The organism is Staphylococcus pasteuri, assembly GCF_030547725.1.
GTDB classification, from domain to species: domain Bacteria; phylum Bacillota; class Bacilli; order Staphylococcales; family Staphylococcaceae; genus Staphylococcus; species Staphylococcus pasteuri.
Genome location: NZ_JAUOQO010000004.1, coordinates 1 through 57,671 on the forward strand (window position 1 = coordinate 1; position 57,671 = coordinate 57,671).

General features: G+C 32.7%; 54 protein-coding genes and 1 pseudogene (1 of these 55 running past the window's edge). 22 read left to right on the forward strand and 33 right to left on the reverse strand.

Going from position 1 to position 57,671, the window contains the following annotated elements:
- A pseudogene (locus tag Q4528_RS05035) lies at positions 1–367 on the reverse strand (hypothetical protein); the annotation flags it as partial.
- A 74-nt stretch (positions 368–441) separates the two neighbouring features.
- Between Q4528_RS05035 and Q4528_RS05040 the strand changes: the two are divergent.
- The 9 genes from Q4528_RS05040 to gtfB all read left to right on the forward strand — a co-directional run bounded on the left by Q4528_RS05040 (position 442) and on the right by gtfB (position 11,266).
- Positions 442–579, forward strand: coding sequence for a hypothetical protein (locus tag Q4528_RS05040; RefSeq protein WP_303520748.1), 138 nt, complete (start codon positions 442–444; stop codon positions 577–579).
- On the forward strand, positions 576–941 hold the full coding sequence (locus tag Q4528_RS05045) for an LPXTG cell wall anchor domain-containing protein (protein WP_303520750.1): 366 nt from the start codon (positions 576–578) through the stop codon (positions 939–941). Before Q4528_RS05040 ends, Q4528_RS05045 begins: the two co-directional genes overlap by 4 nt.
- A 118-nt stretch (positions 942–1,059) precedes the next feature.
- Positions 1,060–2,268, forward strand: a complete 1,209-nt coding sequence (gene secY2, locus Q4528_RS05050) for an accessory Sec system protein translocase subunit SecY2 (RefSeq protein ID WP_046467396.1) — start codon at positions 1,060–1,062, stop codon at positions 2,266–2,268.
- 10 nt (positions 2,269–2,278) lie between these two features.
- The gene (gene asp1, locus Q4528_RS05055; RefSeq protein WP_046467234.1) at positions 2,279–3,829 is read left to right on the forward strand and encodes an accessory Sec system protein Asp1; all 1,551 of its coding nucleotides are present in this window, start codon (positions 2,279–2,281) and stop codon (positions 3,827–3,829) included.
- Positions 3,829–5,397 carry an accessory Sec system protein Asp2 gene (asp2, locus tag Q4528_RS05060; RefSeq protein WP_046467235.1) on the forward strand — a complete coding sequence of 523 codons (1,569 nt, stop codon included), beginning with the start codon at positions 3,829–3,831 and terminating at the stop codon, positions 5,395–5,397. Before asp1 ends, asp2 begins: the two co-directional genes overlap by 1 nt.
- Positions 5,387–5,968 carry an accessory Sec system protein Asp3 gene (gene asp3 / locus Q4528_RS05065; protein WP_046467236.1) on the forward strand — a complete coding sequence of 194 codons (582 nt, stop codon included), beginning with the start codon at positions 5,387–5,389 and terminating at the stop codon, positions 5,966–5,968. The genes asp2 and asp3 overlap by 11 nt, the downstream gene beginning before the upstream one ends.
- 35 nt (positions 5,969–6,003) lie before the next feature.
- The gene (gene secA2, locus Q4528_RS05070; protein ID WP_072291840.1) at positions 6,004–8,400 is read left to right on the forward strand and encodes an accessory Sec system translocase SecA2; all 2,397 of its coding nucleotides are present in this window, start codon (positions 6,004–6,006) and stop codon (positions 8,398–8,400) included.
- A 15-nt stretch (positions 8,401–8,415) separates the two neighbouring features.
- Positions 8,416–9,933, forward strand: a complete 1,518-nt coding sequence (gtfA, locus tag Q4528_RS05075) for an accessory Sec system glycosyltransferase GtfA (RefSeq protein WP_046467238.1) — start codon at positions 8,416–8,418, stop codon at positions 9,931–9,933.
- On the forward strand, positions 9,926–11,266 hold the full coding sequence (gene gtfB / locus Q4528_RS05080; RefSeq protein ID WP_303520753.1) for an accessory Sec system glycosylation chaperone GtfB: 1,341 nt from the start codon (positions 9,926–9,928) through the stop codon (positions 11,264–11,266). Before gtfA ends, gtfB begins: the two co-directional genes overlap by 8 nt.
- A 74-nt stretch (positions 11,267–11,340) precedes the next feature.
- Here the strand turns inward: gtfB and Q4528_RS05085 are convergent, their stop codons facing one another.
- Complete coding sequence (locus Q4528_RS05085; protein ID WP_046467240.1) at positions 11,341–11,814, reverse strand: arginine repressor; 474 nt, start codon at positions 11,812–11,814, stop codon at positions 11,341–11,343.
- Positions 11,815–12,232: 418 nt separating this feature from the next.
- On the opposite strand from Q4528_RS05085, the gene arcA reads away from it, so the two are divergent.
- The 5 genes from arcA (at position 12,233) to Q4528_RS05110 (ending at position 17,762) form a co-directional block, all read left to right on the forward strand.
- Positions 12,233–13,468, forward strand: a complete 1,236-nt coding sequence (gene arcA / locus Q4528_RS05090; RefSeq protein WP_303520755.1) for an arginine deiminase — start codon at positions 12,233–12,235, stop codon at positions 13,466–13,468.
- 52 nt (positions 13,469–13,520) lie between these two features.
- On the forward strand, positions 13,521–14,528 hold the full coding sequence (gene argF / locus Q4528_RS05095) for an ornithine carbamoyltransferase (protein ID WP_046467241.1): 1,008 nt from the start codon (positions 13,521–13,523) through the stop codon (positions 14,526–14,528).
- 108 nt (positions 14,529–14,636) lie between these two features.
- A complete protein-coding gene (arcD, locus tag Q4528_RS05100; protein ID WP_303520757.1) occupies positions 14,637–16,067 on the forward strand; it encodes an arginine-ornithine antiporter in 1,431 nt (476 codons plus the stop codon).
- Positions 16,068–16,084: 17 nt separating this feature from the next.
- Positions 16,085–17,026: a carbamate kinase gene (gene arcC, locus Q4528_RS05105; RefSeq protein WP_017637762.1), complete on the forward strand. Its 942-nt coding sequence runs from the start codon at positions 16,085–16,087 to the stop codon at positions 17,024–17,026.
- A 19-nt stretch (positions 17,027–17,045) separates the two neighbouring features.
- Positions 17,046–17,762, forward strand: coding sequence for a Crp/Fnr family transcriptional regulator (locus Q4528_RS05110; protein WP_046467242.1), 717 nt, complete (start codon positions 17,046–17,048; stop codon positions 17,760–17,762).
- A 148-nt stretch (positions 17,763–17,910) separates the two neighbouring features.
- Here the strand turns inward: Q4528_RS05110 and Q4528_RS05115 are convergent, their stop codons facing one another.
- Positions 17,911–19,506 carry an ABC transporter ATP-binding protein gene (locus Q4528_RS05115; RefSeq protein ID WP_046467243.1) on the reverse strand — a complete coding sequence of 532 codons (1,596 nt, stop codon included), beginning with the start codon at positions 19,504–19,506 and terminating at the stop codon, positions 17,911–17,913.
- Positions 19,507–19,607: 101 nt separating this feature from the next.
- Here Q4528_RS05115 and Q4528_RS05120 point away from each other — a divergent pair, with 101 nt between their 5' ends.
- From Q4528_RS05120 to ggt, 4 genes are read left to right on the forward strand one after another with little or no spacing between them, the layout of a single operon-like run.
- Positions 19,608–20,939: an ABC transporter permease gene (locus Q4528_RS05120; protein ID WP_096807711.1), complete on the forward strand. Its 1,332-nt coding sequence runs from the start codon at positions 19,608–19,610 to the stop codon at positions 20,937–20,939.
- Positions 20,940–20,943: 4 nt separating this feature from the next.
- Positions 20,944–22,110: an ABC transporter permease gene (locus tag Q4528_RS05125; RefSeq protein WP_046467245.1), complete on the forward strand. Its 1,167-nt coding sequence runs from the start codon at positions 20,944–20,946 to the stop codon at positions 22,108–22,110.
- Positions 22,111–22,126: 16 nt separating this feature from the next.
- Positions 22,127–23,905, forward strand: coding sequence for an ABC transporter substrate-binding protein (locus Q4528_RS05130; RefSeq protein WP_046467246.1), 1,779 nt, complete (start codon positions 22,127–22,129; stop codon positions 23,903–23,905).
- Positions 23,906–23,947: 42 nt separating this feature from the next.
- A complete protein-coding gene (gene ggt / locus Q4528_RS05135) occupies positions 23,948–25,960 on the forward strand; it encodes a gamma-glutamyltransferase (RefSeq protein ID WP_046467247.1) in 2,013 nt (670 codons plus the stop codon).
- A 73-nt stretch (positions 25,961–26,033) separates the two neighbouring features.
- On the opposite strand, the gene Q4528_RS05140 is transcribed toward ggt, so the two are convergent.
- The 14 genes from Q4528_RS05140 to Q4528_RS05205 form a co-directional block, all read right to left on the reverse strand.
- The gene (locus tag Q4528_RS05140) at positions 26,034–26,657 is read right to left on the reverse strand and encodes a DUF443 family protein (RefSeq protein WP_052728889.1); all 624 of its coding nucleotides are present in this window, start codon (positions 26,655–26,657) and stop codon (positions 26,034–26,036) included.
- 24 nt (positions 26,658–26,681) lie between these two features.
- Positions 26,682–27,518, reverse strand: coding sequence for a Csa1 family protein (locus Q4528_RS05145; RefSeq protein WP_046467249.1), 837 nt, complete (start codon positions 27,516–27,518; stop codon positions 26,682–26,684).
- 213 nt (positions 27,519–27,731) lie between these two features.
- Positions 27,732–28,532 (reverse strand): CPBP family intramembrane glutamic endopeptidase, encoded by an 801-nt coding sequence (locus Q4528_RS05150; RefSeq protein ID WP_017637770.1) that lies wholly within the window; start codon positions 28,530–28,532, stop codon positions 27,732–27,734.
- A 234-nt stretch (positions 28,533–28,766) separates the two neighbouring features.
- Positions 28,767–29,405 carry an HD domain-containing protein gene (locus tag Q4528_RS05155; protein ID WP_029056712.1) on the reverse strand — a complete coding sequence of 213 codons (639 nt, stop codon included), beginning with the start codon at positions 29,403–29,405 and terminating at the stop codon, positions 28,767–28,769.
- Positions 29,406–29,618: 213 nt separating this feature from the next.
- Positions 29,619–30,800, reverse strand: a complete 1,182-nt coding sequence (gene cntE, locus Q4528_RS05160) for a staphylopine family metallophore export MFS transporter CntE (RefSeq protein WP_303520766.1) — start codon at positions 30,798–30,800, stop codon at positions 29,619–29,621.
- 11 nt (positions 30,801–30,811) lie between these two features.
- Positions 30,812–31,561: an ABC transporter ATP-binding protein gene (locus Q4528_RS05165; RefSeq protein WP_046467251.1), complete on the reverse strand. Its 750-nt coding sequence runs from the start codon at positions 31,559–31,561 to the stop codon at positions 30,812–30,814.
- The gene (gene cntD, locus Q4528_RS05170; protein WP_046467252.1) at positions 31,554–32,369 is read right to left on the reverse strand and encodes a staphylopine uptake ABC transporter ATP-binding protein CntD; all 816 of its coding nucleotides are present in this window, start codon (positions 32,367–32,369) and stop codon (positions 31,554–31,556) included. Before cntD ends, Q4528_RS05165 begins: the two co-directional genes overlap by 8 nt.
- Positions 32,366–33,235, reverse strand: coding sequence for a staphylopine uptake ABC transporter permease subunit CntC (gene cntC, locus Q4528_RS05175; protein ID WP_017637775.1), 870 nt, complete (start codon positions 33,233–33,235; stop codon positions 32,366–32,368). Before cntC ends, cntD begins: the two co-directional genes overlap by 4 nt.
- The gene (opp1B, locus tag Q4528_RS05180) at positions 33,232–34,167 is read right to left on the reverse strand and encodes a nickel/cobalt ABC transporter permease (protein WP_046467253.1); all 936 of its coding nucleotides are present in this window, start codon (positions 34,165–34,167) and stop codon (positions 33,232–33,234) included. The genes cntC and opp1B overlap by 4 nt, the downstream gene beginning before the upstream one ends.
- A 12-nt stretch (positions 34,168–34,179) precedes the next feature.
- A complete protein-coding gene (cntA, locus tag Q4528_RS05185; protein ID WP_231577511.1) occupies positions 34,180–35,733 on the reverse strand; it encodes a staphylopine-dependent metal ABC transporter substrate-binding lipoprotein in 1,554 nt (517 codons plus the stop codon).
- A gap of 114 nt (positions 35,734–35,847) precedes the next feature.
- Entirely contained in the window at positions 35,848–37,137 is a 1,290-nt protein-coding gene (gene cntM / locus Q4528_RS05190) for a staphylopine biosynthesis dehydrogenase (RefSeq protein WP_046467254.1), read from the reverse strand.
- Positions 37,130–37,945, reverse strand: a complete 816-nt coding sequence (gene cntL / locus Q4528_RS05195; RefSeq protein WP_046467397.1) for a staphylopine biosynthesis enzyme CntL — start codon at positions 37,943–37,945, stop codon at positions 37,130–37,132. Before cntL ends, cntM begins: the two co-directional genes overlap by 8 nt.
- On the reverse strand, positions 37,945–38,784 hold the full coding sequence (gene cntK / locus Q4528_RS05200; RefSeq protein WP_046467255.1) for a histidine racemase CntK: 840 nt from the start codon (positions 38,782–38,784) through the stop codon (positions 37,945–37,947). Before cntK ends, cntL begins: the two co-directional genes overlap by 1 nt.
- Positions 38,785–39,195: 411 nt before the next feature.
- Positions 39,196–39,756: a TetR/AcrR family transcriptional regulator gene (locus Q4528_RS05205; RefSeq protein WP_082082900.1), complete on the reverse strand. Its 561-nt coding sequence runs from the start codon at positions 39,754–39,756 to the stop codon at positions 39,196–39,198.
- A 141-nt stretch (positions 39,757–39,897) separates the two neighbouring features.
- Here Q4528_RS05205 and Q4528_RS05210 point away from each other — a divergent pair, with 141 nt between their 5' ends.
- Together Q4528_RS05210 and Q4528_RS05215 are read left to right on the forward strand one after the other, a co-directional pair.
- Positions 39,898–40,623, forward strand: a complete 726-nt coding sequence (locus Q4528_RS05210) for an ABC transporter ATP-binding protein (RefSeq protein ID WP_017637782.1) — start codon at positions 39,898–39,900, stop codon at positions 40,621–40,623.
- Complete coding sequence (locus Q4528_RS05215; RefSeq protein ID WP_017637783.1) at positions 40,623–41,708, forward strand: ABC transporter permease; 1,086 nt, start codon at positions 40,623–40,625, stop codon at positions 41,706–41,708. The genes Q4528_RS05210 and Q4528_RS05215 overlap by 1 nt, the downstream gene beginning before the upstream one ends.
- 68 nt (positions 41,709–41,776) lie before the next feature.
- Here Q4528_RS05215 and Q4528_RS05220 read toward each other — a convergent pair whose 3' ends face one another.
- The 10 genes from Q4528_RS05220 to Q4528_RS05265 all read right to left on the reverse strand — a co-directional run bounded on the left by Q4528_RS05220 (position 41,777) and on the right by Q4528_RS05265 (position 49,932).
- Positions 41,777–42,463, reverse strand: a complete 687-nt coding sequence (locus tag Q4528_RS05220; protein WP_017637784.1) for a type 1 glutamine amidotransferase domain-containing protein — start codon at positions 42,461–42,463, stop codon at positions 41,777–41,779.
- A 19-nt stretch (positions 42,464–42,482) separates the two neighbouring features.
- Positions 42,483–43,487: an NADP-dependent oxidoreductase gene (locus Q4528_RS05225; RefSeq protein WP_046467398.1), complete on the reverse strand. Its 1,005-nt coding sequence runs from the start codon at positions 43,485–43,487 to the stop codon at positions 42,483–42,485.
- A 37-nt stretch (positions 43,488–43,524) separates the two neighbouring features.
- Positions 43,525–43,971, reverse strand: a complete 447-nt coding sequence (locus tag Q4528_RS05230) for a MarR family winged helix-turn-helix transcriptional regulator (RefSeq protein ID WP_046467257.1) — start codon at positions 43,969–43,971, stop codon at positions 43,525–43,527.
- 167 nt (positions 43,972–44,138) lie between these two features.
- A complete protein-coding gene (gene rbsK, locus Q4528_RS05235; protein ID WP_046467258.1) occupies positions 44,139–45,047 on the reverse strand; it encodes a ribokinase in 909 nt (302 codons plus the stop codon).
- A 23-nt stretch (positions 45,048–45,070) separates the two neighbouring features.
- Positions 45,071–45,475, reverse strand: a complete 405-nt coding sequence (gene rbsD / locus Q4528_RS05240; protein ID WP_029056702.1) for a D-ribose pyranase — start codon at positions 45,473–45,475, stop codon at positions 45,071–45,073.
- An 18-nt stretch (positions 45,476–45,493) separates the two neighbouring features.
- On the reverse strand, positions 45,494–46,375 hold the full coding sequence (rbsU, locus tag Q4528_RS05245; RefSeq protein WP_017637789.1) for a ribose/proton symporter RbsU: 882 nt from the start codon (positions 46,373–46,375) through the stop codon (positions 45,494–45,496).
- Between the two features lie 190 nt (positions 46,376–46,565).
- Entirely contained in the window at positions 46,566–47,510 is a 945-nt protein-coding gene (locus tag Q4528_RS05250; protein ID WP_046467260.1) for an amidohydrolase family protein, read from the reverse strand.
- Between the two features lie 17 nt (positions 47,511–47,527).
- Positions 47,528–48,151 (reverse strand): nuclear transport factor 2 family protein, encoded by a 624-nt coding sequence (locus Q4528_RS05255; RefSeq protein WP_046467261.1) that lies wholly within the window; start codon positions 48,149–48,151, stop codon positions 47,528–47,530.
- 238 nt (positions 48,152–48,389) lie between these two features.
- A complete protein-coding gene (locus Q4528_RS05260) occupies positions 48,390–49,415 on the reverse strand; it encodes an NAD-dependent formate dehydrogenase (protein WP_017637793.1) in 1,026 nt (341 codons plus the stop codon).
- Between the two features lie 157 nt (positions 49,416–49,572).
- The gene (locus Q4528_RS05265) at positions 49,573–49,932 is read right to left on the reverse strand and encodes a Na-translocating system protein MpsC family protein (protein WP_046467262.1); all 360 of its coding nucleotides are present in this window, start codon (positions 49,930–49,932) and stop codon (positions 49,573–49,575) included.
- A gap of 160 nt (positions 49,933–50,092) precedes the next feature.
- Here Q4528_RS05265 and Q4528_RS05270 point away from each other — a divergent pair, with 160 nt between their 5' ends.
- On the forward strand, positions 50,093–50,641 hold the full coding sequence (locus tag Q4528_RS05270) for a cysteine hydrolase family protein (RefSeq protein WP_046467263.1): 549 nt from the start codon (positions 50,093–50,095) through the stop codon (positions 50,639–50,641).
- 289 nt (positions 50,642–50,930) lie between these two features.
- Here the strand turns inward: Q4528_RS05270 and Q4528_RS05275 are convergent, their stop codons facing one another.
- The 4 genes from Q4528_RS05275 to Q4528_RS05290 all read right to left on the reverse strand — a co-directional run bounded on the left by Q4528_RS05275 (position 50,931) and on the right by Q4528_RS05290 (position 55,069).
- Complete coding sequence (locus tag Q4528_RS05275) at positions 50,931–52,298, reverse strand: MFS transporter (RefSeq protein WP_046467264.1); 1,368 nt, start codon at positions 52,296–52,298, stop codon at positions 50,931–50,933.
- A gap of 186 nt (positions 52,299–52,484) precedes the next feature.
- Positions 52,485–53,846: a branched-chain amino acid transport system II carrier protein gene (gene brnQ / locus Q4528_RS05280; RefSeq protein ID WP_046467265.1), complete on the reverse strand. Its 1,362-nt coding sequence runs from the start codon at positions 53,844–53,846 to the stop codon at positions 52,485–52,487.
- A 263-nt stretch (positions 53,847–54,109) separates the two neighbouring features.
- Complete coding sequence (locus Q4528_RS05285) at positions 54,110–54,667, reverse strand: sugar O-acetyltransferase (RefSeq protein WP_046467266.1); 558 nt, start codon at positions 54,665–54,667, stop codon at positions 54,110–54,112.
- A 180-nt stretch (positions 54,668–54,847) separates the two neighbouring features.
- Positions 54,848–55,069 carry a hypothetical protein gene (locus tag Q4528_RS05290; protein WP_017637798.1) on the reverse strand — a complete coding sequence of 74 codons (222 nt, stop codon included), beginning with the start codon at positions 55,067–55,069 and terminating at the stop codon, positions 54,848–54,850.
- A gap of 313 nt (positions 55,070–55,382) precedes the next feature.
- On the opposite strand from Q4528_RS05290, the gene Q4528_RS05295 reads away from it, so the two are divergent.
- On the forward strand, positions 55,383–56,411 hold the full coding sequence (locus Q4528_RS05295; protein ID WP_303520776.1) for a PTS sugar transporter subunit IIC: 1,029 nt from the start codon (positions 55,383–55,385) through the stop codon (positions 56,409–56,411).
- 65 nt (positions 56,412–56,476) lie between these two features.
- Here Q4528_RS05295 and Q4528_RS05300 read toward each other — a convergent pair whose 3' ends face one another.
- Both Q4528_RS05300 and Q4528_RS05305 read right to left on the reverse strand, forming a co-directional pair.
- The gene (locus Q4528_RS05300) at positions 56,477–57,028 is read right to left on the reverse strand and encodes a hypothetical protein (protein ID WP_142922494.1); all 552 of its coding nucleotides are present in this window, start codon (positions 57,026–57,028) and stop codon (positions 56,477–56,479) included.
- Between the two features lie 99 nt (positions 57,029–57,127).
- Positions 57,128–57,671 carry the 3' portion of a hypothetical protein gene (locus Q4528_RS05305; RefSeq protein ID WP_046467269.1) on the reverse strand. Its footprint extends 410 nt past the window's final position, so 544 of the gene's 954 nt are visible here — the last part of the coding sequence; the start codon falls outside the window, past its right edge — the gene reads right to left on this strand; its stop codon occupies positions 57,128–57,130.

Consider the following 57,671-nt stretch of genomic DNA (forward strand, 5'->3'; position numbering starts at 1 on the left):
GTTCGACTAGCACGAGTACGTCACTTTCTGATAGTACGAGCACTTCGTTAAGTGAATCATCTAGTACGAGCACGTCACTTTCTGACAGTTCTAGTACGTCATTGAGTGGTTCGACTAGCACGAGTACGTCACTTTCTGATAGTACGAGCACTTCGTTAAGTGAATCATCTAGTACGAGCACGTCATTTTCTGACAGTTCTAGTACGTCATTGAGTGGTTCAGCTAGCACGAGTACGTCACTTTCTGATAGTACAAGCACTTCGTTAAGTGAGTCATCTAGTACAAGTACTTCTACTTCGGATAGTACAAGCACGTCATTAAGCGGTTCGACTAGTACGAGCACGTCTATAAGCGATAGTGCAAGCACTTCAACGTCTGATAGTACTTCAACATCAACATCTATAAGTCAGTCACAAAGCCATACAAATAGTACTTCATTCAGTGATTCAACAAGTGCTAGTACGTCTACGTCTGAACCAACAAGTCATAGTGATTCAACTAGCGATAGTAGATCAGCAAGCAATAGCCATAGTACGTCTGAAACACCAAGTCATAGTGACTCATTCAGTCATTCAATGAGTGGTAGTAACTCAACTAGTAGTAGCACATCAACATCTTCGTCTATTAGACCAAGTGAAAGTGCATCTACATCTCAAAGTCAAAGTATGAGTACATCAACATCAGACAGTACATCTCAATCTAACTCATCAAGCATGAGTACATCATCTAGTGAGGCAAATATCATTGATCCAACACACCAATCATCTGAAACACAACATCACAATACTAAAGATGATTCAGAAGCATTACCTGATACTGGTGAAAATGATAACCAATCTAAAGGATTATTATCTGGACTATTGTCATTGATTTTTGGTCTTGCTATATTTAGAGAATCTAGAAAAGATAAAAAAGATCGTAAAGAAGATAAAAATAACTAAGTAAAATAAAATAGAGGCGAAAGCATTATTATTTCAAAGTACTTTAATGACTACTAAATAATGAGCGCTTTTGCCTCTTTATAATCATTTTAAGAAGAGGATTATTATGGGAAATAAGATGAACTTCAAAAACATTAAAAATATTGAATATAAAATTTTATATAAACGGATTCTTTTCACCCTAATGATTATTTTCATATACATATTGGGCAGTAATATTAAAATTGCTGACATGAAATCATCACCACATTCACAAGGTTTTCTGAATCTAGCCATTTCAAATGTTGGTGGCGATATTACAACTCTAAATCTATTCTCATTAGGTTTAAGTCCATGGTTAACTACAATGATTATCATGACTTTACTCACTTATAGAGATATTGAAAAAGGTCAAAAACAAACTCGACTAGAACGTAGTTACAAAGAACGCTTTTTCACTATTTTATTAGCCATTATCCAAGGCTATTTCATTTTAAGCGAGTATATTAATAAAGGTATGATATATCATGCAAACTTTGCTTTATTGTTACTTATCCTATTAACAGGAACAATGTTACTTGTATGGTTAGCTGATCAAAATACAGTTTATGGAATTGCTGGGCCGACGCCTATTGTACTAGCAAGTATTATTAAATCTATTTTTCAAAATAAACAATTCGAGCATATTGATGGAATAACTATAATCATAGGTGGCATTGTGCTTTTTGTCGTACTTGTACTTTTATTATTTATAGAGTTAATTGAATATCACATGATTTATAAAGATATTATGAATATTAGTACGTCTCAAAAGGATACTTACGTTTCTTGGAAGTTAAATCCCGCTGGAAGTATCTCAATCATGTTTAACTTTTCATTATTTTTCTTAGTAGGCGTATTAGTCCATTTAGCTGGTAGATGGATAACAGGTAATGCTAAATATCGTCCTTCATTTTTGGAATTGGATAATCCATTAGGCGTTATTATTTTCATTGTGATGCTCATTGTTTTAAATTATTGTTTATCGAGAATGATGTTAAATGTGAAACGTATAGCTAAAGATTTCCAGAAAAGTGGTAACTATTTTGAAGGTATTTATCCTGGTAAAATGACCCAACATTATTTAAATCATAGAGCTAAGCGAATTAGTGCAATTGGTGCATTTGTCATTGGATTCATTATTAGTTTACCTTTAATTAGTTCGATTTTTATATCTGGTATTTCAGCACAAATTTCGATATTCACTCAATTTATTATTTTGATTTACATTACGATTAATATTGTAGAAACAATACGAACATATTTATATTTTGATAAATACAAATCATTTTTAAACAAATATTGGTAAGGAGTAAGGTATGAAATATTTTGTTCCAGCTTGGTACAACGGAGATAAATGGTGGCGTAATCTTAACCAGCCATTTTACTTAAAAAGTGCAATGATTGAATTTGATGATTCTATTAGTTTAATGTCTATGCACGAAAAAAACGACGAACCTTTCAAACTTTTACATTTAAGTTTTAACCCAAATTTGCGTTTATTTTTGCATAAATATGATTTATATGAAGCGAATGTTTGGTCACTATTTGATGAGATTCAAGATTTCGATCAACTACCATCTCGATCATTTCAATTTGAAGATTTAGAGTGGCCTGAGAATACAGAATTCTTTTATTCACCTTATTTAATACAAGCTATGAAAGATAACTATGAATCTCGCATTTATTTCAATCAAGATGGCTATCTAATAGTAGTAGATGATTATGAAAACAGTATACGTGTACGCAGATATATATTCGATGAACGTGGTTATTTAAGTGCTATACGTTATTACTCAGAAGGTAAAGAGGCATTTCAAGATTATCTAACCGCTTCTGGTGACGTGATTTTACGCGAGAATCTCGAAACAAACCATGTTGAAGTTATGTCCAACCACCAATATAAGTTCAATTCAAATTCCTATCCATCAATGGTTGAGTTAATCGAAGAACGTTTTAATGCATACTGTAATGATGAAATGAATTCGAACGATCAACTTATTGTCGCATCAAATACTTTGCATAATAAAATATTCAACACTATCAGACCTGACGTTCGTGTATGTTATTCCGTTTTTAATAAACGAAATCATACAATTGATGAATCCTTTATTCAAACTATGGCTCACAGTAATAAATGGATTGTTGATACTAAAGAAAATGAAAAAGCATTGAAAAATCTAATTACGAATCAATCATTAAGTCCTGAAATATTAAGACTCACCCCTTTCGATACTCAAACATTATCCAATCTTAGTAGTCAACTAAATGAAACTTACATTGGTCTTTGGATAGATGACATGAATGATAATGATTTACAAAACGTATTACATCATATAATTACGTATCTTAAACGCCATACATCATACAGATTAATCATTTTAACTAAAAAGGATGCTACGCAACTTGAGCAATGGTTATTGAATTTAATTAATGATGTTAACGAAAGCTATAATGAATCTGATGACAATGACCTTGCCAAATCAGAATTAGTACAAGCAAAAGAACCTGAGGAATTTGAAGAACTGATTCAAATTCAATCAGTCCCATTTGAAGAGGATTTGATTAAACTATTATCACGTCTAAGAATTGTGATAGATTTGAGTGCTGAACCTAATTTATACTTACAAATTTCAAGTATCAGTGTTAGAATTCCTCAAATCAATATTCATCAAGGTAGTTATGTCATACATCTTGAAAATGGCTATATCATTCATCAATATGATGATGTTCCATTTGCATTAGATTACTTTTTAAGTACATTAAAGCATTGGAATCACGCTTACACTTATAACACTAATATGATTAATGACTTAGGATCTGGTCATATTATCCAACAACTTGATCGATTTTTAGAAGGTGAGAAATAATGCCACGAAAATTTAAAGCATTACAAATTGGTGGTTCTGATTTAGAACATTTATTTAACCATAGTCCAGAAGTATCTTGGGATTACTTTGATCCGAAGTTGTTCGAATTTGAAAGTAACTATATTGAAAGTATTGAGGAAATTGTTGAAGAGAATGGACAATTCGATCTAGTCTTTATCCAAACCAATTTAACTGATCATTTAGCTAACTTAATTAACATTGTTAGTCGTCCTTATAATACGCTTGTAGATGAAATTTATTGGCCAAGTGGATATGAAGAATTAGATTTAGTACAAAAATATCTTATCCGCCCTATTCATTACAATACAACTGATGAATTACACGATAAACTATTGTCGATTTCATTTCCTGGGCAATATGGGGATAAGGTTAGTCCTGCTCTTACCCATGTGTTTTCACCTAAACATATAAATGTGACTTACTTTGGAAATAAAGAAATACAATTCCAAGGTGATTTTGGTGACCATTTCATACCTATTCTTAATTGGCAACAAAATCTTATCTATGATAAAGATAAAGTCATAGAAGTATGGCCAGAATTTCATACTGAAGGCGACGTAACATTAGAGTATACTTTCAGACTAGTATCATTTAATCCAGAAGAAGGTATACTTGAAACATTTGTGCTGAGTGAAGAGGAACTTAAGGAACCACTTTACTTAAGACGTCGACCGTACTCTGCATATATTTCAACGTCCGTCAAAGCGAAAGGCAATGGCACTATTCATATTGGTGCAGTTCATAAACGTCTGTCACATATTGAATTTGGTCATCTCCTTCTAGGTAGCGAACGTTTTGTTGATGAAAAGCGAGAAGAATTCTTTTATTACTTTAATCCTAGTGATTTTAAGCCACCACTTAATGTTTATTTTAGTGGTTATCGTGAAGCAGAGGGGTTTGAAGCTTTCTACCTAATGCAACAACTAGGTGCGCCCTTCTTATTAGTCAGTGATCCACGTATTCAAGGTGGCGCATTCTATTTAGGATCTGAAACTTATGAAAATGGTATAAAACAAGTCATTAATGATACATTAAATCAACTCGGTTTCAATAAAAGTGATTTAATCTTATCAGGATTATCCATGGGTTCTTTTGGCGCTTTATATTATGGTGCACAGTTAAATCCTAAAGGTATTAATGTCGGAAAACCATTAGTCAATGTTGGTACAATTGCAGAAAATATGAAGTTATTGCGACCTAATGATTTCGAAACGTCTTTAGATATCGCCCTATCATCTAACTATCAATTGTCTGACTCAAATGAAATAAATCATATAAAACAATTAGATAATAAATTTTGGAACGTTTTTTCCAATAGTCATATTAGTGATACAACTATTGCAATCACCTATATGGAAAACGATGACTATGATCAATCTGCGTTTGAAGACTTGTTACCTATATTCAGTCAACAGAATGTCCATTTAATGAATAAAGCTGTGCCAGGACGACATAATGATGACACACCTACCGTAGTTAATTGGTTTATGAACTTTTACCATATATTACTTAAAGATCATTTTGGGAGAGACAGTCATGCAGAATAATCAAAAATTAGAAGTAAGATGGCGAAAAGTAACACGTCATACTTATCAACACGGCGCTACAATACAATTCCATGATAATTACACATATTATGAGAACCAATTGATGCCCTCAGGATTGCAAATCAATTTATGGGAACCTTCAACGTTATTTGATAAAGATGGACATCCGCCTAAACTTCCCATGTTAAAAAGAGGCTATCATTATCATATTTCGTTAAATATCTCAGCAGTTCCTGAGCATAGTGTGTATGTTATTGTGACTTTTTATTTAAAGAATGGCACTCAACTTGAACAAGTCATTATCAAAGAAGATGAAAGTGAATTTAAATATCCTAATGAAGCATATAGTTATGACATTCGACTTATGAACGCAGCATGTCATCATCTTAAATTTAAAAATATTATATTAACCGAATTAGACCATGCAACCGAGATGAGTGATTCTCCAAAGGAACCTCAAGAAAATATTAATGATAATAACAATGACAATCAGACTTCACAATCACATCAAAACGTGACATTGGTCAATCAAATTATGCGACATACTCGTATGAATAGTGATTATAATTAATCTTCGCAATATCACTAAATGAAAGGAGGATAACTATGAATCTCAATGTAAATACCGCCATTAACCATATTAGACTAAAAAAACTATACAAATTGTTGAATCAAATCAATAACTATAGTGAAGAAATGAAGCAACTCACTGACAGCCAATTACAACAAAAAACACTAGATTTTAAACAGCGTTTAAATAGTAAACAGAATACGCTCGATGATTTATTACCAGAAGCCTATGCCGTTATACGTGAAGCTTCACAACGTGTATTAGGTATGTATCATAAAGACGTCCAAGTATTAGGTGCCATTGTGATGCACCAGGGCAATATTTCTGAAATGCAAACTGGTGAAGGTAAAACATTAACGGCTACCATGCCTTTATACTTAAACGCCTTATCAGGCAATTCTGTTTTTCTTATTACAACTAATGATTACTTAGCAAAACGTGACTATTTAGAAATGAAACCGTTGTATGAATGGCTAGGTCTCACTGCATCATTGGGATTTATAGAGAATCCTCAAGGTCCTATATCTAACCAAGAGAAGCAAGCGTTATATAACCATGATATTATTTATACTACCAACGGAAATTTAGGGTTTGATTATTTAATCGATAACTTAGCAGATACTAAAGAAAGTAAATTTTTACCTGAATTATACTTTGGCATCATTGATGAAGTAGATTCAATCATATTAGATGCAGCTCAAACACCACTAGTCATCTCTGGTGCACCAAGAGTTCAATCTAACCTATTCGAAATAGTTAAAGCATTCGTCGCAACACTTGAAGAAGATAAAGACTTTAAAATGAAAAAGACCAAACGTGAAATTTGGCTAACTGAAGAAGGCATTGAAAAAGCAAATACTTACTTTAATGTACCAAATATATATGGAGGTCCATATTTAGATTTAGTAAGGAATATTAACCTTTCCTTACGTGCTAAATACCTGTTTGATATTAATCTAGATTATATTGTTATGGATGGCGAAATTATGCTGATCGACCGTATAACAGGTCGTATGCTACCAGGTACAAAAATGCAAGCCGGACTCAATCAAGCATTAGAAGCAAAAGAAAACTTAGATATTTCAGATGATATGAGTGTCATGGCAACTATCACCTTCCAAAATCTGTTTATGCAGTTTCAACGATTTTCAGGGATGACAGCAACTGGGAAACTAGCTGAAAAAGAATTTTTCGATTTATATTCAAAAATTGTTATCCAAATTCCAACTTCCAGACCAGTTATAAGAGAAGACTTGGCTGATAGAGTATTTGTTAATGAAGACATTAAAAATGATGCCATATTAGAAGAAGTGATTAATTATCATAAAGAACAACGACCTGTCCTTCTGATTACACGAACTGCAGAGGCAGCAGAATACTTTTCAACTGAATTATTTAGTCGTCATATTCCAAATAACCTATTAATTGCACAAAACGTTGCTCGTGAAGCACAAATGATTGCTGAAGCAGGTCAATTAAGTGCGGTAACCGTTGCAACAAGCATGGCTGGTAGAGGTACTGATATTAAACTTTCAAAAGATGTACATGCTCTTGGTGGCCTAACCGTATTAATTAATGAACATATGGAAAATAGTCGGGTAGATAGACAATTAAGAGGCCGTGCTGGACGACAAGGTGACCCAGGTAAATCACAAATTTTTATTTCTTTAGATGATTACCTAGTACAACGTTGGAGTGATTCAAAATTAAAAGACAATCCAACATTAATGAAACAAGATACTGATTATCTATCCGATAGCCCTACTTTTAATAACAAAATCAAGCGCATCGTTAAAAAGGCTCAACGCATTTCTGAAGAAGAAGGAATGAAAGCACGTGAAGCTGCAAATGAATTTGAGAAAAGTATTAGTACACAACGTCAGTTAATTTATAGCGAGCGTAATCGCATATTAGAAAGTGAACATTTAGATACATTAGACTATGACAGTATTGCACGAGACGTATTCAATCATCACTTTAAAAATTATAAAAATAAAAATATAACTGAAAACGACATCACCAAATATATTTATAAAAACTTAAGTTTTAGCTTTAATAAAGATGATTTTGAAATTCATAACCATGATTATGAAGCCATTATCGAGTTATTAATTTCTCAATTTAACCACCAACTAATGCTAAATAAAAATAAGATAAATGATGAGGAATTATTCCAACAATTTCTTAGAAAATCAGTACTCAAAGCGATAGATTCTGCGTGGATAGAGCAAGTAGACTACTTACAACAATTAAAATCAAACGTAAATCAACGTCAAAAAGGTCAGCGAAATTCCATTTTTGAATATCACAAAGTAGCCTTAGATTCATTCAAACAAATGGAAGATATCATTAAACATAGAATTATTAGAAACTTATGTTTAAGTATAATCGATCAACAAAAAAATAATGACTTAACAATTCATTTCCCATAGAAAGGAGGTCTATTGATGACAATATATAATATCAACTTTGGTATAGGTTGGGCGAGTAGTGGTGTTGAATATGCCCAAAGTTATCGTGCCAAAATGCTTCGCCACTTAAAAGATGATGCAAAATTCATATTTTTAGACTTTATTTCATCAGAAAACATACAAACGTTAACACAAAATTTAGGATTTAAAGATAGCGAAGTTATTTGGATGTATCAATATTTTACAGATATTCCAATCGCCCCTACGACGTATACTTTAGAACAGCTCAAACATGATATTGGAAATACCATTACACGAATTGAAGTAGATGCTCAAGGTAAAATCCAACGTCTTTATTTAGATCATCAATCACAAACTTTTGTGACTTGTTATATGAAAAATGCAAATGAATCTTATGTTGATCGTGCTGAATTTGTAGTTAATGGTATGCTTATTCGTAAAGATTTCTATAGCTATGTGCGTGTCTTTTCTGAATACTACGCACCTTATGACAACTATGCGAAACTATATATGCGACAATTCTATAATGAAAATGGCACTATTGCTTATCAAGAAATCATAGATGGCGATGCGCGTTCTTATATATTTAAAGATGCACGTTTTTATAGTAAAGAATCTTTTGTTGCTTATTTTATTCAACAATTAAATTTAACTAATCAAGATATAGTAATATTAGACCGAGCCACTGACATTGGACAAGCTGTCCTACAAAATAAAGGTCAAAGTCGTGTAGGTGTCGTCATTCATGCTGAACATTTCAGTGATAATATCACAGATGATACTAATATATTATGGAATAACTATTATGAATATCAATTTACCAATGCAAAGTACATTGATTTCTATGTCGTTGCTACAGACCTACAAAATCAAATATTGTCTGAACAGTTCCGTCACTATACTGCAGACCGCCCTCGTATCAGAACAATACCTGTCGGAAGTCTCAATCAATTAAGTTTACCGAACGGACATCGTAAACCATACTCAATACTAACCGCTTCCCGATTAGCATCTGAAAAGCATGTGGATTGGATTGCACTCGCAGTTATTAAAGCGAAACAATCTTTACCACAATTGGAATTTGATATATATGGTCATGGTCCTGAAAGTGATAAAATTCAACAAATCATACATGATTATCATGCTGAAGATTTTATTCACTTACGAGGTCACGTTAATCTTGATGACATTTATTCACAATATGAATTATTTGTATCTGCCTCACAAAGTGAAGGATTTGGATTAACACTTATGGAAGCTGTTGGTTCTGGATTAGGTATGATTGGATTTAATGTTAATTATGGAAATCCAACTTTCATTGCAGATGGTCAAAATGGTTACTTACTAGACAAACCGTCTAAAGACGAGTCCATTGAGGAGATTACTGATCGTATGGCTGCTAAAATAGTTCAATACTTTAAAAATGGTCCCAAAGACCCTCATCAGAAATCATATGATATTGCTGCGCCATTTGAGACCAATGAAATGATTAAAAGATGGCAACATTTAGTCGACGAGGTGCTATATGATTAATTTATTTGAATACTATAATCAACCAACACAATTATTACACCAAACATTAGAATTATCGGGTAATCAACATTTTACTATTTGTATCGAAGATGATGGATTCTTACCTGATGAAGTCACGTCTCCATATCAATTCTTTGCGGCTAATCAACTTCATGATAATGATCGTCCTAAATTCTTTAACGAAGTGAGTGTTCCCCCATTTTGGGAAATTAACGGTGATGGTCAATCAGCTCAAATTAAAGATATGGGTCATATTAGAGGTGAAATCGTTTATCGTCCACACTTTAAGACAAGGATTGTTAGTCGGGTAAGATGGCTAGATGATAAAGGGCGTCTACGTTCAGAAGATCATTATACAAAGAATGGCTTTAAATTTGCGGAAACGATTTATGATTTAGCAGGAAAAGCAATATTGAAGAAATATTTAACAAGAGAAGGTAAAGAAGTGATTTATGAGAACTTTGTTACTGGAGATTATGTTTTAGATTGGCAAGGTCAATCTCATTTCTTCGCTTCAAAAGTCGAATTTATCACATACTATCTACAACAAATTCAAGTCGATTTATCAGATATTATTATTAATTCACTATCTACACCTTTCTTAGTATTACATCATATGAATACAGCTGGTAGAGGTATCTTGTTCTGGCAAGAAAATAGTCAAGGCCATGTCCCAGGAAATATGTTGTCCTTACTTGATAATACATTGCAACGTGTATTCTCTGTCATGATTCCTGACTATAAAGAATATGACACTATCGTTTCGCAACTTAATCAAGAACAAGCTTTAAGCGTATTTCAATCTGGTTATTTGTATGATTTTAATAAAACTAATCAATATTCAAATCATGCGTTAATTCTGACAAATTCTGATGATATTCCACAACTTGAGACTTTAATTATTACACATCCAAATATACAATTTCACATTGCTGCTGTGACTGAGATGTCTTCCAAATTAATGGGATTCGACCGATATCATCACGTACATCTATATCCGGCAGCTACAAAAGATATTTTTGAAGCACTATATCAACGATGTGATATTTATCTTGATATTAATCAAGGAAATGAAATTGAAAATGCTGTTACTCGTGCTTTCCATCATCAACATGTCATCTTTGCTTGGGACGAAGTGATACATCAACGTACATTTATTGCACCAGAAAATATATTCACTTTGTCTGATGTGGAAACATTAAATCAAGTATTAACTGATATCACTTCGAATAAACAACACTTTGATCAGCATCTTGCATATCAAGCGAGACATGCAAACCAATCAACAGTAGAAGATTTTACCAACACAATGCATCTTGCATTACATGAATAAATTCTAATAAATATGTTAAAGGCCACTTCTATTTCAACTAAAAATAGAAATGGCTTTTTGTATACTTATTCATTTTAAATTACATCATTATTATACGTCTCTCCAAACAATTGATAATGAACAAACGCTGCAAGTTCTGTTGATTCAACTAAGATGAGTATTGTATCATTGCCTCCCACTGTTCCTAACACTTCATTTAAATTCATTTGATCAATATAAAAATTCACACTTTGTGCAAATCCGGGAGACGTTTTAATAATAAGATAATTATCTTTAATCGTTACCTTCTCAATTTCTTCTTTATATAAGTTAATAAGTTTTGTTTTTGCTTCATTTTGAGCATTATCATTAAATTTACGATAATAACGTTCATTATTTGCAGAAGGCATTTTATAGATTTTCAACTCATTTAAATCTCTTCCAATCGTTGCCACACTATATTTAATACCAAAATGTTTATCGATATAATCTACAATTTCAGCTTTCGAATGAATGTCATTGTCCTTAACGATTGTTGATATTAAATCTAATCGTTTACTTTTTTTCATATTTTATACTCCTTTATCTGCATATTTTATAAAATACAGACAAAATACGTCCCAATTACCATAACAAATTTCCCTTCAATGATATGTGAAGTTTTTCTCATAATTAACATTTATTATAAACTTTTTTATAACAATATTGAAAATGTTTATTAAAATGTATAATTAATTACTCTCTCATGACTATAAATACATTCAAACGAATAAAAAATAATATTATATTAATCACTCTATATAATATTAATCGAATATACATGTACATATAGGTTTTATGCGTAAATAATGCATAATTTATCATCATATTGCATTGAATAAATATTTTATATGAAGTTTTAGACATTAACTTTGTGAATTTTTTTTCAAACTATTACTTGAAAGCGCTTTATACTCTAGGTGTATTAAATCAAAGGAGGAAATAACAATGGAAACAGGACCTATCCACGTAAACAGTGAAATCGGCAAATTAAAAACGGTATTACTTAAACGACCAGGTAAAGAACTTGAGAATTTAGTACCTGATCATCTAAGTGGATTGTTATTTGACGATATTCCTTATTTGAAAGTTGCTCAAGAAGAACACGACCGTTTTGCACAAGTATTAAAAGACGAAGGTGTTGAAGTTGTCTATTTAGAAGATTTAGCTGCTGAAGCAATCGCAGATAAATCTGTACGTGAACAATTCATTGACGATATTTTAAAAGAATCTCAAAAGACGGTACTTGGCCATGAGAATGAAATCAAAGAATTATTCGCTAGCTTGAATGATAAAGAACTCGTAGAAAAGGTAATGGCTGGTGTACGTAAAGAAGAAATTCAACTTGAAACAAACCACCTAGTAGAATACATGGATGATCGTTATCCTTTCTATCTAGATCCAATGCCAAACCTTTACTTCACAAGAGACCCTCAAGCTTCTGTTGGTAGAGGAATGACAATTAACCGTATGTACTGGCGAGCACGTCGTCGTGAATCTATCTTTATGACATACATCTTGAAATATCATCCTCGATTCAAAAATGATGATGTACCTGTCTGGTTAGATAGAAACTCTCCTTTCAACATTGAAGGTGGCGATGAATTAATCTTGTCTAAAGATGTCCTTGCAATAGGTATTTCAGAACGTACTTCTGCACAAGCTATTGAACGATTATCTAGACAAATTTTGTTTGATGACAAATCTACATTTACTAAAGTACTTGCCATTGAAATTCCAAATAGTCGTACATTCATGCACTTAGACACTGTATTTACAATGATTGATTATGACAAATTTACAATGCATGCCGCTATTTTCAAAGAAGAAGATAATATGAACATCTTTACAATTGAAAAGGATGAACAAGACAAAGATATTAAAATCTCACATTCTAGCAAATTAAAAGAAACATTAGAAAATGCATTAAACATCGATAATATTGAATTTATTCCAACTGGTAATGGAGATGTTATTGATGGCGCACGTGAGCAATGGAACGATGGTTCTAATACGTTAACTATTCGCCCAGGTGTAGTTGTCACATATGACAGAAACTATGTATCTAATCAATTATTACGAGACAAAGGTATTAAAGTAATCGAAATTACTGGTAGTGAACTAGTTCGAGGACGTGGAGGCCCAAGATGTATGAGCCAACCACTTTATAGAGAAGACATTTAACCAAACCAATATAAACGACTTACTAAACTTTTAAAGAAATGAGGAATGAATCATGTCAGAAATTCAACAACCACTTAACTTAAAAGGTAGACATTTATTAAAAGAAGACGATTTTACTAAGAAAGAATTTAGCGATTTAATCGACTTTGCAATTACTTTAAAAGATTATAAGAAACAAGGTATTCAACATCGATATTTAGACGGCAAAAATATTGCACTTCTATTTGAAAAAAATTCTACACGTACTCGTGCAGCATTCACTGTAGCATCAATCGACTTAGGTGCACATCCAGAATTTTTAGGAAAAAATGATATTCAATTAGGTAAAAAAGAATCAGTTGAAGATACTGCAAAAGTATTAGGTAGAATGTTCGACGGTATTGAATTCCGTGGTTTCTCACAAGATATGGTAGAAGATTTAGCAAAATATTCTGGCGTCCCTGTATGGAATGGTTTAACTGACGCATGGCATCCAACTCAAATGTTAGCAGACTATATGACAGTTAAAGAAAACTTCGGTCATTTAGATGGAATTAAATTAACATATGTCGGTGACGGACGTAATAATGTAGCAAACTCTTTATTAGTAGCAGGTCCAATGCTAGGTGTAGATGTAACTATTTGCTCACCAAAAGAACTCTTCCCTTCTCAAGACTACGTTGATATTGCTGAGAGACGTGCTAAACAAGACGGAGGTTCTGTAACAATTACAGATAATATTGATGAAGGCGTTAAAGATGCAGACGTTATCTATACAGATGTATGGGTATCTATGGGTGAAGAAAGTGAATTTGAATCACGTATTAACTTATTAAAAGATTATCAAGTCAATAAAGCAATGTTCGATAAAACTGGTAAAGACAGTACTATCTTCTTACATTGTTTACCAGCTTTCCATGATACAAATACAACTTACGGTCAACAAATGAAAGATGACTATGGTTTATCTGAAATGGAAGTCACTGATGAAATCTTTAGAAGTAAACATTCTAAAGTATTTGATCAAGCTGAAAACCGTATGCATACCATTAAAGCTGTAATGGCTGCTACGCTTGGATAGTTAGCAAAAAAGTACATGCAGGTTTAGTTAAGATATCCTCATATCACTATACATCCAAATACGTATCACTAACTGAACCTGCTTAATTATTCAAAGGAGAAATGACACATGAGCGAATCAGATACAAATAAACTAAGTAAAACCTCCTTGATTGGCCTCGTCATTGGTTCAATGATTGGTGGCGGTGCATTTAACATTATCTCTAACATGGGTAACCAAGCAGGTGGTTTAGCTATTATTATCGGCTGGATCATTACTGCAATTGGTATGATTTCACTAGCCTTTGTCTTTCAAAATCTAACAAATGAAAGACAAGATTTAGATGGCGGTATTTATAGTTATGCACAAGCTGGGTTCGGTGATTTTATTGGATTTTCAAGTGCTTGGGGCTATTGGTTTGCAGCATTTCTAGGTAACGTTGCTTATGCCACATTATTAATGTCAGCAGTCGGTAACTTCTTCCCTATTTTCAAAGGTGGAAATACACTCCCAAGTATTATCGTAGCTTCTGTCTTATTATGGGGTGTTCATTACCTTATTTTAAAAGGAGTAGAAACAGCTGCCTTTATCAATAGTATTGTTACTGTAGCTAAATTAATCCCTATCTTACTTGTCATTGTATGTATGATAGCAGTCTTCAACTTTGACACATTTAAAGCAGGTTTATTCGGTATGACATCTGGAGATACTGGTATGTTCAGTTGGGGTGATACTTTAGGCCAAGTGAAAAGTACCATGCTTGTAACTGTATGGGTCTTCACAGGTATAGAAGGTGCGGTTGTCTTTTCAAGTCGTGCTAAAAGTAAAAAAGACGTTGGTACTGCTACCGTTATTGGCTTAATTTCAGTATTAGTCATCTATTTCTTAATGACAGTACTAGCACAAGGTGTTATACAACAAAACCACATTTCTGAGTTATCTAACCCATCAATGGCAGCAGTATTAGAACATATTGTCGGACATTGGGGATCTGTGCTAGTCAATATAGGATTAATTATTTCAGTTCTAGGTGCATGGCTAGGATGGACGTTATTAGCTGGAGAGTTACCATTTGTAGTTGCCAAAGATGGACTATTTCCTAAATGGTTTGCTAAGGAAAACAAAAATAAAGCACCTGTTAACTCTTTATTAATCACAAATATACTAGTACAAATTTTCTTAATCAGTATGTTGTTTACAGAAAGTGCATATCAATTTGCCTTTTCATTGGCATCTAGTGCCATTCTTATACCATATATGTTTAGTGCTTTCTATCAAGTTAAATACACATACTTAACTAAGGATCGTGCTACAACAAAACAATGGGTAATCGGTATTATATCTTCTATTTATGCGATTTGGTTGATTTATGCTGCGGGAATAGACTACTTATTATTAACCATGTTGCTCTATATTCCTGGACTGTTCGTTTACCAAACCGTTCAAAAAAATAATAAAAAACCTTTAACAAAATTAGATTATATATTCTTTGTATTAATCACAATTCTAGCAATCATCGGTATTATCAGATTAATAACTGGTGCCGTAGATGTATTCTAAGTAAGGAGTGAAACTTTATGGACAACAAAATTGTCATTGCCTTAGGTGGAAATGCCATTCAAACTGACGATGGTTCCGCTGATGCACAAAGAAAAGCAATACGTTCAACAATGCAAGCGCTCAAACCTTTATTCAATACAGACGCTGATATTGTTATATCACATGGTAATGGACCACAAATTGGTAGTATGTTAATTCAACAGGCTAAAGCTGATAGTCCGCAAACACCTGCCATGCCACTTGATGTTTGTGGATCTATGACACAAGGTATGATTGGTTTTTGGATAGAAACTGAAGTAAACAGAGTGCTTTCAGAGATTAATAGTCCTAGACGCGCAGGTACTGTCATTACGCGTGTAGAAATTGATGAACATGATCCTCGTATGTCTAATCCTACTAAACCAATAGGACCATTTTACACTAAAGAAGAAGCTGACCAACTACAAAAAGACAATCCAGAATCAACATATAAAGAAGATGCTGGACGTGGCTACCGTAAAGTGGTACCTTCACCTTTGCCAGTGTCTATTTTAGAGCATCAACTCATTAGTACATTAGTAGAAAATCAAAACATCATCATTGCATGTGGTGGCGGCGGCATTCCAGTTATTAAGCGAAATGACACATATGAAGGTGTGGAAGCTGTAATAGATAAAGATTTTGCCAGCGAACGCTTAGCACAACTCATCGATGCTAATACGCTAATGATATTAACGAACGTAGAAAATGTTTATATCAACTATAATCAACCTAACCAAGAGGCATTAACACAAGTTAATGTAGAAACTTTAAAAGACTATGCTAAAGCAGGTAAATTTGCTGAAGGCTCTATGCTCCCTAAAATTGAAGCAGCAATTGATTTTGTTGAAAGCGGTGAAGGCCGACGTGCGATTATTACTAATTTAGAACATGCTTATGACGCTTTCAAAGGACAAGTTGGCACACAAATCAAGCATTAATCACTAAGGTGGTGCGTTTATGACAATCAACCAATCTAGAAACACAACAATCGACAATTCATTAATCACAAATCGTAGTGAGCAGTGTCTTGAGCGTTTAGCCGCATTTATAAACATCCCTGCCGTAGCTCTACAACCGTATAAAAATGAATGCATTGTTAGGCAATACAATAAAGGACAAGTTATTTACTATTCTTCTGACGAATTAACTCATGTATATTATCTCATCGACGGTTATATACTAAGAGAACATTTTAATATGAATGGTGATGTATACAGACTCTTAAATAAAGATGATCAATTGTTCCCAATGCACAATTTATTTCAAGACAAAACAACTAATGAAATGTGTACTGCTATCACAGACTGTATTATGATTGCCATTCCTATTGAATTAATCGAATACCTTTGTAGAAATAACGATAAAGTGTTTATTAGAATCTATCAATTGTTATGTGACAACCAAAGACAACAAATTGAATATCATATGGCTTTAAGTTCTAAAAGTGCAAAAGCACGCGTGACTAAGCTATTAATCTACTTATGTCACATGATTGGTTATGATAACGATGAATTTTACGAAATCAAATCATTTTTAACAATTCAAATGATTAGTGATCTTGCTAGCATTTCACGTGAAACAACTGGACATATTATTCAAGAATTAAAAGAACACAATATTTTACTTAAGCATCATAAAAATTGGATTATAAGCAAACAAATTTCAGAGTTGTAATTTTATTCCCATGAATTTATACTTTATCCCATTTATACGTAACAATGATTCAATATGACCTCCTGTTCAATTAAATGATTGTTATAAGTAAAGCACGACCCGGTCAGAATTAGCTGAACCGAGTCGTGCCTTTAATTTTTATGTTAACTTATCGATGAGGTATCACTGGAACGTGTGATATTAAATTTCTAGTATATGTCTCTTGTGGTCTTTCAATAATACTTTCAACATCATTTACTTCTACAATTGTTCCATATTGCATAACTGCAACACGATCACACATGTCTTTAATTACACCCATATCATGTGTAATAAATATATATGTCATTCCTAAATCATCTTGAAGTTGTTTCAGTAATTGAATGATATCCTTTTGTATTGAAACATCTAATGCAGACACCGCTTCATCGCAGATTAATAATTTAGGTTTAATGGCAATGGCACGTGCAATACTAACACGCTGACGTTGACCACCCGATAATTCATGTGGATATCGATATAAGAAACTTTCATCTAACCCTACACGTGTTAATAAACGTTTCACTTCTTTAACTAATGCTTCATGTGTTGTGACAAATCGATATAATTTTAAAGGACGACCGATAATATCTATAACTTTAAATTTAGGATTAATAGAGGAATAAGGATCTTGAAAAATCATTTGTATATCCTTACGCAAAGACTTCATTTCTTTAGCAGAAAATAAATTTAACGGCAAGTCTTGATACCAAATCATTCCTTCAGAAACATTGTTTAAACCAACTAATGCTTTAGCTAAACTAGACTTCCCTGAGCCAGACTCACCTACAATTCCTAATGATTCCCCTTCTTTAATTTCAAGATCAATATTTTTTACTGCTCTAAATTCATTGCCATTACTCTTAAGATAATCGACACTTACATTTTCGATTTTCAATAATGTTTGATCACTTATAGTTCTAGGTTGTTTAGGTGCGTGCAAATCCGGAATGGCATTAATAAGACGTCGCGTATAGTCAGATTTTGGATTTTTGAAAATAGTTTTGACATCACCACTCTCAACAACTCTGCCCTCTTTCATAACAATCATTTCATCGCAAAATTGATATACAATACCTAAATCATGCGTAATAAATAAAATAGACGTTTCGATATGTTTATATAATCGCTTCATTAATTCTAAAAGTTGATTTTGTGTGCTAACATCAAGTGCTGTTGTTGGTTCATCTGCAATTAAGATTTGTGGCTCTAATACTAATGCCATTGCAATCATGACACGTTGGCGCATCCCACCAGAAAATTCATATGGATAAGCATGTAATTTATCTTGAGCATTTCTAATGCCTACACTTTCTAAAATATCAATTGTCATTGCTTTCGCGCGTTTTCTATCAATATTACGATGCTTTAAAATCACTTCCATAATTTGACTACCTATTGTCATTCTGGGATTGAGTGAGGATAAAGGATCTTGAAATATCATGGCAATATCTTTTCCTCGTATACCTTGAAATGCTTTATTAGAAAGATTTAATAAATTTTTCCCATTAAATTTAATTTCCCCGGTTAAAGTGTGCTGAGGATAATCAGGTAATAATCCCATAATCGATTTAGCTGTAATACTCTTTCCAGAGCCTGATTCACCCACAATAGCTAACACTTTCTTTTTATCTAATTTAAAACTTACGTCTTGAACTGCTTTAACGGAATGTTGTTCATATTCGAATGATACTCCAAGGTGTTTAACTTCTAAAAAAGATGACATAATCATTCCTCCCTATTCACAAATTACAATTTTTATTCTATAATACTTTTATTATATATCATAGTAATTTAATCAAGATTATTTTTCAAGGAGTGATGCCCATGTCAAATTATCGAAAAGTCTTTTTAGTTCTTTATAATAAAGGACTTTATAAAATGATTTTTTCAATTCTTAGTCTTCCGATATTTTTGTATGCTAGTTTAGTTTATTTGTTAAAACACCATCAAAAAACAACATTAGTGCAAATCCAAGACGAATATAAATTAGAACAAGCACTAAAGAAAAAATATCAATTTCTAAATCGGCGTAAATCTCGATCGCAACTCCAGAAAGAAGCTAGAAATATTTATCACAGTCATCATCGCCGTGATAATCAATATACTACAACTGATTTTCCCACTTTATATACAAACATCTTATTCGGAAAATTTCCCATTATAAAAATAATTTTAGCTTTACCATTGTTTGTTGTGTTGTCTTTTTATCTCAATCCAATCGTACGTTATATTTTCGAACGCATAATTATGACGCTAGTTGTCATTATTGGTGTAGTCATTGTTGTTTTTACAATACTATATTTATCACCTTTAGATGCGGCATATAGTATTTTAGGACCTAATGCGACAAAAGAACAATTTGCAAAATTTAATCAACTACACCATTTAAACGATCCATATCTTATTCAGTTATGGGAAACGATGGAAGGTGTATTTACATTTGATTTAGGTACTACCTTTAAAGGTAATGAAGTTGTTTCTGATGCTGTAGGATCTAGAATACCTATTACATTAACAATATCTGTGTTGGCATTAATTGTAGCGCTAGTCATTGCTATACCTATTGGGATTATTAGTGCATTTAAACGCAATAGTTGGATTGATATTACATTGATGATTATCGCTTTAATTGGATTATCTATTCCTAACTTTTGGCAAGGGTTACTGTTTATTTTAGCCTTTTCACTTAAGTTAGATATTTTACCACCATCGTATATTCCTAATGATCCTTTATCACTAATATTACCTGTACTAGTCATTGGTACTGCAATTGCTGCATCTATTACGAGAATGACACGTTCATCTGTATTAGAAGTGATGCGCAATGATTATGTGATGACTGCATATGCTAAAGGTATTTCTAAATCTCAAGTTGTCATAAAGCATATTTTAAAAAATGCACTCATCCCTATTGTGACACTTATTGGAATATTATTTGTAGAATTGTTAGGCGGATCAGCAGTAACTGAACAAGTATTCAATATTAATGGAATAGGCCGATACATTGTTCAAAAGCAATTTGTACCTGATATACCAGCAGTTATGGGTGGTGTTATTTACATTTCAATTGTCATTTCACTCATCAACTTAGTTATAGATATTTTCTATGTCATGATTGACCCTCAACTTCGTGAAGAAATTAAGGAAAGGGTGTAATTATATGCCACAAATTTCAATAACAAAACTCAGTTCACTACAACTGTTTACCATTTCTGCAGTATCTGTATTTGTATTAACTTTTGTCACTACTTTGCTCAATTTATTCAAAGGTAATGTTTCAAATACATTTTACATTGCACAGTTGATATTAATTATTTTGACACTCGTAGTGGCTACTATTGGATTTTCAGAAAGTAAAATACAATCTCATAAAGTATATCGTTGGCTTACCTATGTCGTTCTCATATTAACGACAATTACCGGTAATCTATTCACATTGTTAATGTTCGTGAGTCTATTCCGTTACGAACATACATCAAAATACAATATATACAATAGTTGGGAAGCGTTTATAAGCAAGATTAAACAACATAAAGTCGCTTTAGTGAGTTTTGCTTTATTAACTTATCTTCTAACATTGTCAATTACTGGTATTTACACATTTAATACTTCTTTAGCAACCCAAAACCAATTCAATGAATTATTAAAAGGTCCAAGCTTAGCTCACCCTTTTGGAACTGATGATTTTGGTCGTGATTTATTTACAAGACTCGTGGTTGGTACCAAATTAACTTATTTTATTTCAATCACATCAGTAGTAATTTCAGTTCTGTTCGGTGTCCTTTTTGGTATGATTGCAGGCTACTTTACTAAAGTGGACAATACGGTGATGCGCATACTTGATATTATTTTTGCGATACCAACATTATTATTAGCAGTTGCGATTATCGCATCGTTTGGCGCTAGTACATTAACATTAATCATTGCTTTAAGTATTGGTAATATACCTTCCTTTGCTCGAACTATGAGAGCAAATGTACTCGAAATCAAACGACAGGAATATATACAAGCAGCTCAAATTACCGGAGAAAGTCATCGTCGTATTTTATGGAGTTACATCTTACCTAATACTCTCGCACCTATGATTGTCAGATTTTCATTAAATATAGGTGTCGTTGTACTAACTACAAGTGGCTTGAGTTTCTTGGGATTAGGTGTAGCACCAAATGTTCCTGAATGGGGAAACATACTCAGAACTGGAAGTAACTTTTTAGAAACGCACAGCAATTTAGCCATATTTCCTGGGTTATGCATCATGTTACTTGTCCTCGCATTTAATTTTATTGGGGATGCTGTCCGTGATGCACTTGATCCGAAGATTCAATAAGATAGGATGATTTTATATGAAAAGAATTTTATTAACATTAACAGTAAGTTTAACTCTGATACTAAGTGGTTGTGGTGTACCTGGTAAGGATGATACGAAAGATAAAAACAAACAAGTCAACGTTAAAGGTACTAAACCGACGATTCGCTTTTTAGGTCAAGCGAGCTATCAAAATGATATGAACATTGTTAAACAACAATTAGAACGTGCTGGTTTTAACGTAAAGATGAATGTTCAACCTGATTACGGTAGTTACCGTACACAACGTCAAGCTGGTAATTATGATATTCAAATCGATGACTGGACAACAGTATTTGGCGATCCTAACTATGCAATGAATGCAATATTTAGCTCTACAGGTTCAAATAGTTTGATTAAAGACCCTAAAATCGATGCATTAATCAATAAAGCATCTAAAGAAAATACTTCTGAAGCTAAAAATACATATAAAAAGTTAGAAGATAAAGTGATATTCGACGAAGGATTCATGGCACCTTTATATGGTTCGAAGAAAAATCTCGTTTATGACAATAAAATTTTAAATAAAAATAGTGTTGGTTTACCTAATTCTCGCGCGCTTATTTGGCAACAATTTGATTATAATGATAAAAAATTACGTAATACACGACCTTTAGTGATGACACAACCTGATGGTGAATTCCAATCTCTAGACCCTATTCGTTCTATTGCGCCTAATGTCTACAATATCAATATGAACATGTATACACGTTTATTAACACTTAATGATAATGACAAAATCACAACTGATGGATCACTTAGTCGTAGCTATACATCTAACAAAGATAACAATGCATTTTATTTCTTATTAAGAGACGATAACTATTTTGTAAAAGTAAAAAATGGCAAAGCAGAAAATACACATGAAAAAGTATTAGCAGACGATGTCCTATTCAGTCTCAACCGTGCTAGAGATAAAAATGCTATTCCTAACCATGTGACTTATAATATGCATAAACATATTAAAGATATTACTGAGTTAACAAATGATGATAAGAAAGAACTTAAGAAGACTAAAACAGCATCTGGCAAATCGGTATGGGATACATTAACTAAAGGTTATAAAGTTAAAGATATAACAAATCAAGATAGTGAAGTTAATAATGCTGAAGGTAAATATCAAATTATTAAAATTACAACTGATCAACCAATGCCTAAAGAAGTTAACTATTTAACACACTCATCAGCTGGTATTTTATCAAAACATTACGTTGAAAAGCTGAAAGAAGAAGGCAAAGATTTTGGAGCACCTAATACTGTACCTAAATCTGATGACGGTCAAAATGAACTCGTTACTAGTGGTGCGTACATTATGACTAAAAAAGACAATTATCAAGCTACTTTCCAACGTAATCCAGGTTTTAATATCGATGAAAAAGACAGCTACGGTCTAGCTAAAATTAAGAATATTATTTTGAAATTCAATGGTGACCCAGCAAGTGCACTGTCCGAATTAAGAAACCATGCAATCGATATACTTGCTGACATAGATCAAAAACATTTTGAATTAATAAAATCTGATAAAGATTTAAGTATGATTAGTAAACATGGACGTAAATCGGTATTCTTAATTTTAAATAGTAAGAGTGGTGTATTTAAAGACAATCCACATTTAAGACGAGCTGTGGTTAATGCTATAGACCAAGATCAATTCATTAAGTTTTACCGTGGAGATAAATTCAAAATAAGTTCACCTGTTACACCATTACTTGATACAGGTAATGAGCAAAAACAAGATTTAGATAAAGTTGAATCTGAGATTAATCAAAGAAAATAACTCATATCAAAGATTTCTATTTTAGAAAGAAGGCACTATTCGATGTCGGACACGCATTTCAAATATCAATTAACTTCACAAGAAGGCTTGGTTTCAGTGTCACATCCACTCGCAGCTAAAGTGGGAAAAGATATACTTGATAAAGGTGGAACTGCCATAGATGCAGTAATCGCCATTCAACTAGTACTTAATGTTGTGGAACCTTTTACCTCTGGATTAGGTGGCGGTGGTTACTTATTATATTATGACAATACGTCAGGCGATTTAACTATATTCGATGCACGTGAAACTGCCCCTAGCAATGTAGACAAGCACTTTTATTTAGATGAAAAAGGACACTATAAAAGTTTTTTAGAATTAACGACACATGGCTCTATCGTGGGGGTTCCAGGAATTGCAAAGCTCTTTGAATATTTACACAAACATTATTGCAAATTGAATTTAGCTGACTTGATTAACCCGGCGATTGAATTAGCCGAACACGGTCATCGTGCTAATTGGGCGATTGAAAAATATTCACAACAACAACTTAAAAGAATTAACAAGTACGCTGAAACACGTCGTGCATTTACTAAAAAAGATGATGATTATATCCATGACGGGGATTGGATTAAATCTCCAGAAATAGCTCGTACATTACGCTTACTAAGAGATAAAGGGTTTGGCGCATTTTATACTGGCAATATCGCGAAACAATTGGTAAATGTTGTAAACAAATATGGTGGGACAATTAATGAAGAAGATTTAAAGCATTATAATATTCGTATCAAACAACCTATAACTGCCCAATATCGAGGTTATCAAATACATTCTATGGGACCTTCTAGTTCAGGCGGTATTACTTTGATACAAATTTTGAAAATACTAGAATCATTTGATTTAAAAAGTATGGGAGCACGATCCACCGATTACTTACATCATCTTGTTCAAGCAATGCAGATTGCCTACAGTGACCGTGCCAAATATATTGCTGATGAGGACTTTTATGATGTACCAGTCAGCGAGCTTATTGATGAGGGTTATTTAAAGCAACGTAGCGAAATCATTAATCAACATATTGCTAATTTTAATATTGAACATGGTGAGTTAAGTAATAGTTCTCGTGTAGAAAGTCATACTCATATAGATGAAAACCATACCGAAACGACACATTTTTCTGTAACAGACCGATTTGGTAACGTAGCCTCTTTCACTACATCTATAGGAATGATTTATGGTTCTGGTATTACAGTTCCAGGTTACGGTGTTTTACTTAATACCACAATGGACGGCTTTGATGTCATCTCAGGTGGTATTAATGAAATCGAACCACATAAACGTCCGTTGAGTAATATGGCCCCAACAATCATTACTGAAAATGGGAAACCTATCATGGAAGTTGGCGCACCAGGTGCAATTAGTATCATCGCTAGTGTTGTACAAACCATTATTAACGTTTTAGACTTCGGGATGTCTATCCAGGAAGCAATTGATGAGCCAAGAATATACACAAGTAACCCTTCTCGTATAGAATGGGAACCACAATTTGATCAAACACTTATTTTGAAACTTATTGCCAAGGGACACGCTTTTGAACATCGACCAGACCCTTATATTGGTGATGTACATGGTTTACAATTTTTGGAAAATGGTGTTATCGGTGGCGCTGATAATACAAGAGAAGGGACAGTTGCAGGTGGCCCTATCTATGATGTCAGAGAGAAAGAGAATGATTTAAATATCGATGATTTTACGCAGTATCATATTGAATACAATCACGTGAGACTACCTTTATTTAAGAACCAGATTATTAAGGAACATGGTGATTTTTGGTTAAGAAATGATGTTGTCGAATTGCTATTTGATATTAATGAAAAAGACTATGAAGTCGAGTATTTTATTGAAAAACAAGGTCAGGATAGTCGTTTTATCAATATTGAACAACTTGCTCATCAATTAAATTATCAATTTCATAAAACTGAAAATGGTATTTCTATTTATAAAGATACACAACAACGCATTACCGAAACACAAGCCAAATACTATCGATACGATAGAGACAGTATCACAAGATAACAAACAAGCTGAGCAACCGAATTGGGCGCTCAGCTTGATTTTTGTTTTTTTATTTATATATCATTTTGAGATATTATGTAATAACTATTGCCTCATATTGATTATAAGACAATTGTGTTTCCATCGTAACCATAAACATCATAAGCAAACATAAGAGATAAATAATCATATTGTTGAGTCCAGTAAACATCATTGCCAATCCAAGTATAGAAAACAATAAAAAGAATAAATAATTAAATGTAGCTTTAAACTTTTGTTTAAAACTTGACGTTACTCTGCATTCCAATGTATTACTATATTGCTTTAAATTAATATACCTTTTTTGCCTTAAATAATATCTTGCAACAATAACAATGGTCACTATAACTGCGAGGATAATCAAGTTACCCATTAGACTCACTTCCACGTCCATAAGATCCATAATCGGTCTCATTATAGTTGCAAGGATTGATGATATACCACCTAGAGTTACACCTAACCCTTTAGAAATACCCTTCTTACCTTTATAATCATTATTTTTAATGTCTTCTAAATCATGTTCTGATATTTCAATTAGTTTGCGCTTAATAATCCAATTCAACATAGGTAACAAATAAGCAAACATATTTTGTTCTGCATCTAATAAATATTTTTTATGATTATATTCAATGATTTTATATCTCGACATGCTATATATAATATTTACTTTCTCTTTCATTATTTTCACCATACATTTTCTATTTTATTCAATACTCACTTCATTATCCTCTTCGTCTTCTGATGGTGTAAATTCGATGATATCTGTATAAGTTATTGTTTCTTTGTCATTATCTACAAAATTATATTCTATATGTTGGTCACCTATTTTACGAGCACCTATGTTTCCCGCTTCATCAAATAAAACTTTTGGCGCTTTATTCGTATTAATATCAAAACGGTTTTTAATCTCTTTTACATTTTTATCTTTATTATCAAGTTGATATTCTGCGGTATAAGACGGTCTATCACCATAACTGTAAGTTATGGTTCCATTTTTATAATCTTTAATATCACTGTAATCAGCAAATTCTACTAAAAATTTAAAATTATTAATCTTCTGTTCTAATGATTTACTAATACCCTTTTCTTTTGCTTCTTTAGTTAATTTAAGCTTTTTGTTTTTATATTCAACGGGATAATGTTTTTCCTCTTTATCATGTTCATAAGTCTCACTGTTATAATTATCTTTATCTACAAAGTAATAACCACTAGCATCATGAGTCTGTCTATTAAATTTCATCTCAACACCTTCAGTTACAGTGTCCCCTTCTTCACCTTTACGTTTCGTTGTAAAGGATTTGAGTTCCCATACACCTTTGTCGTCGGCTTCTAATCCCCTGCCACCTTTTTCTTCAGCTCTTATCCCTTGTTTATCAAATAAAACATCAAGATTTTTCATAGGAAGTGGCTTAAATATATGTGAAAGACTACCTTTAATTGCGTTTTCTTTAGTAATTTTAAATCCATAATAACCACTTATAATGATGATTATTGCAATGATTGGTAGTAATATAACACTCAACAATTTTTTAGAAATCAACTATAAGTCACTTCTTTCTGTATTTTAATGAGTCAATCCACCTTGTTCTTTGTGATTTACATTTTCAATTTTTAATAAAATCTTTTCATGTAAGTACTAGACCTGTTTTAGCGAAACATTAATATTTTCTTATAATATTTTTTCTCGTCGACTGCTTTTTCGAAAGGAATATGTTATCTACTGTAACCTCCATTTATCTCAACTATCACTTTATTATTTAAACAATATATAAAAATAATTGATGAGTATCATAACACCAATAAGGCCATTATGAATCATATGTACTGTCATACTGTCTTTAATGTTACCTCTTCTTGAGTAAGCAAGATAAAAAATCATACCCATTATCATATACATTAAAAATGCAATAATATTATTAATGCCATGTTGTGAGGCGAAGACAATCGATGAAAGTATGAAAGGCAGCCAGAATACTGATTTTCTAAATAGTGTTTCTTTAAAAATGCCTCTATAAATCAATTCCTCTAGATATGGAACTAAAAAAGTAAGTGTAATCACAAATATAATTACGGGAAATACTTGTCCAAGTTGACTAGCGTCTTGTGCTTGAGCATTGACGTCACCAAAAAGCAATTTATCATTATCTGTTTGCATTGAACCAGTGGTTAATTTTAGTAAGTATGTGAATCCATATACAACTAGTCTTAATATAATTGCCCAACCTATGGCTATACCTAAGTCTTTAAGACTAAAACCTTTTGTTTTTTCATATGTATGATTTAAGTAGTATCGTCTTATTAACCAAATCACTATAGCAATAACAAAAAGATATATAATAGTACCTATTGTTATACTTAAAACCTCAGCTTTAACAGAAAGACTTACAAGAGTTATTATTGCAATAACTGGTAATTGTGCTAATATCATCCAACCTATAAATATTAAAATATTTAGCGCAAGATTTCCTTTAGGTTTGATATCATTACTTTGTTCTTGATTAAATTGATTTCTATTTACATCTACATTATCGTTATCAAATCTATTTTCTTCCATATCAAAACCACCTTATATATCTTAATATTTAAAACTAATTAATTATATAATTAATATAACATTACTCCAAAATAAAAAATAGTTTATTAGTATTCTTTATTTTTATAATTAACATTAAAAATTGATTAGAATGATTTTTCAAAACAAAATAAAAAGTCCTCGCACACTATGTACGAGAACTCCTTAATTTAAATTCCTATTTAATTTTCAATTTCTGGCAACCTATATTCAAATCTAATGATCCCAATTTGAACGTAAAATACATGAACAGAAGTTATTTTGAGGATATTCTGGTTCAAAATATTTAATAACGTCAGATTTGATATTACCAAATGTTGTTTCTGGTTTATGTTTGAAACCATCATAAAATGCTCGAATCACATCATGTTTAAAATTGCCACGTGGAAATTTATCTACAACTGCTTTTCGAATTTCATCAGAATATTGATTCCAATTATCTCCCATAACATCCATACCAACACCATGATATAGCAATGCTACGTTATTCTCTTTATGCTCTGCAACTCCAAGTGTCGTATGCAATGCAATAGAATCCCATGCTAATTGTAAATCTCGTTCATCATAGTTATACGTTTCTAAAAATTGTCTCACCGCATTAGCCCCGTCTACTTCAAAACGCAAATCATCGCTACTATATTGATTAGTTAGACCTAAATCATGGAATAAAGCAGTAATATATAGTAACTCTTTATCGTATTTGAGTTTATCTTGAATACCTTTAACTTCTCCAAATAAATATACTCTATTTGAATGATTCCAAATTAATTCATTACCATGTTCGTGAACAATACCTTGTGCATCTTGAACAATCTTACTATCTGGAACAGTGACTTCATTAATATCTCTAATCATGGTTATACGACCCTTCTCATTGTGATATTACATCTATTCCACTAACCAGGTATTGTTAATCAACAATCTCATTGTAAAATTACTATTGAAGAAGGATTTCCTATGAGTACTACTTCAGAACACATTTTCACATCAAAAAGTAGACAATCACTTAGTTTAAAAAACAACCGCTTAATATTTCTAATTCAATGACTGCGTCTAAAACAGGCCTTTCTATTTAACATAACGCGTCCCTTTAAACACACTCATCACGATCATACACACAACGAGCAATCCGCAAATAGTATACATCCAGCTAAATCCTACTAAATCTGATAAGGGGCCCATCAGACTTCCACCTAATGACACACCTAAATCTGCACATGCAATAAATAAACCCAATAGCATATTACGACCAGCTTTCGGTAACACAAAACTTAGATATGATGTTAGCGTTGGATAAACAAGTGCTTGTGTCGTACCAATCAATATGGCACTACTATAAAATATGAGTGCGTGTATGTTAGGTCCAATAGCAACTAACATCGCTGCAACAGCAAGCAACATCAGTACACTCACCATATACAACGGGTGCCATAACCCATCAGATGGAATGTATTTACGTAAATAAATTCTAGCTAATACAACCGCGATAGCTTGAATCGTTAAAAATATACCAGCATCTGCAAATCCGAATTTTACAGTATATAATGGAACAAATGTACTCACGGCTCCAAAGACTATCGACACAATAATCATAATTAATCCACTCGTTAACAGCTCTTTATTTTTAAAAAATTGTGCAAACACAGTCACACCATTAAAGGGTAAACGTTCAACTTTATGACTAGTATCAGGCTCCTCACCTGCAAATGAGACACGATAACCAAAGAATGTTGTAGTTAACGCTATAGCAATCATAACTATGGCAAATACTGACATTCGATCCAGATGCCAAATACCTATAGCAATGAGTGGTCCTACTAGATTAGGTATCGTTGAAAATAGAGAGTATAAAGAGACACCTTCTGAGCGATGTTCTTCAGGTAAAGCATCTATAATACCTAGTTGTAGCGACATCGAAAAGAACGCCGTACATACACCCTGCATCACTCTTGCCAAAAAATATCCCTCTAATCCAGTAAATCCATATAATATCAGTGCACAAGCATTAATAATCAAAATAATATGTAGTACTTTAATTGGACCAACACGTGCAATAATTTGTCCTGCCCATGGACGAAAGACCATTGCAGTCAACATGTAGGCACCCATAACGATACCTATCATTGTATTGGTTGCACCTAAATCATGACCTCGTAATGGAATGAACACATTCAAAATGGCATTCGCACTAAAGAACATGAGAGTTAGTATATATAATCTTAGAAATGGCCAAGCCATTGCACCTTTCATTAACTCACTCCTTAGAATGATAGTTGTTTCTCTATTAACGCTCTTGTATAAGCATTACGTGTTGTATTTAAATGGCATGTGGGAAGTTGTTCCACAATTTGACCATTTTTAAAAATAACTAATTGATTGCATAAATACGTTGCTGCTTGAATATCATGCGTAATAAATATATAGCTTAAGTTCCGTTCTTCTTTTAACCGTTTCAATAAATCTAGAATTTGAGTTTGTATCGACATGTCTAGCGCACTAATCGCTTCATCAAATAAGATATATGTCGGATTAATGCATATCGCCCTTGCAATAGCAACGCGTTGTGCCTCTCCGCCCGATAACATATTAGGATATTTTTCTAGAAAATCACTAGATAATCCTACCTCATCTAATAATTGAATTGCCGTTGTTTCCATTTCTTTCAAGCTTTGTTTATCGCACTGGCACATGACTTCAAATAAAATGTCTCTTACAGTTTGAAAAGGATGTAATGACGACGTATAGTCTTGAAATACTGCGCTCATTTGATGACGTCTTACCTTTTTTAAATACATCGGTTGCTCATTTAGTGTCACGTTACCTTTGTCTGGTCTTTCAATGCCTAATATCATACGACTTAGTGTAGACTTACCACTGCCACTCTCACCGATAATAGCGATAGATTCACCTTCAGGACAATCGAAGCTTACATCTTTAACGATAGGTTCTATTTTAGAGCTAAATCGCGTTCGTTTGCCATAATACTTTTCAACATTTGATATTTTAAGCATGGCAATCTCCTCTCATTACACGTTGAAAATAATCATTCACCTTTTGCTTTGTGGATAATAAATATTGTGTGTACTCATGTTGAGGATGATGCAAGACCGCTTCTTTAGTTCCTTCTTCAACCAATTGTCCCTCTTTCATAACGAGTACATGATCTGCAACTTTATGAATAACTGTTAAATCATGCGAAATAAATATCATGGCACAATCAAAATGTTGTTTAATATCTTCAAATGCTTCCAACACGTCAAATTGATTAATCGTATCCAATGCAGTTGTTGGTTCGTCTGCAATAATGAGTTTTGGTTTTAATGCTAATGCTAAAGCAATCATTAACCGTTGCAGCATGCCACCTGACAACATATATGGATAAGATGCCAAAATGGTTTTAGGATCTTTTAAATTCATATACGTCATATATTTAATAAGCGTTTCTTCAATTTCTTGTGTTGATAATGATGTATGAGCTTGCATTGTTTCCATCATTTGTTTGCCGACTCTTGATGACGGATCAAAAGCTCTTGCACCTTGCTGCATGACCATCGCAATATCTTTACCTCTATATTGTCGTAATTGTTGCTCTGACAAATTCAATAGTTGTTGACCTTCAAAACAAATGTCTCCAGTAACTTTAAGACGATTAGGATTAAGTCCAATTAATGATTTACAAGTAATGGATTTACCACTACCACTTTCACCTATTAAACCTAGTGTTTCACCATGTTCAACTTGAAAGTTAATATCATCAACAAGTACATTACCTGTCCAAGAATCTATAATTGTTAAATTATTTACTTTTAACAACGTCATTCATGCATCACACCTTTCTTAACTGCACGTAATTTTTCTTTTGAAGAAATGCGTGGATCTATTGCCACTTGCAACGCATCTGATAGAAAATTGAATGCCATAACAATAATGACAATAACAATACCAGTAGTCACCATTAATTCAGGATGAGTAAACATCACTTTACGTGCTTCATTTAACATCATGCCCCACTCCGCTGTTGGTGCTTTTACTCCTAAACCTAAAAATGAAAATCCTGACATTTGTAATATCATAGAACACATGGCACTACTAGAAATAACGGCAATATCGCCTAATGTTAATGGAAGAATATGTTTACGAATAATCAATAAATGACTCATACCAATCGTTTTAGCAAATTTTACATGATCGGCTGCGGTATATTGCATGACACTAGTACGTATTACACGGCAGAACCATGCCCAACGTGTAAGTATAAATGCCAGAATAATATTTTCCACACCCATTCCGAATAATGTAATTAACGCTAAAGTGACAACGTAACTTGGGAATGCCAACATGACATCACAACATCGCATAATCAATGCATCAATATAACCCCGGAAATATCCAGATATAAATCCGAGTATGGCTCCAATTGCGACCGATACAAATAATGCAATCAATACATATAATAAGCTTGGTCGAATAGCATAAATAATCCTCGTCAATATATCTCTTCCTAAATGGTCTGTGCCTAACCAATGTGATGTGCTAATACCAGCAAATTTATTCGCTGTATCGATATGATTGGGTTCATGGACTGTAATGAGCGGTGCTGTTAACCCGAGTATGATATAAGTCGCTATAACAATTAATGCAATCACTGCACCTTTATCTTGTAATAATCGTTTTATAATCATCATCTTGTCGCCTCCCTCAACCTAGGATTCAACAAGGCATTAATAATATCTGCCAGTGTGTTAAAGACAATGAATAATACTGCAACAATTAACACATAAGCTTGTATAACTGGAAAATCATGTTCGACAATTGCTTTAATACTCAATTGTCCTAATCCTGGCCAAGCAAAGACATTTTCAACAACGACTAAACCACCCATAATCATAGGTATCGACATACAGAAAATAGATACAGCGACTTGTAATGCATTGCGTAATACGTGTTTTAATAAGGTTATAGTATGTACACCACTCGCTTTTAAATACATCACATACTCCTCATTAAGTTGTTCAATCATCGCTCGTCGTACATTTCTAAAGTAAATACCAGCATACGTCATTGTAATAACTACAACGGGTAAAATATAACTTTCTGGTCCAGTTAATCCTGATGTTGGTAATAAATTTAACTTAACTGATACAAAAATAATGAGCATTGATGCTACCCAATATGATGGTAAAGCTGTTAAAAAGAATGCTATCAATCGTATTACTCGATCTGTACTACGACCTCTAGTTAGTGCACTCACCACACCTAAAAAGATAGATGTCACCATAACTGATAGACTAGAAATTAATGTTAATTTTAATGTATTCATAAATGCAGGACCTATACGTTCTGAAACCGGGTCTCCTGTAATATAGCTTGTCCCAAATTTAAATTGTATTGCTTGTTGTAACCATTCTTTATATTGAATAAGAATAGGTGCATCAAGACCATACTTCTTTTTCGTCTCAGTAATTAATTGCTCTGTAACATTCGGTGTTCCTTGTGCATGTAGAATCGTTACAGCAGGATCTTCATTGGATAGGTACGTCATCATAAATGTCATAAAACTCACTACAATCAATAACGGAAACATGAGTGCAATACGTTTTATTATTAATTTTAACATTTAGATGCTCCTTTATTTATATTGCATTTCATTAAATGGTAATTCATATTGTGATTGCGTGAAGGATACATTTTTTAAGTCTTTAGGTGCTACTACGGTCATACTGCCATGAGAAATTGGAATAAAGACACCCTCATCATCGACTTGTTTTAAAATGTGTTGATAAGCTTTTGAACGTTCTTTCGCATTTTTAATTTTGAATGCATTGTCGATATTGTTATATAACTGTTGTTTGTCTTTAATACCTGATGTAGCAGTTTCATAACCTGTTTTTGATTTGAATGCAGCAATAGTACTTTGTGGATCATAAAGTAATCCCCATGTCTGATTGAACATTAAATCATAGTCACCAGATGTACGACGTTCAGCAATTTTATCTGATGTTTCACCATTTATATTTAATTTGACGCCTAACTTTTTAAATTCTGCTTCTAAAAATTCTGCCTGTTCTTTCTGACTTGTTGAGTCTTTGTCATAGTACATTGACATAGCTAAGTCTTTACCGTCTTTTTGACGTACGTGTTTATCTTTATTTAACTTCCAGCCTGCTTTATCTAATAATGCTTCAGCCTTTTTCTTATCAAATTGACGCGTAGGCATATTAAAATTAATATCTGTCACGTTCTTTGCAAAAAGTTGTGTAGCTGGTTTTTCTTCTCCATCAAGAATGTCTTTGGCGATTTTATCGCGGTCAACCATGTGTCCAATGGCTTCTCTAACCGATTTGTTACTTACCGCACTATCTTTCTTACCAGCGTTAGCAACAATCATTTTGGTATTCATCGGTTGGCTACGTTTGACTTGGTAATTTCCAGTTTCTTTGAGTTGTTTTAAACTATCATTATCTAAACTATCTGTACCTCGATCATCAGTAAATGCAAAGTTAGTCTCACCTTTTTTCATAGATAAGAATGCTGTTTCTCCTGCTGGTTTAACCTTTGCTTCTACCTTATTTAATTTAGAAGATTCTCCCCAATAGTGTTGGTTTTTATTAAAGGTAGCAGATTCATCTTTCTTATGTTCGCCCATTTTGAACGGACCTGTACCATCAAACGATTTCACGCCATCTTTAGTCGTTCCATGTTTAAAGTCTTTAGGTGATACAAACACATATGGACGAGGCATTGCTAATTCTGCTAATGCAGGTTGATATGCTTCTTTCAAATGAATTTGTACCGTGTATGTATCTTTCACTTTGACATCATCAATTAATGTCGAAATCTTTAACCATGAATGTAACTTTTTGTTTTGTTGTATGGCATCAATATTTTTCTTCACAGCGTCTGCATTAAATTTTGAACCATCATGGAATTTGACGTCCTTTCTTAGATGAAACGTATATGTCTTCCCGTCTTTCGAGATGTCCCATTTCTTAGCTAATAATGGCTTGATACCATCTTTAGTGTTACGTACTAATGGTTCATATATCATACTTTCCGCCGACATTGATCCTCCATAAACATGAGGATTCATATCACCAATGTCCTTTACAGTTGTATAGGATAGTGTCTTTTGATCCTTTTTATCTTGTAATGCCTTATCACCACCGCATCCTGCTAATACAATTCCTGATGCTTATAAAATTGCGCTTATTTTAGTTTTTGTTTTCATTAATTTTTCCTCTTTCTATATTGAAAAGTGTGTTGTCTCTTCTTAAAACCTCAAATCTTTAAAAAATCCCTATTGCATTGCTAAATAAGTTGTAATGAGTGAAATATCCTGTTCGAAATGGTTAAACTCAAATTGAGAAGATAGCGATTGATGTGGATGTTGGCTTTGGTAATGTCGACAATACGTTTTATATCTCTCCAACAATTCATCTATCATAGGTGTAGGCACTTCTAAAGCTTTACCAATAGACTGAATAACCGTTGTACGATAATAATCTTCACTAGGCATTCTTGGTATATGTACGACACCCTTTTCGTTTTGATATAACTGTTTGAACGGAACCGCTGAAAAGTCGAAATAGCGACCCTCTTGATCTGGTTGTGAAAATGGATCAATTAATATAGCTGAATATCTCACATAGAGTAGATATTCTTGTTTTACGCTAGGTAAAGATTCAAATTGACTGATATCTACCTCGTTTAACGTTTCTGGTCTCACTGGATAATTTTCTTTAACCATAAATTTCAAAAGATTGACTGAGGGCACACTTAATTTCTGTAAAATTGCCACCATCTCTTGCCACATCTGACGCATTTCACTAATTAGCGTCATTGTAATTGGTCCTTCTGGAAATAATTTATATACATAAACAGGTACATCTGTACCTTCGAAAATAGCTTTTAATGAAAAATCATTCATAAACAATGGCGGATGTACATATAATGAACTATTACGTATTTCCGCATGTAACGGTGTATTCATCACTGAAAGCTTTATGTTTAATCTCTTAAATAATAGCTGTAATTGATTCATTAATTTTGATGATTGTTTATTCGAACCTACAAATAACTTCGATTTCACTCCTGTTGTAAGTACACAATGAGGTTGAGACGAGTCTATGATTCTTGTATCTCCTAAGTATGTTGAAAATGAAATGATCTCAACATCCTCATTCTTGTCTTTCATTAATTGTTCTATCATCATATGCGAACCAAACGTCGGCGACACTAATATAATATGTTTGATCTTTTGCAATGTATTGGAATCTAATTGACGCAGCATAGAACAATACGCATCGGCAGTACATGCCAAAATGATTGTGTCGTATAGTTGATTCACATGTTGAATGTCTTTATAAAAACGACGAATTCGGAATTCCCCTGCAAATTGACTATGAGCTTCATTTTGCGTTGTAACTTTGAACATACCGTCGTGTTGATAACCGTTATAGACTGCTAACGATTTCTCGGATGTAGTAGCACGACCAACCATATCTATATCTTTAATTGATAATTGATGACAAATTTGTGCTAGTTGTACGCCAACAGGACCACTACCAATAATTAGTACATTAGACATACGTTTTATCCTCTTTTAACAAAGGCTTTTGATATAATGCGATATCAAAAATTTGATTCTCTTGTACTAATCGATAAACACATTGCCAATGATGCGTTAATGTTGGTTGTGAGGGATAATTAAATATCGATTTCAGATCATCGCCATAACGCATAGCTACAACCACGTTATCGTTCGTTAATTCAAATAGTTGGTCTAAAATGTCATATTTAACAGGTATGGTTGAACTAAAAATAATATGTGTCACTTCATTGATATCTGGTATTTGATCTACAGTTTTGTTTGATATTTCAATATTTTCGTTAGGTGCTAATACATTAACGACACGTTGACCTAAGTCCACAGCTTCACTATCAATATCAATACCAATAACAGAAGCACCAGTTTCTTTAGCAACTTGTATTAATGTCATTGGATACGCACCTGATCCAACTAGTAGCAATTTATCATCCTTACCTATACGCCATTGTCCAAATTCTTCATCAATGCAATGTTCAATATTGTCAAAGTATCCTGAGGTAGACGTCTTACCGTCTAACAATCGTCTTGCTCTTATCATTTCAACTTGTTTTACACACTGTGCTGTAATGTCTTGTAGTTGTTGCGTGAGTTGATGTTTTCTCTCTTCGTCTTGCCAAGCTACAAATTGTTCTTGCTGTGTTGAATCCAATATGAATTGACTATAGCTATCAACCAATGTTTCTAACTTATTAATGTCATTTGGATTCTGAATCACATCTTGATACACCTTTTCAAATTGGTTTAAGTATTGTTGTAAAAGATGATCTATCTCTATCTTTGAATTCATCAATTTACCATCGTCTCCTGTTCTATATAAGCTTTTCCTGATGCAACAGTAGATACGCTACCTTTAATTGAAGTATGATATCCATGAGTCGGGCAGTGCTTAGATGTTACTGAAATACTGCCGCCTGGTTGATATACAATATAATCAGCACACGGATTTTGACTTTGATAATTATTAAATACACCTATAGTAGCCGCCCCAGAGCCACAGCTATTCTCCCAAATTAAACTTTCCACTTCTGGTATATAAATTAAAGGATGGAGAAATTGTTTTTGCACATGAAATAACATGATGCCAATGGTTTTGTATTGCTTGTCCCACTGCTGATTTTTAACATATTGCTCTATTTGGTGTTTAATGGACGGCGAAATCTCTTCTATTGGAATGACATAATGTACATATGAGTCATATGTCACCTTTATCGCTTGCCATACCTGTTGTCCAATATGTAAATAGTCCTGTGATACTTGTCGAGCTTGAGGCATGCCTACTTCATACAATTGATCACCGTGTATGGTACAAGGTACTAACGCCTTACAACCTGATACCTCAACACAACATTGTTGAGATGTCAGTAATTGGTGCTCTTTTAAATATTGAATGTAAGACATTGTTGCATTGCCACAAAATTCATTTCCACTCATTACTAAACGAAGTGTTTCACCATTGTCTTCTGTCATAGATTCTATAAAACCTACTTGTTCACAACATACATGTGTAGATGCCATTAGTTGATTGGCAATCCTTGCATAGTCACTTGGACAATGTTGTGAATGTACAAGAATAGTCATATTTCCAGACGGATTATACTTAGAAAATTCAACAACTTGTCGTTGCATATAATACTCCTTTATGTTGTAAATTCTTTTTACATTTATTGATATAAGCCAGTTCTGACCTATATATCCAAAAATGCAAAACAGTTGCACGAAACAAATCGTAATTATTACGATTTAAAGAAGATAATATACGACTAAGATATTATTGTCAATATAATTGATAATAATTTTCATTAAAATTCCATATATTTATTAAATTTGTGCCTTTAAATATGGGATAGATACTGATATATTAAACCCATCAAAAATGTCTATTCTATATACAAAAAATCACCTTACTATGTGTCTTAGTAAGGTGATCTTATGCGCGTATTTAATAATTTATTTTATTATTATAGATATGTGTAACATAATAAAAATAGTGCCATTCTAAAAATAATTTCCTTGATACTGATGTATTTTAAATTCTTATTAGGCAAATACTGTGTTAAAAATTTTATCAATAATTAAGGTTAATTCTTTAGGTGATTCTTGTCTGCCACGCTTTACCCAATCTTGTAAAACACCAAAGACTGCATTGCTCATAAAAATAATTAAAAAATATTTTTCTTTAGTCGTTAATGTTTGAGTATTGACGATAGGTATTAACTGTACTTCAATATTTTGCTGTAAATTCTGCTTCATTACTTGATGAATAGTATAAGCACCATTATCTTTTAACAATAATAGGAATAATTCCCCTTCATTAAGCCAAAAGTTCAAAGCATATTCAAAAAATTGAAGACGATGTGTAAAGTGAATGTTCGCTAAGCGTTTCTTTCCTTTCTTCATCATTGCTTGCTGATATTTAAATAAAAAATCATCTTTATCTTTATAATGTTGATAGAAAGTCCCTCTACTAATACCACTTTTAAGACAAATGTCTTTTACAGTAATTTCATTATATGATTTATTTTCTAATAACTTAATTATGCCTTTTTCTATTCTCATTAACGTTTTATATACACGTTTATCAACCACTTGTTCATCCATTTTCTTCATCTCACTAACTTTATTGAACATCTATTTATGATTTGTCTAATACTTTTCAATTAATATACTTTTATATGTAAATCTGATTTATATTGAATATACAGTAATTAGACACAGTGTCAAATAAGGAGGTAAATGAATATGACAAAGCCAATCGCAGCATTAACTGATGCAGTAAAAATATACGATAAACATAAAGTATTAGATCATATTAGCCTTGAAATTCATGAAGGAGAACTATTAGGACTAATTGGTCCAAGTGGTTCAGGTAAGACAACAACAATTAAATGCTTATTAGGTATGGAAAAATTAAATTCTGGTTCAACACAAGTTTTTAATAAAAAAATGCCCCATCGACGTGTATTGAGTCATATTGGTTATATGGGACAAACTGATGCACTATATGAATCATTATCAGCTAAAGAGAATTTAACCTTTTTTGGTCATTTAGCAGAATTAAAAGGTGAACAATTAAAACAGAGTATTGGTAAAAATTTACAATTAGTCAATTTAGAAAATTCACTAACTAAGACTGTTAATACATTCTCCGGTGGTATGAAACGTCGATTATCACTGGCAATTACACTATTAGCTAATCCAAGCCTTATCATACTAGATGAACCGACTGTCGGTATTGATCCTAAGCTGAGACAACAGGTCTGGTCTCAATTAAAAAATTTAACTCATGAAGGTAAAAGTGTCATTGTCACTACACATGTAATGGACGAAGCTGAACGTTGTGACAAAATAGGTCTCATAGTTGAAGGACGACTATTTGCTATAGGAACACCTAATGAATTAAAACAAAAATTCAAAGTCAAAACAATTGAAGAAGTCTTTATAAAAGCAGAGGAGGTTAAACACTAATGAAACTGATGGCTATCATTCAACGTGTCATTATAGAATTACTAAGAGATAAGCGCACATTGGCACTTATGTTCTTAGCACCTTTATTAGTTCTCACACTCATGTATTTTGTATTTAATTCTGATGAAGATACCGATTTGAAAATTGGTGTTGCCGATTCTGTATCAAGCCATGTTACTGATAATATTAAAAATGATGATGTTTCTTTTAAACACTTTGATTCAGACAAAAATATTAAATCTAAAATAGAAAACAACGATTTAGATGCCTATATTTATCAAGATAAACATACTTTGCATGTCACATATACAAACGAAGATCCAAGTAAATCAGGTTCAATTAAACAATTATTACATCAGTCAATTCAGAAAAATAAAATGTCTGACGTTAAAAAGATAATCAATTCTATGCCTCAAGCTGCAAAAGGAAAACAATCAGAAGATACTAAAATAGACAATAGCTATTTATATGGAGACAAAGATAGTAACTATTTTGATAAAATGTTCCCAATTTTAATGGGATTCTTTGTATTTTTCTTCGTCTTTCTTATTTCAGGAATTGCACTACTGCGTGAACGTACGACAGGTACTTTAGAACGTGTGTTATCAACTCCTATCAGACGTAGTGAAATTGTCTTTGGTTATCTATTCGGCTACGGTATTTTCGCTATTATACAAACGCTTATCATTGTCCTGTTTTCAATCTATTTATTAAGTATCAACTTAGCAGGTAGTCTGGGGTATGTCTTGCTCATTAATATTTTACTAGCTATTACAGCGTTAGTAATGGGAATATTTATCTCTACATTTGCTAATTCAGAATTTCAAATGGTTCAATTCATACCTATCGTTGCCATCCCACAAGTGTTCTTTTCTGGTATCTTTCCACTAGAAAACATGACACCTTGGTTAAGTAATATTGGCTACTTGTTCCCACTTCGATATGCTGGTGACGCTTTAACAAATATTATGATTAAAGGGCAAGGTTGGTATCATATTTGGTTTGATGTAATGATACTTTGTTTATTTATCATTATTTTCATTCTACTCAATATCATTGGACTCAAACGCTATCGAAAAGTTTAATCATTTAATCTTCATAATAAAGAAGTACTTGATTTCAACTATAATCAAGTACTCTTTTTTATTCTAATCTATTTATTTAACAATGCTTTTACTTCACGGGCAACATGTTCTGGTGATTGTGGGTTTTGGCCAGTAACGATTTGTCCATCAACAACAACATATGGACGAAATGGCAATTTAGCTTTACTATAATGTGCGCCACGACGTTTAATTTCGTCTTCTAATTTAAAAGGAACGACATTTTTACGATTGGCCAACACTTCTTCTACATTTGAAAATCCAGTCAATTGATGTTGATCAATAATGAAACGTCCTTTACTATTCTTAGCATTTAATAATCCTGCGATGCCGTGACATACAGCTGAAACAATACCACCATGATTATAAATTTCATTAATTGCATTTTGTGCATCTTTATTATCAGGAAAATCAAACATCACACCATGACCACCTGTAAAATAAATGGCGTCATATTGCTTAGGGTCCGCTTCAGCAATAGGTTGCGAATACTTCAATAAATTCATAAAGTTCTCATCATATAAATATGATTTAGTCGTTTTATCTAATGTTAGACGTCCAAGACTTACTGGATCGATAGGTGTGTTGCCACCTGTAATGTTGAATAAATCGACTTGGTAGTCATCACTTCTAAATTGATTATAAAAATGTACGAGTTCACTTAACCATAAACCAGTTGGTATTTCAGTACCTTCAAAGACATCAGTACTTGTATTTACTATCATTATTTTTTTCATTGTATCGGCTCCCTATTCTCTATTTATCTTCCATCTTAATAATAATTTTCCCTTTAGCTCTACCGCTATTTGAATATTCAATAGCTTGTTGAGTATCTTTAAAATCATATACTCTATCTATAACCGGTTTAATTTGACCTTTTTCAATTAAGTTGCGAATGATTTCAAGCTGTTCGCCGCTAGGTTCCATAAATAAAAATTCATAATTGACATGATGTTTCTTCGCTTTAAGTAATAATTTTAAGGATGCCAAGCCTAATAGGGTAGTTTTAGCAAATCCAAGTTTCAAACGTCGTCCTAGTTTAGCTGTTGGAATACCTGAAACTGATGCCACTGTACCGCCAGTCTTGAGTACCTCAAATGAATGATTCAAATTATCTCCACCCAATGTATCAAATACACCATCATAGTTTGATATTTCTTCCCAAAAGTTTTGTTCTCTATAATTAATTATTTTATCAGCACCTAATTGTGATACAAGGTTATATCCTTTTGGACTTGCTGTTGTCGCTACAAATAATCCCATTACTTTAGCTAATTGAATAGCAAATGTACCTACACCACCTGATCCAGCTTGAATTAATACTTTATCGCCTTTTTTAAGTTTCATCATATCATTAAGCGCTTGATATGATGTTAGACCAACAAGAGGTACACTCGCTGCTTCTTCAAAAGTTAAATTATTTGGTTTTAAAGCAATATCATGTTCATCAATTGAAATATACTCTGCAAATGTGCCTATTTTCTTTTTACGTGGACGACCATATACCTCGTCTCCAATTTTAAATTGTTTTACGTTACTACCAACTTCTGTAATGACACCAGAAAAATCATTTCCTAGTATGAGCGGGAATTGATATTTCAATAATATACGTAACCCACCATCTCTAATTTTAGAATCTATAGGATTTATACTTGCTGCTATAATTTTTACTCTTACTTCATTTGGATTCATACTTGGTATCGGCATACGTGTTTCAGTTACAGGGTTATTTCCATATTGATAGATAACCATTGCCCTCATATCTGTTTTCATCTTTATCTCTCCTTTAAATGAATGTTTAATGATGTCTGCTTAATACTTGTTCTAGTTGATCGAGTTGATTCACGAAGTCGATAAGTTCTTGCTCACTAAATTCATTATTTAATCTTGATTTCAAAGCATTAGCAATTTTTGAAGTAACTTCACTAATCAATTTCTCTCCCTCATCAGTTAATGTGATTAATTTAATTCGCTTATTATCAGAAGGTGCTTGCGCTACATAGCCTTTGTCTTGAAGTTTATTTATTCTCTTTGAGGCTGCCGTCTTAAATATATTTTGCTGTGTGGCTAATTCTCCCACAGTCATTGAACCATTAGCTTGTATCATTCTAAGTGCTTCAATTTGTTCTCTTGATAATACATCATCAAGTCCTGTTTCTTTAACCATGTCATCGATTTCTTTATTAATGTGCATCATTACAACATGAAATTGGTTAATGGATTGTTCTAGTTGATTAATATTCATTTTATTGCCCCTATTTCAAAAGTAATTATTTAATAGTACACCGGGTGTACTATTAAATATAAGATATCTTTCTTTATAATTCAAATGATTGATTTGATTAATACTTTTTAGAAATTAAAAACCTCTGATTAGCCGTTCAAAAAGAAGACTATCAGAGGTTTATATGATTATTCTACTTCTTCTGCTAAAGGAATAGAGGCTTGTGCGCCTGATTTTTGTACTGTAAGTGAAGCTGCCCTGTTAGCAAAATCAATGGCTTCAACAAGATTACGTTCTTCCATATTAAATCGACTGACGAAAGCGCCGATAAAAGTATCTCCTGCTGCTGTTGTATCAATGGCTTTTACTTTTTGAGCTGGTACTAATCCAGAATCATTTTCAACGGCATAATATGTACCTTGTTCTCCTAAAGTAATGATGACCACTTTTGCACCTAATCCTAAGAAATAATTCGCATTTTGTGCCATAGACGCTTCATCTGTGACAGGGGTGCCTGATAATATTTCTGCTTCAAATTCATTAGGCACAATCACATCAATTAATTCCAATAATTCTTGTGGTAATTCCTTGGCTGGTGCTGGATTTAAGACTGTCGTTACACCTGCTGCTCTTGCTACTTTGAAAGCTTCAATGATTGCTGGTACCGGTACTTCTAACTGTGCAACAATGAAATCTGCTTGTGTAATTGCCTCTTTAGCACTAACAACATCTTCTGGTGTAATGGCCATATTTGCACCGCCATAGACGTAAATCGTATTTTGACCTTGCGCGTCAACAGTGATAAATGCTTGGCCAGTTGATTCAGTTTCAGATTCTAAAATATAATCTATATTCATACCTGCATCTTTAAAATCGTCGAACATAAATTGCGCTAATCCATCTTTACCTACTTTAGAAATAAATGTCGTATTAGCTTTCATACGTGCTGTTGCAATAGCTTGGTTGGCACCTTTACCGCCACCATAGGATTGTTGTGCTTTTTCCACATGTAATGTTTCCCCTGGTTTGGCATATCGTTCAACTGTTAAAAATTGGTCTACATTTGTAGATCCCAAAATAACGACTTTATTAGTCATAACAACCTCTCCGTTTCAATTAATTAAAATGTTACGTTTGATTCAAGGATGATATTAGAGAATGGTGTAGTTTCACCAGTACGTATATTTCCTTTATTTAATGGATGACTTAAATATGCTTTCATTTCTGAATGTGGAATAAATTCAATTTCCACATCATCATCAATTAAATTTTTAATTTGTTTTAACTGTGTCGCATTATTTGTTTTGATTTCTTCAGCTAAATAAATTTTTTGAATTTTCATTTCTGATAATACTGTTTCTAGTACATCAATAAATTTAGGTAATTCCTTTGTTACTGCTAAATCAATTCTTCTATCATCATTTGGGATAGGCATTCCCGCGTCGTTAACTGTCAGTAAATCATAATGACCAATCGTTGCGATAGCTTTTGATACATGACTATTGAGTAATGCTGTTTTCTTCATCAAAATCTCTCCTCTTTATTATTTGATAAATACTGTTACAGTCGCTGCTACTAAAATAAGTACTAATCCAATGACAGTGACTAACATTTCTTTAGATGTTTTACGTTGGTTTAAGAAGTAAATGCCAGTTAAAGTTGCAAGCACAACAGAAGTTTGAGATAGTACGAAACCTGTTGCTAAACCATTCATATTTGGTTGTGCAGAGATAAGATATGTCAACGCTGCAAATGCAAAGAAGAAACCTGAGATAATTTGCAACCATGTTACTTTCATAGTAAATGGATTACTTTCTTTCATGTTCATCAATCCATAAATAACAGCTACAATCACCATACCGATTGCTTGTGGTAAGAATGCTGCTTTACCACCGATATCTGTCGCTTGTGGTGCTGCTGAATATAACCAATAACCAATTTCACCAATTAATAAAATCACAACTGCTTTTCTTAATAATTTGCTATTTGTTGCTTCTGGATGCTCATCCCAAACTGTCATACGCGCACCAATTAAAATAACAATTAATGCGATAAATCCGATAATTTTATTTGTAACACCAGGCCAGTTACCAAGTGCAAAGACGCCCCATAAAGAAGCACCTAACAATTGAAATGCTGTTGTTACTGGCATTGCACGTGATGATCCTACATATTCAAATGCTTTGAATGTCATGATTTGACCAAAACTCCACCCTGCGCCTGATAACAGTGCAAAGAATAAATCCATACCTGTTGGGAAACTATGACTTGTCGATGCAAAGAACACAATGGCAAAAATTAATGTTCCGACAGTAGCACCTATAATTTGGTTTACTGGTTTACCACCAAATTTTGAAGCGATAGTTGGAAATAGACCCCAACCTATTAGTGGTCCTAAACCAATAAGTATTGCGACTAAATTCATTATTAAACACCTCTATCTATATTTTTTATAATGACCAAATTTTTAGGAAAACGCTTTACTCAAGTATAGCACTATCATGTATAATTGATGAAATATTAAGAGGACAAAAGATTTATTCTGATTTATTGTCATAACTTATTCAAAATATAAAAGGAGCATTCCAATCGGAACGCTCCTTTTTTAAATACTATTATTTATTTGAAAATCCTAACAATTTACTTGCATTGTTATATAAGAATTTTTCTTTTTGTTCATTAGATAATTGATCTGTAGATTCAAGCTGATTCGCTAATAATTTAATTACTTCATCAGTTGTATAAGGCGCATCTGCACCATACACAATTTTATCTTCATCCACCATTTCTAATAATGTTGGTAATTGATAAGGTAATACCATACCAGCTAAATCAAAGTATAAGTTTTTCATAACTTGTTCGATATCATCCGGTCCATTTTCAACATTAAACATTTTATTACCTATGCTCACACGTTGTGCAATCACTGGTAACAATGCACCGCTATGTGGCACAATCCATTTAATATTAGGATATTTACTAAACACATTATTTTGACTCATGAAAATAATCGCGCGTGTCGTATCAAAGAAAAATTCCATCAATGGTGATAGTATTTTTTCTTTAATTGAATCATTAACTGGTTTAGGTTCATTGGGATGAATTGCTACTAATGCGTGACGTTCATCTAGTTTAGCAAGAATTTTATCTAAACGATCATCACCTAAATAAATACCTCGTGCATTGGTTGGTAATGTAAACCCTAATGCATGTTGGTCATCTAAGGCATGGTCGATCATTTGAATACTCTCGTCTACTAAAGGTAATGGTAATGATGCGAAGTAGTCTAATTTATCTTGATGCGCTGTTACCATCTCAGCAGCATAGGTATTCACTTCTTCAGTTAACTCAAGCATTTCTTTATCTGGTGCAGCACTTAAATGTGGGCTTGAAATAGATAATACACTATAATCTATCTCTTCATCTTCCATTAACTTTAAATAACTATCTATTGAAAATGAAGGCGTAGGTACACCGTCACCTTTACCATCAAAATAATCATCTAAAAATTTCACAAATCCTGGTGAAAGATAATGTGAATGTAAGTCTATTTTTTTCATCTTTAATACTCCTTTATTTATATCGTGTCGTTTTGATAAGTTAACCATTGATCTAAACGTTGATAATAATCGTTCAATTGCTCTGGTCGATCAATACCTTGTAATTCATGATTTACACTATAACCAATGTAATTTAGGCAATAACTTAAGCATGCATAACTTGAACGATATGCTTGTAACTGTTCGTCTGGAATAGTAATCGTTGAAGGTACGACTGGTGTAAGACTATCTTTTTCATAAACACATTCCATATTTTGGATATACCAAGTATCTCCTTCTTTAACTAATCCATAAACAATTTTCGCATCTGAATTGAGTTGCATTTGAACATCCTCAATAGGTAATCGTGCTTGGATTGTTGCCTGCATAATTGCAACTGCTCTATGTTGATTAATCCAAATCTGTGAATTATAAATTTGATGCGGTGCATAACGATTCATTTCTTTTGATGATTCTACAAATTCAGCGCCTGACCCTTTAAACCACGAAATATTTACCGTTGAATCTTTTGAAAAACATTGATACATACTGTCCCAAAGACTGTTATCACGACAAAATCTTTCAAATTGAATCAGTTCTAATATATTTTCTTTATCAAGTAATGTTTCGTTCGTAAATGGTTTATTTCTTTCGAATAACATAATCTATCTCCTTTAATTTATAACTAAAGTCTAGTTTTGCTCATTCCAATTAATATGTGGACATCTATCCGTTTATTATGAAAAAGATAAACCTAAATTACAACCAATTTGTAATCGATGCTAAATAATAAAAATAGAGAAACATTGTCCAGGGGTAAACAATGTTTCTCTATTATAGATTTATATTTTTTAAGGGGGATGGGAAAGGGTAATATCCATGGCTATGGTGTTGTGTGAATTATTTTGCGTTATAGCTTGCGCTTGTGATTTGACCTCCGTCAACTATCACATCTTTGTCTTGGAATGGTTCATTGTTAAAGAAACGATTTAAAATATCTTTTGTACCTTCTTCTATACGTTGTTGTGCTTCTAATGTCATACCTGAATAGTGTACAGTCATTGCATTTCTAGGCATATTTCTCCAAGGGTGATCTGCAGGAGCAGGTTGTGGATACCATACGTCGCCAGCATAACCTTGAATGTGTTTAGATTCTAATTGTTTTACTAATGCTTCTGTATCTACAATTTTACCTCTAGCTGTGTTAACTAAATAACTACCTTCTTTCATTTTACTTAACACATCGTTATTAAATAGTGTATCTGTATCTGGTGTAAGTGGTGCATGAATAGTAATTGCATCACTTGTTGATACTAATGTTTCAAAGTCTACAAATTTTGAATGTTCATTATCTTTTTGGTTGATTGGGTCATAATGTTGAATTGTTACGTTAAATGGTGCTAAACGTTCAGCTACTAATTGACCAATTCTACCGAAACCAAAGATACCGATTGTTTTATTTTGTAATTCATGTGCGTCATTACCAACTCTAGAAAGGTTCCATTCACCTTCAACTGATTGTCTATGACCTTCTTCATAATTACGTAGTAAGATTAATAAGTCCATAACAGCATGTTCGGCAACACTTACTGTATTACTACCTGTTACTTCTACAACACCCACATTGTTTTCACTAGCTGCTTTTAAGTCAACATGGTCAGAACCGACACCTGCAGTAATAGCTAATTTTAAGTTTGGTGCTTTTTCAAGACGTTCTTTAGTCATATAAGCTGGATAGAATGGTGCACTAATAACAATATCCATATCTGCTAAGTGTTTATCTAAGTCAGCTTCACCATCAGTTAAGATGACTAATTCATGTCCTTTTTCTTCTAAAAATGGTTTTAAACCAATTGCTTTTTTAGTATTTAAAATTTGATTTTCTTCGCCCTCTACATATTCTGGAAATAATGCTACTATTTTCATAAAATAATACACTCCTATAAAATTTTTTATTTAAAATTTAAATTACTTCTTAATACACAAAAATACCTGCTACTATTTGCACATATCACCCCCTTGAATAATTAATTTTATTCAAGCGTAGTTAGCAAACAGCACCAGGTACCTTACACCAGCACGCTTATTCTATTGATTTATCGAAAACAAATATTGACACTACTTCATCAGCAGCTAAATCAACATCTGTAAATAGTTTTACAAATTTAGCACCGACAAGTTCTTCCATCTCATCAGGATTGACCTCATCATATAGACGCTTTACTTCTTGTGTTCGTGCATGACGTAACATTTCTTCATTACGTTCATCACGCAAGTAAAAGTTTTCAACTTTACTTAATGCACCTGTCATAAAAGCGATTGCCCAATTGTCTTTAAAATCAACATTGATTTTTTCAGGGCCTTTACCTACATGTTCTTTGCGATAGGCGCGTACAAGATTAGCAAAGGCTTGCTCTTTTTTTCTTTTATCTATTTGACTCACCTTCTTCTAATTAAGAAGCGTTTTCAATTACGTTACAGATACCATTGTAATACTTTTGACAAAATTTTCAAGAGAAATGATCACAATTTAGACACAAATCTAAATATTTCTTTTTTTAGTTACATACGTTAGAATTAACAAAACGTTTAGGAGAGATAAAATGACTAAAAAACAAGCACTCGTTATTATAGATATACAAAATGATTACTTCGATGGTGGTAAAAACCCACTTGTTAATCCGGAAGCTGCTGCAGACAAAGCAGTTCAATTGAAAGATGCATTTAAAGAACAACAGTTACCTGTTATTTATATTCAACATATCGATCATACTGAAGGTGCTCCTTTATTTGAAGCAGGTACTAATGGTATTGAAATTCATGAAAAATTCAATGTACAATCTGATGATATTATCATTGAAAAGCAATATCCTAATAGCTTTTTAGGTACAACTCTACAAGACACTTTAAAAGAACAAGGTGTTGAACAACTTGTGATTACAGGTATGATGACACATATGTGTATTGATTCTACAACAAGAGTTGCGGCTGAACTTGGCTATCAGCCTATTCTAGTTGAAGATACAACTGCTACATGTGATTTAGAGTATAATGGCGAAACAGTCGATGCTAAAAATGTTCAAACTGCATATATTTCAGCATTATCAAACTTCGCTTCAGTAACAACAACTTCAGAATTTTTAACTAAATAATAAAGATTTTGCTCTCATATTTGAAATGAGCGATTTATAATCTAATATCTGAATTATAACTAAAGACCTTCTTATTGCATTTTATGTGCAATAAGAAAGTCTTCTTTATTATTAATGATTGCCACCTCAATCAATCTAGATAGGGGAGGGGATAATGCTCTGAAGAAAAGTAGATTTTTAGACTTCCGGCACACTAACTTCAGACAAACCGAACACTTACCCCCAGTCGATTAATCCCTTTCTGACAGTTATATACAAGCATCTCCCCCAATTAGCCCCTTTGTCTGCATTAATTAGACAGTTCATTCTCAACATTCTTTCCAACTGGCTCCCATTTCAGTACGAACGTAATTGTTAAACCTATTAAAGGTACAAGACCAATAATTAACATGGTTTGATTTAAACCTACAGTTGCTAAAATAATTGGGAATATGAACGTACCTATAATACTACCTGTTCTACTTACTGATTCTACAATTCCTGTCGCTTGTGAACGTAATTGCGTTGGAAATGACATTGCTCCTATCGTTTTACCTTGTGTACCTGGTCCCCCTGCATGTCCAAATAAGAATAGTGCGATTAAACATGAATTAATTATCATAGGCATAACACTATATAATAATCCCGTCATAATCATGACAAAGAGTACAATAGCAAAGCCTATCATTGTGAGTTTACGTGTACCTATCCGATAGGTATATTGTGCTCCTAAATAAGCACCAATAATACCAGCAATATTAACAATTCCAGTCCCAAGTAGCACACCTAGTTTATCTTCACTTATCATATATTTTGCAATTATAGGGATATATAAACCAACCGCATAATACTGCATTCCTTGTAAGGTAGAAATTGCTGTTGCTAGTGTAATTCTTTTTAAGTATGGCGGCTTTAAAAGTCTTTTATATTCAGGTTTAGCTGTGTCTATTTCTTTAACATCTGTTTCATTTTCTACTAATTGAATTTGAACGTCATAATGCTTTTGAATATATAGTGATGCTTTTTTAAGAGATAAATGATTAACAATCCATGTCGGACTTTCTTTCAAGTATTTCAATCTCATAATGTATAATATGAGGGCAATACCCCCTCCAAATGCAACTGCCATTCTCCATAAGAGTTCTCCAACACCTAATAAGAAAAACATAATGACCACTAATGAAGATATTACAATAGCGATGTACCATACAACTTGCCAGTAATTAACATTACGACCTCTTTGTACTTTATTACTAATTTCTGCAATAAATGTGAAGGCAACTGGACTATCCATACCAATAGCGATTCCCATTAAAAATCGGCTAATTAACAACATAAATAAATTAGGTGATATGGCTGCACATAATGATGTAACGATAAGAATTAAAAGAGAAATAGAAAGGATTCTTTTTCTCCCAAAACGGTGTGCTAAACTCCCTCCAAAAATCGCACCTATCAATGCACCTACAGGTAAAGATGTCATCACAATGGATAACATTGTGGGAGATAAATGAAACTCTTTTGTAATTTGATCAGTCATTGTTCCTAAAATGGTAATATCATATGCATCTAAAAATATCGTTCCCAATACCATTAAAAGTAACATTTTAGAAGTCTGTTGCTTATCAGAATCATCAATAATTCTGTATAAATCTTGCTTAGACTTTACCATTTCCATATTAACCATCCTTTAGATTTTCGTTAGATTAAGCTTAATTAATGATTATTAATTCATTATTAAGTAAAAATAAATATTTATTTAAGCCTTCTTTATTTCGCATATAATATTAATGAATATTTGTTTAATTGATATAAAAAATCGCGCCTATCTTATTAAGGATAGACGCGATACACTCTTAGAATTCTATTCATTTGTTGAAGATTTATTTGAACGAACTTTGTAAACAATGAAGCCAATAATAAAGCCAACCAATGCTGGTAAAATCCATCCCATTCCAATATCGAAGAATGGTAGGTATTTTTCACCTAATGAAATAACGAATTTAGCAAATGATGTTTTTAAAAATGGTTCTGGACTTGCTTTAACTCCGTCAATGAATGAAGCAATCATAGTGAAGAAAATCGTGAATCTATAAACAATAGTTGAGTGGTTAAATAATGGACTAATTAATGTTAATAAAATAATTGTGATCGCTAATGGATAAATGAACATCAATACAGGTGTTGAATACATAATGATTTTCGTTAAACCAACGTTAGCGAATACACATGCTAAAATACTGACTACTGTCGCAAACATTAAGTAGCTACGTTTCGGGAACAACTCAGTAAACGTTTCAGAAAAGGCTGTGATTAATCCAATAGCTGTTTTTAAACATGCCACAATAACAATCAATGATAGGATAATGATGCCGTAATCTCCAAGATAATGTCTCGCGATTTGTGCTAATGCGATACCTCCATTTTCACTCACTTTGAATTTACCGATACTCATTGTACCCATAAACGCAAGTAAGCTATATATGATACCCATTAATACAATACTGATTGTTCCTGACTTAATTGTTTCTTTAGCAATACTATTAGGATTTGTAATACCTAACTTTTTAATCGTTGTTACGATGATAATACCAAATGCTAGTGACGCTAATGCATCTAAAGTATTATAACCATCAATAAATCCTTTGAGCAGTGGGCTCTTACTATAATCCGCACTTACTGGCGCATTAGTTAATCCACCTAATGGATGGATAAAGGCTAAGACAACAACGATACCTAATAAGATTAAAAATACAGGATTTAAAAATTTCCCTATGTAATCTAAAATTTTAGATGGTTTTCTCGCAAAGAACCATGCTAATAAGAAGAAAATAATACTAAAAACTGGTAAATAAATCTTCGCAGCACCTGGTGAGATAAATGGTGAAAATGCAATTTCAAATGATGTCGTTGCTAACCTAGGTAAAGCAAAGAATGGTCCGATTACTAAATATAGACCTATTGTAAATATGTATGCGTACGTTTTACTTACCCTTGAAGTAATTTCAAAAATGCCATTTGTTTTAGACATACCGATTGCTATGATACCTAAAAATGGTAACCCAATGGCTGTAATTAAAAAGCCTAAATTGGCTATAAATACGTTTGATCCTGCTGTTTGTCCTAGATGAATTGGAAATATAATATTCCCTGCACCAAAGAATAAACCAAATAGCATTGATCCGATAAAAATATTCTCTTTTAATGTCAATTTGTTTTTCATCATGTCTGTTTATTCTCCTAGTTATTTTTTGTTCATTATACATTATATTTTGTAAAGGAAAAATGTAAATAACAAGAAAATTTTTAAAAATTAGACAATAATGGTTCATCATTACACATAAATGTATAAAATTACATTTTAATGCACTTAATAATTGATTTTACATATTTAAACAGACCTTTTTCGTATAGCTTTTCAAAACTTTATTATTAGCCGATTTATTCTTCACTGCAGAAATTAGCGATTCATTAAAACTGTTTATGCCTCTATTCTTCTAATTGTTTAATGACTTTAGCTGGTACACCTGCTGCAAGTGAGTTATCAGGTATATCTTTTGTTACTACTGCGCCTGATGCGATAACTACATTATCACCTATCGTAACACCCGGTGTAATAGTTACCTTGCCCCCTATCCAAACATCATTTCCTATATTAACTGGGCTTGCTTGTGCTAAATATTCTCGTCTACCTTTTGCACTCAATGGATGATTAACAGTATAAATATCGACGTTTGGACCTATCATGACATGATTTCCTATTGTTACTGGTGCAATATCCAAAATAGTAAGATTATAATTAGTTAATACATCATGCCCTACATGTATATTGCTTCCATTATCGCAATTGAATGTAGCTTGGAAAGAAATGTTATCTCCTGCTGAACCTAATATTTCACGAATTTTCTTTTCCTGTTGTTCTGGATCTGTAGCAGGAATGGCATTAAATTCTTGGCATAATTGCGCGGCTCTTGCTTTACGATCTGCTACTTCTTTATCATCAAAATGATATGGCATACCTTTAACAAGTTTTTCAATTTCTCTCATAGTAATCCACCTTTCGTTTTTATATTATTCAATGTAAATTGAACCTAGTACCTCAACCAATCAATGTCTCTATCTCTATAATCATAAGTTTTTTAAATGATATTCAAAAAGCTGTAGTCTGCCAATAATTAGCAATCTACAGCTTACCCCTTTTATTACTTTACTTGTTGCACTTAAACGTTATAAATATTGATCTGCATGTTCCAATCTATAATGTTCAGTGACTTCTTTTTCGTGGTCAAATTCTTTTTGACTTAATTTTTTAATGTTTTCCACTGCGTAGCCTAATTTTTTAGCAAATTCTTCTACTTCATCTTTATTTTTAGCAATAACAAACATAGTTAGAACATTATCGTCGACAATATCTTTATTGTGTTGATAATCTAATTTGAAAAATTTCATAAGAATCTCCCCCTCTGTTGTGTATATTATATACCCCAAAACATAAATTTATACATGTAAATTGTTATATTTTATGTCTATATTGTTAAAACATTTATTTTGTAAAAATAAACAAATGATTTCCAAACGAATTGTATACTTTTTTAACTTCTATATAGATTTACAACTCGAATTCTGAATTTGAATTTTCAAAAATATTAAATATTTAATAATAATTATTTGTGGGCGATTTAATTTTTTGAACATTATGTTACAATTGTGAAATGATTTTTATAGAGATGGTATTTAAATTGTACTAAAGGGGTTAATATACATGAATATTATTTTAGGCGTTGGAACACTTGTCGCCGTGTTAATTATAATGACTTTATTTTTAAAATTTGCACCATACGGTAAGGAAGGCTTACAAGCATTATCAGGTGCAGCTTGTGCGACATTCCTTCCCCAAGCATTCTTAAGCTATGCCATAGGTGGTATCTTACATATTAAATACTTACAAGACATCGGGGATCTTGCTGGTAGTCTAGGTGGTATCGCAGTGGGTATACTCACATGTATCAATTTAGGCGTATCACCAGTATTCGCTATTATTGTAGGTCTAGTATTAAAAGATTTCAGTTTATTACCAGCGTTTATCGCTGCATATATTGTTGCATTCATCATTAAATTTATTCAAAAGAAAGTACCAGAAGGTTTAGATTTAATCGTAGTTATACTCATTGCACCAGCATTAGTTTATGGACTCGCTTCTATAATCAATCCAGGAGTCACAGCCGTATTAAACCAAATTGCCGGCGCTGTTAACTCAGTTGGCGATAGTAGTCCTTATGCATTAGCAATTATATTCGGTCTTATTATTCCAGTAACAAGTATGACACCATTAAGCTCAATGGTACTTGCAAGTATTTTAGGTCTAACTGGTCTACCAATGGCTATCGGTGCGATTACTTGTACCGGCGCATCATTTGTAAACTTTACGCTATTCAATATTTTAAAAATTGGCGAAAAACCAAATCGTTTCGCCGTCTTTATAGAACCATTGACACAAATTGATTTAATTGTAAAATATGCGTCCGTATTATACGGAACCAACGCTATTATAGGTATGGTCAATGCTTGCATTATCACATTTAGCGGTCTAAAAATAGGCGTAACTGGTATGGCAACGCCTATTGCAGGTGCCATTGTACTATTTGGCTTTAATAATCCAGTATCATCCGCTATAACAATTATTGCCGTAGCAATTACTAGCTTAATACTCGCTTACATTATTGGCACATTAATTAAAAAATTTGATTTAATGCACTTAAACATTCCTATGCCTGGTAACAAAAAAGCGTAACATTCATAGAATAAAACCATCTCCCAAAACTGCGGATAAACTCGCAATTGGGAGATGGTTTTTTATTATTCTTCACTAATTAATTCTTTTGTATATTTTTTTGTTACTGATTTAATAATAATCAATACCATGGCTGTTACTGCTACTATAACCAACGAAGCGCCACCGACATACTTAAAGACTTCCTCACCGTTAGTATAAGCGACTACATCAGATTCAGTAGTTCTCATTTTTGAAGTTATTAATAGATTTATACCATAAGTTAAAGGTAATGCGCTGACCATACTCCACAATATAATGGGAAATATTCCCCAAGTACTTGTATATTTAAATAATGGTAAAAATAAAAGTAAGTATGGTGTAAATATGACAATGATTGTAATTGGAAATACAATTGCCCAAAGTGTTGCTGCTTCTAACATAAAATAAAACGTGAATTCGTAGATACCTATTGAAATAAGGACAACATAAGCCAAACTCAAACAATATTTTACCCAACTGTCTAACTCTATTGCTATGTCCATTATTCTTTTCTTATTTTTACTTATAGAATTGATTAATTCTACAGCTAATAAAATAATTACAAATACAATGAGGGATGTTATAAACCATTCCATAACAGGCGCTTCAAACATATTTCATTTAATCCTTTCTTATAGAAGTCGTTGATTATAAGGTACATACTTCTTATACATTATTATGAGTTGCATTAAAACTTAATATCCTGAACCTACTTTGTCACCATTTTCATCATATTTCGTCACATAGCCATCATCAACATCTACAGTATATGATCCTGCTAAATTGCCATCTTTATCATCATATGAGAATCCCCATTTACCATCACTTGTTTTTTCAGGTTCTTTAAATGTATATTCGTCTGTATCTAAATTTTCTCCTTCGTAGGATTCTACTTTATCAATAACGTTATCACGTGTAACTTCTTCAGAATCAGAACTACTATCTGATGAACTATTATCATCTGAACTTGAATCGTCATCACTTTCTTCATCGTCATCATCTGAGAATGTTGGCATTTTATCATAAATATTAATCTTGTTAGCTACTGATTCAAATTCACTAGAATCTTTATATTTTTCGTAGACTTCTTTAGTGTCGTGTTCTTCACCGTACTTTAAAGCATCTTTATATGAAGGAATTTCACTTTGAGTACCACCTAAATAAATTTTATCGTCACTGACACCTATAATAGATCCAAACATTCCTACAGAAGGAGATACACCATAAAATTTCATCCCT

What these genes read in the sequence shown, in the direction of transcription:
- Q4528_RS05045 (WP_303520750.1), top strand. Translation starts at nt 576, where the DNA reads ATGAGTGGTAGTAACTCAACTAGTAGTAGCACATCAACATCTTCGTCT.
- secY2 (WP_046467396.1), top strand. Translation starts at nt 1,060, where the DNA reads ATGAACTTCAAAAACATTAAAAATATTGAATATAAAATTTTATATAAA.
- asp1 (WP_046467234.1), top strand. Translation starts at nt 2,279, where the DNA reads ATGAAATATTTTGTTCCAGCTTGGTACAACGGAGATAAATGGTGGCGT.
- asp2 (WP_046467235.1), top strand. Translation starts at nt 3,829, where the DNA reads ATGCCACGAAAATTTAAAGCATTACAAATTGGTGGTTCTGATTTAGAA.
- asp3 (WP_046467236.1), top strand. Translation starts at nt 5,387, where the DNA reads ATGCAGAATAATCAAAAATTAGAAGTAAGATGGCGAAAAGTAACACGT.
- secA2 (WP_072291840.1), top strand. Translation starts at nt 6,004, where the DNA reads ATGAATCTCAATGTAAATACCGCCATTAACCATATTAGACTAAAAAAA.
- gtfA (WP_046467238.1), top strand. Translation starts at nt 8,416, where the DNA reads ATGACAATATATAATATCAACTTTGGTATAGGTTGGGCGAGTAGTGGT.
- gtfB (WP_303520753.1), top strand. Translation starts at nt 9,926, where the DNA reads ATGATTAATTTATTTGAATACTATAATCAACCAACACAATTATTACAC.
- Q4528_RS05085 (WP_046467240.1), bottom strand. Translation starts at nt 11,814, where the DNA reads ATGAAAAAAAGTAAACGATTAGATTTAATATCAACAATCGTTAAGGAC.
- arcA (WP_303520755.1), top strand. Translation starts at nt 12,233, where the DNA reads ATGGAAACAGGACCTATCCACGTAAACAGTGAAATCGGCAAATTAAAA.
- argF (WP_046467241.1), top strand. Translation starts at nt 13,521, where the DNA reads ATGTCAGAAATTCAACAACCACTTAACTTAAAAGGTAGACATTTATTA.
- arcD (WP_303520757.1), top strand. Translation starts at nt 14,637, where the DNA reads ATGAGCGAATCAGATACAAATAAACTAAGTAAAACCTCCTTGATTGGC.
- arcC (WP_017637762.1), top strand. Translation starts at nt 16,085, where the DNA reads ATGGACAACAAAATTGTCATTGCCTTAGGTGGAAATGCCATTCAAACT.
- Q4528_RS05110 (WP_046467242.1), top strand. Translation starts at nt 17,046, where the DNA reads ATGACAATCAACCAATCTAGAAACACAACAATCGACAATTCATTAATC.
- Q4528_RS05115 (WP_046467243.1), bottom strand. Translation starts at nt 19,506, where the DNA reads ATGTCATCTTTTTTAGAAGTTAAACACCTTGGAGTATCATTCGAATAT.
- Q4528_RS05120 (WP_096807711.1), top strand. Translation starts at nt 19,608, where the DNA reads ATGTCAAATTATCGAAAAGTCTTTTTAGTTCTTTATAATAAAGGACTT.
- Q4528_RS05125 (WP_046467245.1), top strand. Translation starts at nt 20,944, where the DNA reads ATGCCACAAATTTCAATAACAAAACTCAGTTCACTACAACTGTTTACC.
- Q4528_RS05130 (WP_046467246.1), top strand. Translation starts at nt 22,127, where the DNA reads ATGAAAAGAATTTTATTAACATTAACAGTAAGTTTAACTCTGATACTA.
- ggt (WP_046467247.1), top strand. Translation starts at nt 23,948, where the DNA reads ATGTCGGACACGCATTTCAAATATCAATTAACTTCACAAGAAGGCTTG.
- Q4528_RS05140 (WP_052728889.1), bottom strand. Translation starts at nt 26,657, where the DNA reads ATGAAAGAGAAAGTAAATATTATATATAGCATGTCGAGATATAAAATC.
- Q4528_RS05150 (WP_017637770.1), bottom strand. Translation starts at nt 28,532, where the DNA reads ATGGAAGAAAATAGATTTGATAACGATAATGTAGATGTAAATAGAAAT.
- Q4528_RS05155 (WP_029056712.1), bottom strand. Translation starts at nt 29,405, where the DNA reads ATGATTAGAGATATTAATGAAGTCACTGTTCCAGATAGTAAGATTGTT.
- cntE (WP_303520766.1), bottom strand. Translation starts at nt 30,800, where the DNA reads ATGAAAGGTGCAATGGCTTGGCCATTTCTAAGATTATATATACTAACT.
- Q4528_RS05165 (WP_046467251.1), bottom strand. Translation starts at nt 31,561, where the DNA reads ATGCTTAAAATATCAAATGTTGAAAAGTATTATGGCAAACGAACGCGA.
- cntD (WP_046467252.1), bottom strand. Translation starts at nt 32,369, where the DNA reads ATGACGTTGTTAAAAGTAAATAATTTAACAATTATAGATTCTTGGACA.
- cntC (WP_017637775.1), bottom strand. Translation starts at nt 33,235, where the DNA reads ATGATGATTATAAAACGATTATTACAAGATAAAGGTGCAGTGATTGCA.
- opp1B (WP_046467253.1), bottom strand. Translation starts at nt 34,167, where the DNA reads ATGTTAAAATTAATAATAAAACGTATTGCACTCATGTTTCCGTTATTG.
- cntM (WP_046467254.1), bottom strand. Translation starts at nt 37,137, where the DNA reads ATGTCTAATGTACTAATTATTGGTAGTGGTCCTGTTGGCGTACAACTA.
- cntL (WP_046467397.1), bottom strand. Translation starts at nt 37,945, where the DNA reads ATGAATTCAAAGATAGAGATAGATCATCTTTTACAACAATACTTAAAC.
- cntK (WP_046467255.1), bottom strand. Translation starts at nt 38,784, where the DNA reads ATGCAACGACAAGTTGTTGAATTTTCTAAGTATAATCCGTCTGGAAAT.
- Q4528_RS05205 (WP_082082900.1), bottom strand. Translation starts at nt 39,756, where the DNA reads ATGGATGAACAAGTGGTTGATAAACGTGTATATAAAACGTTAATGAGA.
- Q4528_RS05210 (WP_017637782.1), top strand. Translation starts at nt 39,898, where the DNA reads ATGACAAAGCCAATCGCAGCATTAACTGATGCAGTAAAAATATACGAT.
- Q4528_RS05215 (WP_017637783.1), top strand. Translation starts at nt 40,623, where the DNA reads ATGAAACTGATGGCTATCATTCAACGTGTCATTATAGAATTACTAAGA.
- Q4528_RS05220 (WP_017637784.1), bottom strand. Translation starts at nt 42,463, where the DNA reads ATGAAAAAAATAATGATAGTAAATACAAGTACTGATGTCTTTGAAGGT.
- Q4528_RS05225 (WP_046467398.1), bottom strand. Translation starts at nt 43,487, where the DNA reads ATGAGGGCAATGGTTATCTATCAATATGGAAATAACCCTGTAACTGAA.
- Q4528_RS05230 (WP_046467257.1), bottom strand. Translation starts at nt 43,971, where the DNA reads ATGAATATTAATCAACTAGAACAATCCATTAACCAATTTCATGTTGTA.
- rbsK (WP_046467258.1), bottom strand. Translation starts at nt 45,047, where the DNA reads ATGACTAATAAAGTCGTTATTTTGGGATCTACAAATGTAGACCAATTT.
- rbsD (WP_029056702.1), bottom strand. Translation starts at nt 45,475, where the DNA reads ATGAAGAAAACAGCATTACTCAATAGTCATGTATCAAAAGCTATCGCA.
- rbsU (WP_017637789.1), bottom strand. Translation starts at nt 46,375, where the DNA reads ATGAATTTAGTCGCAATACTTATTGGTTTAGGACCACTAATAGGTTGG.
- Q4528_RS05250 (WP_046467260.1), bottom strand. Translation starts at nt 47,510, where the DNA reads ATGAAAAAAATAGACTTACATTCACATTATCTTTCACCAGGATTTGTG.
- Q4528_RS05255 (WP_046467261.1), bottom strand. Translation starts at nt 48,151, where the DNA reads ATGTTATTCGAAAGAAATAAACCATTTACGAACGAAACATTACTTGAT.
- Q4528_RS05260 (WP_017637793.1), bottom strand. Translation starts at nt 49,415, where the DNA reads ATGAAAATAGTAGCATTATTTCCAGAATATGTAGAGGGCGAAGAAAAT.
- Q4528_RS05270 (WP_046467263.1), top strand. Translation starts at nt 50,093, where the DNA reads ATGACTAAAAAACAAGCACTCGTTATTATAGATATACAAAATGATTAC.
- Q4528_RS05275 (WP_046467264.1), bottom strand. Translation starts at nt 52,298, where the DNA reads ATGGAAATGGTAAAGTCTAAGCAAGATTTATACAGAATTATTGATGAT.
- brnQ (WP_046467265.1), bottom strand. Translation starts at nt 53,846, where the DNA reads ATGATGAAAAACAAATTGACATTAAAAGAGAATATTTTTATCGGATCA.
- Q4528_RS05285 (WP_046467266.1), bottom strand. Translation starts at nt 54,667, where the DNA reads ATGAGAGAAATTGAAAAACTTGTTAAAGGTATGCCATATCATTTTGAT.
- Q4528_RS05290 (WP_017637798.1), bottom strand. Translation starts at nt 55,069, where the DNA reads ATGAAATTTTTCAAATTAGATTATCAACACAATAAAGATATTGTCGAC.
- Q4528_RS05295 (WP_303520776.1), top strand. Translation starts at nt 55,383, where the DNA reads ATGAATATTATTTTAGGCGTTGGAACACTTGTCGCCGTGTTAATTATA.
- Q4528_RS05300 (WP_142922494.1), bottom strand. Translation starts at nt 57,028, where the DNA reads ATGGAATGGTTTATAACATCCCTCATTGTATTTGTAATTATTTTATTA.